We start from the raw sequence: 56,675 nt of genomic DNA on the forward strand, positions 1-56,675 counted from the left end.
GCCTGCAGGATCGCACCCTGCCGGACCTACTGGATAATCCGCTACGCTTATGGAGCCTCGGCGGCAGCATTCTGGCGCCGCTGCTTAACCGCCAGGCGCTGAATGCCCAGGTCGACGTATCGATGGCCCAGCGCAATCAGGCGCTGTATAGCTATGAAAAAACGGTGCGCGGCGCGTTTAAAGAGGTCAATGACAGTCTCGATGCGATTGGCCGCTACGGCGAGCAGCTCTCGGAGCTACAGGCGCAGGAGAAGGTGGCCCAGGAGACGCTGCGCATCGCGCAAAACCGCTATCGCAACGGTTATTCATCCTATCTGGACGTACTCGACGCCCAGCGTACGCTGTTTTCCACCCAGCTCAGCGTGGTACAGGTGAAAAACAACCTGCTGCTGGCGCAAGTCGATTTGTACCGGTCGCTGGGAGGCGGCTGGTCTGATTCATCAGGGACGTAAGACGGGAAATCTGACATGCAACAACAGTGGTCGGCAGTAGATAATTATCTCGTGGAAGCGTTAATTCCCAACGATCCGCTCCTCAGCCAGGTCCTGGAGAATAACCAGCGCGCCGGTCTTCCGGCGATCGACGTCGCCGCCAATCAGGGGCAGTTCCTGGCCCTGCTGGTGCGCATGACGGGCGCCAAACGCATCCTGGAGATCGGCACGCTCGGCGGCTACAGCACTATCTGGATGGCCCGGGAGTTGCCCGCCGATGGTGAATTGCTCACCCTGGAGGCCGACGCGCATCATGCCGCCGTCGCGCGCGAGAACCTCCGTCTGGCGGGCGTGGACGATCGCGTTGCGGTGCTGGAAGGCCCGGCGCTGACCAGCCTCGAAAAACTGGGCGATCGCCCGCCGTTCGATCTCATTTTTATCGACGCGGATAAGCCGAATAACCCCAACTATCTGCGCTGGGCGTTGCGCTATTCCCGCCCGGGGACAGTGATTGTGGGCGATAACGTAGTGCGCGACGGCGAAGTGACGAACCCGGATAGCGCGGACGACCGGGTGCAGGGGGTCAGAGCGTTTATCGACATGATGGGCAGCGACCCACGGCTGACGGTCACGGCCCTGCAAACGGTGGGCAGCAAAGGCTGGGACGGGTTCACCCTCGCGTGGGTGAACGCCTGACGTGACTCGCTGACCCCGGCAGCCCGCGCCACCGGGGTCAGTGACGGCTTAGGCCGCGATCTGCTCCATCGCCTGCAGCACCCGCTTGTCGGAAATCGGATACGGCGTGCCGAGCTGCTGGGCGAACAGGCTGACGCGCAGCTCTTCAATCATCCAGCGGATCTCCTGCACATCGTCATCCTGACGGCGCTGAGGCGGTAGCTTATTCAACCACTGCTGCCACCTCTGCTGGAGGCTCTCCACTTTGAGCATCTGCGCGCGATCGCGGTGCGGATCGATCGCCATTTTCTCCAGCCGCTTTTCAATCGCCTGCAGATAGCGCAGCGTATCACCCAGGCGGCGGAAGCCGTTGCCGGTGACGAAGCCGCGATACACCAGACCGCTCATCTGCGATTTGATATCCGACAGCCCCAGCGCCATGGTCATATCCACGCGGCCTTTCAGGCGTTTATTGATGTTAAACACCGCGGTCAGGATCTGCTCAACCTGTTTGGCGATTTCCACCACCGTCTCGTTGAGTTCAGCGCGCACCTTTTCATGCAGCGCGGCAAAGCCCTCTTCGCTCCATACCGGCCCGCCCGCTTCGTCAATCAGCTTATCCACGCCGCAGGAGATACAGTCATCGATCAGATCCAGCACTTTGCCGTAGGGGTTGAAATAGAGCCCCAGCTTGGCTTTATTCGGCAGCTTCTCGTGCAGGTATTTAATCGGCGACGGGATATTCAGCAGCAGCAGGCGGCGCAGGCCGCGCCACATCTCCTGCTGCTGCTCGAGCGGATTATCAAACAGCTTGATCGCCACGCTGTCGCGTTCGTCCACCAGCGCCGGCCAGGCCTTAACTTTATAGTTGCCGCGCTTCTGCTCGTAGCTCTCCGGTAGCCGGCCAAAGCTCCAGATATGCAGCCCGCTCTGCTCGATACCGTCATCGGCGACCGCGGACAGCGTCTCCTGTACCTTGCCTTTCAGGGCATCTTTCAGATCCTGCAGCGAGCGCCCTTCATGTAGCTTCTTGTTTTTGTCGTCCACCACCCGGAAAGTGATTTTCAGGTGATCGGGCACCTGCTCCCACTGCCAGGCCTCGCGGTCGATAGTCACGCCGGTCATCCGCCGCAGTTCGCGCTCCAGAGAATCCAGCAGCGGCAGTTCCAGCGGCGTCGCGCGGCCTAAAAACGCCTCCGCGTAGTTCGGCGCAGGAACGAAGTTACGCCGTACCGGCTTCGGCAGCGATTTAATCAGGGCGATAATCAGCTCACGGCGCAGCCCCGGGATCTGCCACTCAAATCCGGCTTCTTCCACCTGGTTGAGCAGCGGCAGCGGAATATGCACCGTTACGCCGTCGGCGTCGGCGCCCGGTTCAAACTGATAGGTGAGACGCAGCTTCAGGTTGCCCTGGTGCCAGAAGTTCGGATAGTCGAGCTTGCTGACCTGCTCCGCGCCTTCCTTAATCAGCATGCTCTTTTCAAAGTTGAGCAGATCCGGCGTCTCGCGGCTGGCCTGCTTCCACCATTTATCGAAGTGGCGCGCGGAGATGACGTCATGGCTGATGCGCTGGTCGTAGAACTCAAACAGCGTTTCGTCATCGACGAGAATGTCGCGGCGGCGCGATTTATGCTCCAGCTCTTCGATTTCGTTGCGCAGCTTGAGGTTTTCGCGGAAGAAGGCGTGGCGAGTCTGCCAGTCGCCCTCCACCAGCGCGTGGCGGATAAACAGTTCGCGGCACAGCGCCGGGTCAATCTGGCTGTAGTTGACCTTGCGGGCCGCGACAATCGGCAGGCCGTAAACGGTCACCTTCTCCGTCGCCATCACCGCCCCCTGCCCGCGCTCCCAGTGGGGTTCGCTGTACGAGCGTTTGATCAGATGCTGCGCCACCGGCTCGACCCACTCCGGCTCAATGCGCGCGGCGATGCGCCCCCACAGGCGGCTGGTTTCCACCAGTTCGGCGACCATCGTCCATTTCGGCGGCTTTTTGAACAACCCGGAGCCGGGGAAGATGGAGAAGCGAGCGTTACGCGCGCCGGTAAACTCCTGCTTGTCGGCGTCTTTCATACCGATGTGCGACAGCAGGCCGGTCAGCAGCGCGGTGTGAATTTCGCGATACTCCGCCGGCTCGCTGTTCACCGGCAGGCCGAGCTCTTTGACCACCTGACGCAGCTGAGTGTAGATATCCTGCCACTCGCGCACGCGCAGGTAGTTGAGAAAATCGACCCGGCACTGGCGGCGGAACTGGTTCGAGGAGAGCGCTTTTTGCTGCTCGCCAAGGTAGTTCCACAAATTCACAAAGGCGAGGAAGTCGGACTCTTTATCGTGGAAACGACGATGCTTCTCGTCAGAGGCCTGCTGCTTGTCCATCGGCCGCTCGCGCGGATCCTGAATCGAGAGCGCCGAGGTGATGATCATCGCCTCGCGCACGCAGCCGTGTTTTTGCGCCTCCAGTACCATCCGCGCCAGACGCGGGTCAACCGGCAGCTGGCTGAGCTGGCGGCCCATCGGCGTCAGCTTATAGGCGGTCTGCTGTTCGTCGGTGGTAATCGCCCCCAGTTCCTCCAGCAGGCGTACGCCGTCCTGAATATTGCGCTTATCCGGCGCTTCAACGAACGGGAACGCGGCGATATCGCCCAGGCCCAGCGCGGTCATTTGCAGAATAACCGACGCCAGGTTGGTGCGCAGAATTTCCGGGTCGGTAAACGCCGGGCGCGACAGGAAGTCGTCTTCCGAATAGAGACGAATACAGATCCCTTCGGAAACGCGGCCGCAGCGGCCCTTACGCTGGTTAGCCGACGCCTGGGAAACCGGCTCAATAGGCAGGCGCTGTACTTTAGTCCGGAAGCTATAGCGGCTGATACGCGCGGTACCGGGATCGATAACGTACTTGATGCCCGGCACGGTCAGCGAGGTTTCCGCGACGTTGGTGGCCAGCACGATCCGCCGCCCGCTGTGGGCCTGGAACACGCGGTTCTGCTCACTGTTGGACAACCGCGCGTACAGCGGCAGCACTTCGGTATGGCGCAGATTCAGCTTATTGAGCGCATCGGCGGTATCGCGGATTTCGCGCTCGCCGCTCATAAAAATAAGGATATCGCCGGGGCTTTCGCGCCCGAGCTCATCAACGGCGTCAAATATCGCCTGCAGCTGATCGCGCTCGGTGTCGTCGGCGTCTTCAACGATGGGTCGATAGCGCACTTCTACCGGGTAGGTGCGCCCGGACACTTCGATAATCGGCGCGTTGTTAAAGTGGCGCGAGAAGCGTTCCGGGTCGATGGTCGCCGAGGTGATAATAATTTTCAGATCCGGGCGACGGGGCAGCAGTTCCCGCAAATAGCCAAGCAGGAAGTCGATGTTGAGGCTGCGTTCGTGCGCTTCATCGATAATAATGGTGTCGTACTGCATCAGCAGCCGATCCTGCTGGATTTCCGCCAGCAGAATACCGTCGGTCATCAGCTTAACCATGGTGTTATCGCTGACGTGATCGCTAAAGCGGACTTTATAGCCGATGCAGCCGCCCGGTTCCGTTTGTAGCTCTTCGGCAATACGGTTGGCGACGGTACGCGCGGCCAGACGGCGCGGCTGCGTATGGCCGATTAACCCTTTAACGCCGCGTCCCAGCTCCATACAGATTTTCGGCAGTTGGGTGGTTTTGCCCGAGCCGGTCTCCCCCGCCACAATCACCACCTGGTGGTCGCGCACGGCGTCGAGGATCTCCTGCTTTTTCTGGCTGACCGGCAGGTTTTCCGGGTAGGTTATCGCCGGTCGAGCGGCTTCGCGCAGCAGGACTCTCCCTGCCGCCTGTTCAATTTCTTGCGCCATCTCCTGAAGGATGGCCTGCTGGGCATCAGGATTTTTAACCTTCTTCACGCCGTGCAGGCGACGGGCGAAGCGCGACTTATCGCGCAGCATCAGGCCATCAAGCCGTGTAACGAGCTGAGAGAAGGTTATTTTTTGTTGTTCTGTCATAGCGTTATCGGGCAGCGCACTGCCGGGAAAAATCTCTTTTGATGTATTGCGTTAGAGTACCACATCCGCGCAATTCGTGCCTTGTTCAAAAAAACTGAATACAGAGTTCGATTTATTGCGCTTTCTCTGCGGCATGATTGTGAATAGAGTGTCAACAAGCACCAGGGCAACGGCCCGTCAATCACATTAAAAAAGGAAACACCCATGAGCAAAGTATTAGTTCTGAAATCCAGTATTCTGGCAGGGTACTCGCAATCTGGTCAGCTGTCCGACTATTTTGTTGAACAATGGCGTGAAAAGCACGCGCAAGACGTTATCACCGTGCGCGACCTGGCTGCAAACCCAATCCCGGTACTGGACGGGGAACTGGTTGGCGCTCTGCGTCCGAGCGATGCGCCGCTGACGCCGCGTCAGCAGGAAGCGCTGGCGCTTTCCGACGAACTGATCGCTGAACTGCAGGCGAACGATGTGATTGTTATCGCGGCGCCGATGTACAACTTCAACATCCCGACCCAGCTGAAAAACTACTTCGACCTGGTGGCGCGCGCTGGCGTGACCTTCCGCTACACCGAGAAAGGGCCGGAAGGTCTGGTGAAAGGTAAACGCGCGGTCGTCGTCACCAGCCGCGGCGGTATCCATAAAGATACCCCGACTGACCTGGTAACGCCGTACCTGTCTACTTTCCTTGGCTTTATCGGCATCACCGACGTGAACTTCGTGTTCGCTGAAGGCATCGCCTACGGCCCGGAAGTTGCAGCGAAAGCGCAGACCGATGCGAAAGCCGCTATCGACAGCGTTGTTGCCGCATAAGATTTGCCTCCTCCCGCCCCGGCGGGAGGAGTGTTTCACTTTTTCTCGTAGCGCAAATACCCCACCACGCCACCGCCGCCGTCTTTTGGATGATTCACGCCGTCGTTGACCTCCACGCAGGGAAAGTCAAAAGGCGACACGCCGTCAATGCAGGCCACATTCACGCCATACTGCTGCGGGTTTGAACGCCGTTGATGAAAAGTATAGATCCCACACACTGAGCAGAAAAAGTGCACGGCTTGACCGGTATTAAAACGATACTCCGTGAGCTTATCCCGTCCGCGGATAACATCGATTCCTGAAAGCGGCGCGGAGACCGCGACCGCCCCACGCATCCGGCAATATGAACAGTTACAGCGGCGAACGGTGTTGAAGCCATCGCTAAGCTCAACGGTAAACGCCACCGCGCCGCAGTGGCACTGAGCGGATAATTTCTCTGCCATGATTTTCCCCCTCAGGATGAAGATTTCGGCCGTAAATTCTCATCAAACGCCAGCCGCTTTCTGTCCGGCTCTGCCTCTTTGAGCGGTTCCACCTGATGCAGCGTCTGTTTGCAGCGCTCCACCAGCATCTGATACTCCCGCGTCCCCTGCTTCTTCCAGGCCAGCTCCTGTTCGCTTAATGTACGAATGGCTTTCGCCGGACTGCCGACAATCAGATGGTTGGCGGGCATTTCGGCGTTGGCTTTGACAAAGGCCGAAGCGCCGACGATGCTGTTTTCACCAATGCTGGCCCCGTCGATGATCACCGCGCTCATGCCTACCAGCGCGTTGCGCCCGATGGTGCAGCCGTGCAGAATCGCGCCGTGGCCGATATGCCCCTCTTCTTCCACGACCGTATCCTGGCCGGGAAAGCCGTGCATCACGCAGTTATCCTGGATGTTGGCGCCATCTTTCACCACGATGCGGCCAAAATCGCCGCGCAGGCTGGCGTTAGGGCCAACGTAGACCCCTTTGCCGAGGATCACGTCGCCAATCAGCACCGCGGTGGGATGAACGTAGCTCTCATCCGGTACCACCGGCGTCATACCGTCAATTTGATAAATGGGCATAGCCTCTCCTTATACGCCTGCGAGTCCGCCAAAGCGCTGGAAATAGAGCGGTCCCGGCGCGGGAAGTTCCCCCACCGAGCTTTCGCCCTTCTCGCCGACAAACGCCAGCGCGCCGGGGGCAACGCGTTGATAAATATTGATGCACAGCTGGCGCGCGGTTTGCCCGGCCCAGTGCGCGGGGAGCAGCTCTTCGGGCAGCAGCGGGTCTTTCAGCACTACCCGGCGATAGAAGTGAATCAGTAGGAGTTGAATCTGGAAACTGCGTTCGGGCGTCAGCTCCGCGGGCTCGCAGTCGCGAAGCAGCGGCAGCAGCGGTCGAAACAGGGTGATAAATGTTTCATACATCGCGTTCTGATCGGTAAGATGCCAGCACTCTTCAACGCGAGCGCGCAGCGCCGCCCGGGAGAGCGCCAGCGGGGAATGCGCTTCGAAACAGATAACGTTTTCCGCCACGCCCGCTTCGTGCAGCAGAGACTGTACGTCCGCCAGCTTTTGCGACGGCGAAGCCAGCAGGCTCGGCGCCAGCGCGCCAAATCCCTGCCACAGCAGCTGTTTTTTGACTTCCGCCAGGGTGCTTTTTTCCAGCCCTTCCGACAGCAGCAGCAGCCAGGTGCCATCCCACTCCGGCGCGCTGGCGCGATAGATTTTATGCTCCGCCCGGCGGGTCAGCCGCAGGCCTTTGTCGCTGAGGCGGTAGAAGCTGCGGCGACCAATGCGCACCACATCGAGCCACTCTTCTTTATTCAGGCGGAACAGCGCGGTACGCACGAATCGTTCGCCGAATCCAAGCCCTTCCAGCAGCGCCGCCACGCTGCCAAGCCAGACCTCTCCGCCGCGCTGGAGCAAGGCGTCGCCGTATAAAGAAGCAATAAGCGAGGTCCCGCTGATGGGCATCGCGGTGACGGCCTGCTGAATAAAGGTGTCGAGTTTACTCATCTGATTCATTCTGTTGTGATTTTTATCCTTTTTGAATCATAGCACAGGAAATCCCGGAGGCGGTGCTAGCGCACCTGTCCGGGCTACCGGCCCGCAGACGGCGATGAACACGTAGCCCGGCTAAGCGCAGCGCGAGCCGGGAAGAGGCCGAGCTGGTACATCACCCCCCGCACACTCCCCGGGTCGCGGCGTAAACGCCTTACCCGGGCTGCGGGAGTTGTGTCGTCGGGTAGCCCGGACAGGCGCAATGCGCCGCCTCCGGGAGAACACGTTATCCGTTAGCGGCAGCCTTGCGCAGGTCGAACACGCGGCAGGCCTTGCCCTCGGAGCGCGGGATACTGCCGCAGTTGACGATGCTGATATCGGTCGAAATCCCCACCATCGATTTGATCCGGTGGCGCAACTGATGACAAATCTGACAGCGCTGCTCGTGGTTCAGCGCCAGACCGCTCTCTTTTAGCTCCACGCGCACCGAAAGTGAATCAAGATGGCCCCGGCGGTTAACCTCCAGCTGATAGTGCGGCGCCAGATGTTCGAACTTGAGGATCTCCTCCTCTAGCTGCGATGGGAAAACGTTCACGCCGCGGATAATCAGCATATCGTCGCTGCGCCCGCTGATGCGATCCATCCGGCGCATCGTGCGGGCAGTACCCGGCAGCAGACGGGTCAGGTCGCGGGTGCGGTAGCGGATCACCGGTAGCGCTTCTTTGGTCAGGGTGGTGAACAGCAGCTCGCCGTGTTCACCGTCCGTCAGCGGCGTGCCGTTGTCCGGATTCACCACTTCAGGGTAGAAGTGATCTTCCCAAATCGTCGGACCGTCGGCGGTTTCCAGGCACTCCATCGCCACCCCCGGCCCCATCACCTCCGACAGGCCGTAGATATCCAGCGCCGAAATCCCCAGCCGACGCTCGATTTCCGTACGCATCGCGCGGGTCCACGGCTCCGCGCCGAACACTCCCACCCGCAGGGAGCAGCCGCTGGCGTCGCCGCCCATCTGGCGCTCCAGCTCTTCAATCAGGTTCAGGCAGTAGGACGGCGTCACCATAATCATATCCGGCTTAAAATCGCGGATCAGCTGGGCCTGCTTTTCGGTCTGGCCGCCGGACATTGGTATCACCGTCGCGCCTAAACGCTCCGCGCCGTAGTGGGCGCCCAGTCCGCCGGTAAACAGGCCATAGCCGTAGGCGACATGGATTTTGTCTTTCGCCGTGCCGCCCGCCGCGCGCAGGGAGCGGGCGACAATATTGGCCCAGTTATCAATATCGTTTTGCGTATAGCCCACCACCGTCGGCTTGCCGGTAGTCCCCGAGGACGCGTGGATGCGCACCACCTGCTCCATCGGCACCGCAAAGGTATCAAAGGGGTAGTTGTCGCGCAGATCCTGCTTGGTGGTGCAGGGAAACTTGCTCAGATCGCTCAGTTCGTGGAAATCGTCAGGATGAACGCCCGCCGCGTCGAATTTACGGCGATACATCGGCACATTGTCGTAGGCGTGCTTCAGGGTCCACTTCAGACGCTGGGTTTGCAGGGCCTGCAGCTCGTCGCGCGATGCGCTTTCAATCGGGTCTAATTGCGTTATCGTTGTCATTTTGTAGGGTACTCGCAGGTAGATTCGCTCACACTCGCTCAAGGATCATGGCAATGCCCTGACCCACGCCAATACACATCGTACACAGCGCATAGCGCCCGCTGCGGCGCTGCAGCTCCAGGCTGGCGCTCAATGCCAGCCGGGCGCCGCTCATCCCCAACGGATGGCCTAAGGCGATGGCGCCGCCGTTGGGGTTAACATGCGGGGCGTCATCCGCCAGCCCCAGCTGTCTGAGCACGCCCAGCGCCTGGGCGGCGAAGGCTTCATTCAGCTCAATCAGATCCATATCGTTTATGCTCAGTCCGGCGCGCTCCAGCACTTTACGTACCGCCGGCACCGGCCCGAGTCCCATCAGCTTCGGCTCGACGCCCGCCGTCGCCATGGCCACAATACGCGCCCGCGGCGTTAGCCCCTGGGCGATGGCCTGCTGCGAGCTGGCGATAATCAGCGCCGCGGCGCCGTCGTTGACGCCGGAGGCGTTTCCCGCGGTCACCACGCCCCCTTTGCGGAACGGCGTTTTCAGCCGCGAAAGCTGTTCAAGGGTGGTCTCCGCCCGCGGATGCTCGTCCTCATACACGGTGCTCACCGCCCCCTTGCCGCCGATAATCGGTACCGGCACGATCTCCTGCGCCAGAATGCCGTCGCGCTGGGCCCGGGCCGTACGCTGCTGGCTGCGGTACGCAAAAGCGTCCTGATCGGCGCGGCTGATATTTAACAATTCAGCTACATTCTCCGCCGTTTCCGGCATGCTGTCAGTGCCAAATCGCTGCTGCATGAGCGGGTTCACAAAACGCCAGCCGATAGTGGTATCAAACAGCTCGGCCTGGCGCTGATACGCGGCGCTGGCTTTGCCCATCACAAACGGCGCGCGCGACATCGACTCGACGCCGCCGGCAATCATCAGATCCGCCTCTCCGGCTTTGATGGCGCGGGCGGCGAAGCCGATAGCATCGAGACCGGAGCCGCACAGGCGGTTAACGGTAGTGCCGGGTACGGTGTGCGGATAGCCCGCCAGCAGCGTCGCCATATGGGCCACGTTACGGTTGTCTTCGCCGGCCTGGTTGGCGCAGCCGAGAATTACATCGTCAATTGATGCCGGATCGAACTTCGGGTTACGGCTCAGCAGCTCGCGCAACGGGATAGCGGCCAGGTCGTCAGCGCGCATGCTGGCCAGCGCCCCGCCGTAGCGGCCAATCGGCGTGCGGATCCCGTCACAAATAAAGGCGTCGCGCATCAGACTTCTCCTGTGATTGTGCCGCCGATGCGGTGCGATTTACCGCGAAACAGAGCGATCACTTTTTGCTGTTGGTTAACGATCTCAATGTCATAGACCCCGGTCAGTTTGCCCTGCTGCTTGACCCTCGCCGTGGCGGTCAGCAGCTCGCCGACAAAGGCCGGACGGAGAAAATCGATGCTCGCCGCCGAGGCGACCGCCGCCAGCCCCTGGCTGTTGCAGGCGTAAGCGAAGGCGGTATCGGCGAGCGAAAACAGCTGTCCGCCGTGGCAGGAGTGGTGGCCGTTGAGCATGTTCGGGGTGACCGCCATGGTCATCTGCGCGTAGCCGTCATCCATCTCGATAATCTTGATCCCCAGCGCTTGCGCACAGTTATCGTTCTCATACATCGCGCGGGCGTTGCGCCAGGCTTCATTGCTCATGATGTTTCTCCATCAGCGCCTTCTGACGCAGCAGGGAACAGGGGCGATAGCGCTCTTCACCATAGTGCCGCTGCAGGTTTTCCAGCAGCCGAAGCACCCGGCCCCAGCCAAGTGACTCTCCCCACGCCAGCGGGCCGCGCGGGTAGTTAACGCCCAGGCGCATGGCGGTATCGATATCCTCCGCGCTGGCGACCCCTTTTTGCAGCGCGTCCAGCGCTTCGTTAACCAGCATCGCCACCGTACGCCACACCAGCAGGCCGGGATAGTCAGCGATCTGCAGCACTTTTTTGCCCTGCTGTTGAAAATAGAACGTTGCTTTATCGGTCGCCGCCTGTGAGGTGGTTTCCGCGCTGGCCAGCACCACCGTATCACCCGCGCTGTGGTCGTAGACCACTACCGGTCGGCCGTGCTGAAGGCTTAACGCCAGGGCGGTTTCACCGGTCGTTTCCAGCAGCAATATCTCGTCCAACTCAGTGACAACGTCACGTTTTATGCGTTTTGCTGCGCGTTCTGCTGATACGGCGGCCAGCGCCCGCTCGGGTTGGGCCTCAGCAGGCCAGCGGTAGACCCCCTGCCCGCTCTTTTTCCCCAACCGCCCAGCCAGCGCCAGCTCCTGCTGCAGCAGTGACGGCTGATAGCGACGGTCCTGCCAGCAGGCGTTAAACACCGAACAGGTCACCGCAAAGTTGACGTCCTGACCTATCAGGTCGGTCAACGCCAGCGGGCCCATGGGGAAACCGCCGCCGTCGCGCAGGGCGGCGTCAATCACCTCCGGCGCGGCAACCTGCTCTTCCAGCGCTCGCCACGCTTCGGCATAAAAAGGCCGCGCCACGCGGTTGACGATAAAACCGGGCGTTGAGCGGCAGCGAACCGGCTGTTTTCCCCAGTCGCTAACCCACTGACAAAGCTGTTCGACGACTTCCGTCGAGGTGGCCAGGCCGCTGACCACTTCCACCAGCTTCATCACCGGGGCCGGGTTAAAGAAGTGCAGCCCGGCGACCCGCTCCGGGTGTTTTATCCCGGCGGCGATGGCGGTGATCGATATCGACGAGGTGTTGCTAACCAGCAACGTCGACGGGGAGCAGATCGCCGCCAGCTGTTCGAACAGCGCCTTTTTGACCTCCAGACGTTCGGAGGCCGCTTCGATAACCAGCTGCGCGTCAGCCAGGTTGCTCAACTCCGCCGCGGGAACCAGACGCGCCAGCAGCGCATCGGCCTGTTCCGTCGCCAGCTTGCCGCGGCTGACGCGGGAGGCCAGCCGCTGGCGAATCCCGTCGATGGCGCGAACCACCGCCTCAGGGGCGATGTCGAAAATCAGTACCGGATGCCCGGCGGCGGCGGCCACTTCGGCAATCCCGGCGCCCATGGTGCCGCTGCCTATCACCGCAACGGTAGGTAACGTTTTGCTCATCGGCTATTTCCCGCTGAATTGAGGTGGACGCTTCGCGAGGAAGGCGCTGACGCCTTCGCGATAGTCGGCGCTGCGTCCGGCCAGGCGCTGATAATCGCGCTCAAGATCGAGCTGCTGATCCAGGGTCTGGGTTTCCGCAAGCTGAAGCGCCTTCTTAATCAGACCGAGGCCATAGGTCGGCTGGGCGGCCAGGTGCCGCGCCAGCGCCAGGCCGGTATCTTTCAGCTCGGCATCGTCCACCACCTGCCAGATCATCCCCCACTGCGCGGCCTGCTCTGCGCTCAGGCTATCGCCCAGCAGCGCCAGCCCCATCGCCCTCGCTCGACCCGCCACCCGCGGCAGAAACCAGCTGCCGCCGCAGTCAGGCACCAGGCCGAGCTTGCTGAACGCCATGACGAACTTCGCCGAACGCGCCGCCAGAACGATATCGCAGCCCAGCGCCAGCGTGGCCCCCGCTCCCGCCGCGACGCCGTTTACCGCGCAAATCACTGGTTTCGGCAGCGCCGCCAGACGGCGCACCAGCGGGTTATAGAAACGCTCAACCGACAGGCCGAGATCCGGCGCAGGACCGCTGGGGTCGACGTTGCGGTCATTTAAATCCTGCCCGGCGCAAAAGCCGCGCCCGGCGCCGGTCAGCAGTAAACAGCGCACATCGTCATCACGTTCCGCCTGCTTCAGGCACGCCGCCAGCTGCTGGTGCATCAGGTCGTTAAAACTGTTCAGGCGGTCCGGGCGATTAAGGGTAATCGTCATCACGCCCTGTTCCACTTCGCTGAGAATGAAAGCTTCCACGATTAGCGTCCTTTAAATTCCGCAGTACGTTTATGTAAAAAGGCGTCAATACCTTCGCGGCGATCTTCGGTCGCGCTCAGTAAGGTAAACAGCTGACGCTCCTGCTGAAGCCCGGCCTGCAGACTCACCTCCTGCGACAGCCGCAAGGACTGTTTAGCCGCGCGCAGCGCCAGCGGCGAGTGGCGAGCCACGGTTGCCGCCAGGCTAAGCGCGTATTCATCGGTAAGCGCTGGCGGATACACCTCGCTCACCAGCCCCGCCCGCAGCGCCTGATGGGCATCGATGCTTTCGCCGCTCAAGACCATCCGGCTGGCCAGCGCCTTACCGACGCTGCGGATCAGACGCTGGGTGCCGCCCGCGCCCGGCATCATGCCGAGGGTGATTTCCGGCAGGCCGAAGCGGGCGTTATCGCCGGCGACAATCAGATCGCAGATCAGCGCCAGCTCGCATCCGGCGCCGAGGGCATAGCCGTTAACCGAAGCGATCAGCGGTTTGCTGAAGGCGTCGATACGCGCCCACAGCCGCGGGCGAATATCATCGAGCGTGGCGGGCAGATCGTTTTCCGCCATTTCGTTCAGGTCGGCCCCTGCGGCAAAGAAGCGTTCGTTAGCGCTGATGACGCAGACGCCAACCGTCGGGTCCAGCGCCGCCGCGTCGAGCACATCGGCGATCTGCATCAGCAGCGCGTTATTGAGCGCGTTGCGCGCCTGCGGGCGATTGAGCGTCAGCTGCAGTACGCGCGCGTGGCGGGCAATAAACAGTTCACTCATGCCATCCCCCGCGCGTCGAAGTCGACGATCACATCGCCGCTGGTGGGGAGCGCCTGGCAGCTCAGCACGTAGCCTGCCGCCACCTCGTCGGCTTCAAGGCTGTAGTTCGCGGCCATCGCCACCTCGCCGCGCAGCACTTTGCATTTACAGGTGGCGCAGACGCCGCCCTTGCAGGCAAACGGCAGGTCCGCCCCCTGGCGTAGCGCGGCGTCAAGAATGCTGTCGTCCTCGGCGCTCAGGGCTATGGTGCGGTCGCGGCCATCCTGACGAATCGTGACCGAGCGGCCCTCCGCCTGGACGCCGGCAGCCCGCCTGGCGCCGCTGCCCGGCGTATTGAAACGTTCCAGATGGATGGCTTTCGCCGGGACGCCCAGCTCGCGCAGGGTCATTTCCGCTTCATCCATCATCGCCGCCGGGCCGCAAATAAAGGCATGGTCAAAGCGGCTGAAGTCCAGCAGATGGGCGGCCAGTTCGCGCAGCTTGTCGCCATCGATGCGCCCCTGCAGCAGGTCGCTGTCCATCGCCTCCTGGCTGAACAGATGCACCACCTGCAGGCGCTGCGGATAGCGGTCTTTCAGGTCGGCCAGCGCCTGGCGGAACATCATGCTGTGGCTGCTGCGGTTGCCGTAAATCAGCGTGAAGCGGCTGTCGGTTTCGCAGGCGAGAGTGGCGTCAACGATCGCCATCATCGGCGTAATCCCGGAGCCAGCGGCAATCGCCAGGTAGTCGGCCCGACGCCCGGCCTGCGGCTGGTAGCCAAAGTGGCCCTGCGGCACCATCACCTCCAGCGCCATCCCCGGTTGAATGTCGCTCTGGGCATAGCGCGAGAAGCGCCCGCCGTCGATAGCTTTAACCGCCACGCTGATTTCACCCGGCGCGCGGCTGCGGCAAATCGAGTAGCAGCGCCTAAGCTCTTCGCCGCCGAGGCGGGCCTTCAGCGTCAGATGCTGGCCCGGACGAAAGGCATAGGCGTCGCGCAGCGCGTCGGGTATGGCAAAGGTGATGGTGACCGCGTCGCGGGTTTCCGGTTCCACTTTCGCCACGGTAAGCGAATGAAATGTCGTCATCGCAACCTCAAATACATTTAAAGTAATCAAAGGGTTCCCGGCAGCTGTCGCAGCGATACAGCGCTTTGCAGGCCGTGGAACCGAATTCGCTAATTAGCGAGGTGTGGCGGCTACCGCAGCGCGGGCACACCACCTCGTCTGGCATATGGGCATGGCAGGCATGATCCTGCGGCGGACTGATGCCGTACTGGCGCAGACGTTCGCGGGCCTCAGGCCCCATCCAGTCGGTGGTCCACGGCGGGTCAAGCTGCAGCACGATATGCACCGGCGCGAAGCCGTTTGCCGTCATCACCGCGCGGATCTCCCCCAGCAGATGTTCGGTGGCCGGGCAGCCGGAGTAGGTTGGCGTGAAGCCAATGACCCACCCCTCGCCGCGGCGCTCCACGCTGCGCACCATGCCGAGGTCGGTAATGGTCAGCACCGGGACTTCCGGGTCGGGAATCGCGCTTAACACGCCCCACACCGCGTGGATCTCGGGAGGAGCGATATCAACCAGACGTTGCATAATCCCCTCCTGCTACCAACGCTGACCGGGATAGGCGCGCTGTAAATACTGCATCTCCGCCAGCAGCGGCCCGAGATGCTCGCTGTGCAGCCCCTGCTTGCCGCCGTGGCGAAACGGCGCTTCCTCGGGGATCTGCAAACCGGCATCGCTCAGCGCGGCGCGGACCGTCGCCTGCCATTCAGCCTGCAACTCGCGCGGGTCGACGGCGATGCCCTGCGCGCTTAGCTCAATCTCCAGCGCATCGGCCTGGAACAGCTCGCCGGTAAAGCGCCACAGGTTCTCGACCGCGTCCTGCATTCTCTGCGCGGAAAGGGCCGTGCCGTTGCCGAGGCGTTCCAGCCAGCCGCGGCTAAAGCGCTGATGGTAGCGCACCTCTTTCAGCGCCTTGGCGGCGATGGCGGCGAGCTGCGTATCGCGACTGCTGACCAGGCGGCCATAGAGCGCCACGTGCCAGACATCGATAAAAAACTGGCGAGCAAGAGTGTCGGCAAAGTTGCCGTTTGGCTGCTCCGCCAGCAATAAATTGCAAAACTGGCGTTCGTCGCGGCCAAAGGCCAGAGTGTCTTCATCGCCGCTGCCGGCCAGTTCGGCGGCGTAGCTAAGAAAATTGCGCGCCTGCCCCAGCAGGTCGAGGCCGATATTGGCCAGCGCCAGATCGATCTCCAGCTCCGGCGCGTGGCCGCACCACTCGCCCAGACGCTGGGCCAAAACCAGGCCGTTATCGCCGAGGCGCAGGGCATAAGCTGCAACGGGGTTGTCGTTGTTCATCGCCGCCTCACATATGTTCCATGCCGTCGGGCACGGTGTAGAAGGTCGGATGGCGGTAGATTTTGCTCTCCGCCGGATCGAAAAATTCACCGCGCTCTTCAGGCTGCGAGGCAACGATTTCGCGGGCCTTCACCACCCAGATTGAGCAGCCTTCGCTGCGGCGGGTATAGGCATCGCGGGCGTTTTCCAGCGCCATCTGGTCATCGGCGGCGTGCAGGCTGCCGACGTGGCGGTGCGACAGACCCTGCTTGCTGCGAACGAACACTTCATATAACGGCCAGTCGTTTTTGCTCATCTTCCTTCTCCTTACGCGGCGTCGCGGGCCTGTTGTTTTTGCGCGTGCGCCAGCGCGGCTTCCCGCACCCACGCGCCCTCTTCCCATGCCTTGCGTTTAGCGGCCAGGCGTTCGTGGTTGCAGATCCCGCGCCCGGCGATCGTCTCGTTAAATTCCTGCCAGTCGATGGCGCCAAAGCGGTAGTGGCCGGTGGTTTCATCCAGCCGCAGATCCGGATCCGGCACGGTCATGCCGAGGATCTCCACCTGCGGAATGGTGTTATCAACAAAGCGCTGGCGCAGTTCGTCGTTCGAGTGGAGCTTGATTTTCCACGCCATGCTGCGGGCGCTGTTTGGCGAGTTATCGTCGTTTGGACCGAACATCATCAGCGCCGGCCACCAGAAGCGGTTGATGGCGTCCTGCAGCATCTGCCGCTGCGCGTCGCTGCCCTGCGCCAGCGCCATGCAGGCTTCAAACCCCTGACGCTGGTGAAAGCTCTCCTCTTTGCAGATCTTGACCATGGCCCGGGCGTAGGGTCCGTAGGAGGTCCGGCACAGCGCCACCTGATTGACGATGGCCGCGCCGTCCACCAGCCAGCCGATCACGCCGATATCCGCCCAGCTCAGGGTCGGGTAGTTGAAAATGGAGGAGTACTTCATCTTGCCGTCGAGCATTTTCTGATACAGGTCTTCGCGGGCGCAGCCGAGGGTTTCCGCCGCGCTGTAGAGGTACAGACCATGCCCGGCTTCATCCTGCACTTTCGCCAGCAGAATCGCTTTGCGCCTAAGGGTCGGCGCGCGAGCGATCCAGTTGCCTTCCGGCAGCATGCCGACAATTTCCGAGTGCGCGTGCTGGCCTATCTGGCGGATCAGCGTTTTACGGTAGGCTTCCGGCATCCAGTCCAGCGGTTCGATGGCCGTCTCCTGTGCAATGCGCTGCTCAAAGCGTTGTTCTTCTGTCACGTCATCACCTTTATGATTCCAACAAATTCGATTTAAATTAATTTATGAATCACTTTGTTTTATAAAAGTTACATCCAGGTTAAATAAAACCACAAATTTTGTTTGCCTTTTCTGTGACGCCCGCCGCAAAAGCTTTTGTAAAATGCATTAATAACAACTAATTAAGTAAATCGCGCAGATCGATAGCGACCGCATTGTTAATAAATTATTAAATTTGAACTTGATTTTTATGATTCATCAAAGAACTATCTATAGATATTTCACGTAACACATCTGGAGATGAACCATGCAGCAGTTAGCCAGCTACTTGTCCGGCACGTGGCAGACCGGCCGGGGCCACGCGCGCACCATCCATCATGCCATCAGCGGCGACGCGCTCTGGGAAGTCACCAGCGCGGGTCTGGATATGGCGCAGGCGCGGCGCTTCGCGATTGAGCGCGGCGGCAAAGCGCTACAGGCGATGACCTTTATTGAGCGCAGCGCGATGCTCAAAGCGGTCGCCAGACATCTGCTGGAACAGAAGGCGGCGCTGTACGCCATCTCCGCCGAAACCGGCGCCACCCGCAGCGATAGCTGGGTGGATATCGAAGGGGGCATTGGCACCCTTTTCACCTACGCCGGTCTCGGCAGCCGCGAACTGCCGGACGATACCCTGTGGCCCGAAGATGAGCTGATCCCGCTGTCAAAACAGGGAGGCTTCGCCGCCCGCCACGTTCTGACGTCGAAATCCGGCGTGGCGGTACACATCAACGCTTTTAACTTTCCCTGCTGGGGCATGCTTGAAAAACTGGCGCCAACCTGGCTTGCCGGCATGCCCGCCATCATCAAACCGGCTACCGCCACCGCGCAGCTGACGCAGGCGATGGTCAAAATGATTGTCGACAGCGGGCTGGTGCCGGAGGGCGCAATCAGCCTGATCTGCGGCGGCGCGGGCGATCTGCTCGACCATCTCGATAGCCAGGATGTCGTCACCTTTACCGGCTCGGCCCATACCGGACAGCAGCTGCGGGTGCACCCCAACCTGGTCGCGAAGTCCATTCCCTTCACCATGGAAGCGGATTCGCTGAACTGCTGCGTGCTCGGTGACGACGTCACGCCTGAGCAGCCGGAGTTCGCGCTGTTCATTCGCGAAGTGGTACGAGAGATGACGGCGAAAGCCGGGCAAAAATGTACCGCCATCCGGCGGATTATCGTGCCGCAAGCGCAGGTGAAAGCGGTGAGCGATGCGCTGATTGCGCGTCTGCAAAACGTGGTGGTCGGCGACCCGGCGCAGGAAGGCGTAAAAATGGGCGCGCTTGTGAACTACGAGCAGCGTCAGGACGTACAGGATAATGTCAACCGTCTGGTAGCCGCCGGATGCGACGTGCTGCTGGGGGGCCAGGCCGATCTCCGCGCCGCCGGGGCCTTCTTCCCGCCAACGCTGCTGTTCTGCCCGCAGCCGGATGAAACCCCGGCGGTACACGCCATTGAAGCGTTTGGTCCCGTCGCAACCTTGATGCCCTATCAGAATATTGAGCACGCCATGAGCCTGGCGCGGGCCGGTGAAGGTAGCCTGGCCGGTACCCTGGTGACCGCTAGCGGCGAACTGGCGCGGGCGTTTATTCTCGGCGCCGCCCGCGCCCACGGGCGTATTCAGATACTGAACGAAGCCTCTTCCGCCGAATCGACCGGCCACGGCTCCCCGCTGCCGCAGCTGGTTCACGGCGGCCCGGGGCGCGCCGGCGGCGGCGAAGAGCTGGGCGGCCTGCGGGCGGTGAAGCACTATATGCAGCGCACCGCGATTCAGGGCAGCCCGACGATGCTCGCGGCAATTGGTCAGCAGTGGGTACGCGGCGCGGAGGTGGTGGAAGACCGCATTCACCCGTTCCGTAAATATTTCGAAGAGATCCAACCGGGCGACAGCCTGCTGACTCCGCGCCGCACGCTGACCGAGGCGGATATCGTCAACTTCGCCTGCCTGAGCGGCGATCACTTCTACGCCCATATGGATAAGATTGCCGCCGCGGAGTCGATTTTCGGCGAGCGCGTGGTGCACGGCTATTTCCTGATTTCCGCCGCTGCCGGGCTGTTTGTTGACGCCGGAGTCGGTCCGGTGATCGCCAACTACGGGATGGAAAATCTGCGCTTTATCGAGCCGGTGAAGCCGGGCGATACCATCCAGGTACGCCTGACCTGCAAGCGCAAAACGGTGAAACGCCAGCGCAGCGCGGAGGAGAAAGCGACCGGCGTCGTCGAGTGGGCGGTAGAGATTTTTAACCAGCACCAGCAGGCGGTAGCGCTCTACTCCATTCTGACTCTGGTGGCCCGCCAACAGGGGGATTTTGCGGAGTAAATGTTAGAAATTCGCCCATCTTTATCGCCATCTTCATGCCTCTGCGGAGGCATTTTTTGTAACTGGCAAAACTGACAAACAACCTGGCAAAAGCAGGCAAACGCCTGGGCGCTGAGCGCTGTTAGGTTAAGGATACACAAGCCGACATTCGCAGCGGCACTGCACAACACAACAATAAGGTGAGGTCTCAATGGCGATTCTTTCCCCCCGCAAGACGGCTCTGGCGTTGGCTGTCGCCCTGTTTTGCGCCTGGCAAAGCCCGGCTTTCGCCCACGGCGGCGAAGCCCATATGGTCCCGATGGATAAAACCCTGCAGGATTTTGGCGCGGACGTTCAGTGGGATGACTACGCGCAGATGTTTACCCTGATTAAAGACGGCGCTTACGTGAAGGTAAAACCGGGGGCGAAAACGGCCATCGTCAATGGAAAAACCCTGGAGCTGCAGGTGCCGGTAGTGATGAAAGACGGCAAAGCGTGGGTTTCTGATACCTTTATCAACGACGTGTTTCAGTCCGGTCTTGACCAGACTTTCCAGGTGGAAAAACGCCCTCACCCGCTGAACTCGCTGTCAGCGGCGGAAATCAGCGCCGCGGTCGCCATCGTTAAAGCCGCGGCGGATTTCAAGCCCAATACCCGATTCACCGAGATCTCCCTGCGCGAGCCGGATAAAAAAGCGGTGTGGGATTTTGCCCTCAACGGCACGCCGGTCAACGCCCCGCGCGCCGCCGACGTGATCATGCTCGACGGCAAGCACGTTATTGAGGCGGTGGTGGATTTACAGAATAAAAAGGTCCTTTCATGGACGCCGATTAAAGACGCCCACGGCATGGTACTGCTGGATGATTTCGCCAGCGTGCAGAACATCATCAACGCCAGCAGCGAGTTTGCCGAAGTGTTGAAAAAACACGGCATCGACGACCCGAGCAAGGTGATTACCACCCCGCTGACCGTCGGCTACTTCGACGGTAAAGATGGCCTCAAGCAGGACGCGCGGCTGCTCAAAGTAGTGAGCTATCTTGACGTTGGCGACGGGAACTACTGGGCGCACCCGATTGAAAACCTGGTGGCGGTGGTCGACCTCGAGCAGAAGAAGATCATCAAAATCGAAGAGGGGCCGACGATCCCGGTGCCGATGGCGGCCCGCCCCTATGACGGCCGCGACCGCGTTGCGCCAACGGTGAAACCGCTGGAGATCATTGAGCCAGAGGGCAAAAACTACACCATCACCGGCGATATGATCCACTGGCGTAACTGGGATTTCCATCTGCGGATGAACTCCCGCGTCGGGCCGATTTTGTCTACCGTGACCTGGAACGACAACGGTAAAAAGCGCCAGGTGATGTATGAAGGATCGCTCGGCGGGATGATCGTCCCCTACGGCGACCCGGACGTGGGCTGGTATTTTAAAGCCTATCTGGATTCCGGCGACTACGGCATGGGCACCCTGACCTCGCCTATCGTCCGCGGGAAAGACGCGCCGTCCAACGCGGTGCTGCTGGATGAAACCATCGCCGACTATACCGGCACGCCAACCACTATCCCGCGCGCGATCGCCATCTTCGAACGCTACGCCGGGCCGGAGTATAAGCACCTGGAGATGGGCAAACCGAACGTCAGCACCGAGCGCCGCGAGCTGGTGGTGCGCTGGATCAGCACCGTCGGCAACTACGACTACATCTTTGACTGGGTATTCCACGAAAACGGCACCATCGGCATTGATGCCGGGGCGACCGGCATCGAAGCGGTCAAAGGCGTACAGGCGAAGACCATGCACGACCCGAGCGCCAAAGAGGATACCCGCTACGGCACGCTGATCGACCATAATATTGTCGGCACCACCCACCAGCATATCTACAACTTCCGCCTCGATCTTGACGTCGACGGCGAGAACAACACGCTGGTGGCCATGGACCCGGAAGTGAAGCCGAATACCGCCGGCGGCCCGCGCACCAGCACCATGCAGATCAATCAGTACACTATTGCTAGCGAGCAGAAAGCGGCGCAGAAATTTGATCCAGGCACCATTCGTCTGCTGAGCAATACCACCAAAGAAAACCGGATGGGTAACCCAGTGTCGTATCAGATTATCCCCTACGCGGGCGGCACGCATCCGGTCGCCACCGGGGCGAAATTCGCCCCTGATGAGTGGATTTACCATCGTTTGAGCTTTATGGATAAACAGCTGTGGGTCACCCGCTACCACCCCACCGAGCGCTTCCCGGAAGGCAAGTACCCTAACCGTTCGATTCACGACACCGGCCTCGGCCAGTACGCGAAAGATGACGAGTCGCTGGACAACCATGATGACGTGGTGTGGATCACCACCGGCACCACCCACGTGGCCCGCGCCGAGGAGTGGCCGATTATGCCTACCGAGTGGGCGCATGCGCTGCTGAAGCCGTGGAACTTCTTTGACGAGACGCCGACGCTGGGCGAGAAGAAACAGTAACCACATCACGGCCTCAGCGATGGGGCCGTTTTTATTTATCCGCGACCAATGCACATGCAGCGGGCAGTAGGAGCGGTATAGCCTGTTTTTCAACTTCTTTTGCCATATATGTTAGAAGTCGACGATAAACTTATATGGCATAAAAGCCTGCAACGATTATCAATGAGAATGGCTTTATGTCGCTTTACGATCTCAAAACCGAAGCGCAGGCATTGCCGGAGTCCTGGCACTCCCGGATCCTGGGCCGCGTTGGGGCAACGAATCTCAAAGTCCTGCGCATGGATGCCCACTCAGTCGCTGAGGAGGTGCATGAATATGACGAGGGATTACTGGTTATTGACGGTCGTCTGGAACTGAGCGTACAGGAGAAAAAAATCTCCGTCGCGCCCGGCCAGCTTTATATAGCCAAAGCGGGCATTCCTCATACGGTGGAAGGCGGCAGCTTTGGCACCCTGGTGATTATAGATTTACCAGACAGCGGCTTCAGCGGTGTATCCCCTGCTGATTAAGTGAAATGCGCGTTTGGAGGATAAGCGAGTCATCATTTCATTTTGATTGACTAAGCCATTGCGCCCACGTTATAGCCAATGTCCGGGTATGCTCCTGTGGGGTTGAAGGTATTAGTCGCGGGATCGCCATAAACGTTGAAATCTTGCACGTGAAGCGCAGCGGCGCGAATGCGGGCCGGGCAGATAACACGCGCTATTTTTCATGATGCCCCTTTAATCACTGAGATCATCATGCTTGAACTTCGCCCTAATTGTGAATGCTGTGATAACGATCTGCCGCCAGAATCAGCGGATGCGTACATCTGTTCATTCGAATGCACCTTCTGCATTGACTGCGTGACCCAGCTGCTTCAAGGATGGTGCCCGAACTGCGGGGGCGAGCTGGTGCGCCGTCCAGTACGCCCCGAAGCTGCCCTCCTTCGCCACCCTGCCTCCAGCCAGCGCCGATATAAACAATAAGCCAGTTTGTCGCTTATCGCTGACGCTCCGGTTCGCCGCGAGCCCGCTCATCCTCGTTTACGTAGCGCGTTAAGTAGCGCCTGCGTTGCGCCGGAAGACGTCCCGGATGACGAACAAACCAGCCGAAACTCACGGTGTATGGCAGGCGTCACGGGTACCACGCACAGATTACGCAACGCCTCCGGCAGGGCTGATTCGGGTACAAGGGCGACGCCCATCCCTTCCGCAACCAGCTTACAGGCGCTAATCCAGTCACGTACCGTCACGCGGATATCAGAAAGTTGCAGACCCGCCTTTTCCATCAGGCTTTTTCCATTAACGACGCATCCGCCTGTCGCCAGAATAAAGGGCTGGTCTGCCAGCGCCTTTAGCGTTATGCCATACGTCCTGGCATGGTGTGCCAGCCGATGAGCGGCTGGCAGTACCGCTACCCATGCATCCTGCCCTAATACAACGTCTGCGCGCCCGGGGTCGGGATTCATGACCACCCCCAGCTCAACGGTATCTGCGGCCAGCCACTCCTCGACCTCCTCGTCCGAGCCTTCCAGGATGACGACCTCAATACCCGGATGCAGACGCTTAAAGTCGCGCAGCAGGCCGGGCAACAAGGTGGACGTCACTGATGGAAAGCTGGCCAGGCGAATGCGCCCGCGATTTAAACCCCGGCTCTCATCGGCCAGTTCGCGGATGGCATTCAGCTGCGAAAGCATGTTTCTTGCGTGTTCAACAACCTGCCCGCCCAGCGCGGTCACCCCGATATATCGTCGCTCACGCGTAAATACCGGAAATCCCAGTGCAGCCTCTAGCTGGGCGATGGCCTGGCTGGCGCCGGACTGAGTCATTCCTATCTCCTCTGCGGCACGCGAGATGTTGCCGGCATCCGCCACGGCCACCAGTAAGCGCCAATGTAAAAGATTCATCATGATTGTCAGTAGCTCAGCTAATAGTTAGTTTCTTTATCATTAATTTTACAGCGCATTCCGCGTCAAATACAGTGGATTCAGGACCTCCCCCGACGGCTTTTCACCTTTCACGGAGACAAAATGAAACTCTATTACGCCCCGGATACCTGTTCGTTATCGCCGCACATCGTGCTGCGCGAACTGCAACTTGAGTTTGAACTGGTTAGAGTCAACAACAGAAGCAAGATCACCGCTGATGGTCGCGACTTCCGCGCCATTAACCCTAAAGGGTATGTCGCCGCCCTTGAACTCGATGATGGGCAGATACTCACTGAGGGTCCGGCCATCGTGCAGTACCTCGCCGACCTAAAACCAGAATACGGCCTGGCGCCGCGCGCGGACAGTTGGGCTCGGGTGCGTCTGCAGGAATGGCTTAACTTTATCACCAGTGAAATACACGCTGGCTCGGCACCGTTGTTCAACCCCGCGCTGCCCGAAGAGGTCAGAGCGATTTTTCGTGAGAAGCTGTTCCGACAGTTCGATTTTCTTCAGGCGACTCTCAACGAAAAAATCTATCTGACTGGCCCCACTTTCAGCGTGGCTGATGCCTACCTCTTCACTGTGCTGGGCTGGTGTAAATTCTTCTCAATCCCACTGGATCGCTGGCCTGGGCTATTGGCGTACAGGGAAATGATCAATGCCCGTCCTGCGGTACAGGCCGCATTACTGGCCGAGGCGTCGCTTTAAGGTTGATGTGGGGATTTGGGTTCAGGCGTTACTGCGTAAAAACGTAGAGCCTTATGAACAGGCATTCATCAAAGAAGACGACGAAAAAGGGGTGGATAACACCGGGCAGATGATCAGCAACCGCTAAGGAAAGGTGGTGCTGAGGCCCGAGCGTTATGGCGGATAATTTTGTGCCACAGACGTACAAGGAGAAAACAGCCGGAGGCGGGCAGCTCCGGCTATCGACCTATCGCAGGACAAGATTGGCCTGTGGGGCGTTAAGCGCCGCGTTAAAGCTCTGCCTTGCTGGCCCTGCCAACCATTGTTCCAGCGTCATCATCATACCGAACTCCTGTTCAAGCGCCGGTATATCCGCCGAGCCTGCGACAATGCCATTGTCTACCAACGCCGTGAGCTGGCGAAGAAAAGTGTTCTGCGCTAACAGCTCGTCAGGAAAGCGGTGATAATGAACAGGATGACCGGCGGCATCTGAGAAAGCACGCTGCAAGTCTTCACCGGTCAACGCCTGGCTGGCCAGTTCCAGAGTCTGCCCCCGATAACGTTCAGGATTACAAAGAATCTGGGCATTAATGCGCCCCAGGTCTTGCAGCGCAATCATCTGCATCGCCTGATGGCGTTGCATGAAGAAGAAAAAATGGCCGCTGTTTAGTCCCATGCCGGGCAGCAGCATCATTTCCATAAAGCTTGCCGGGCGCGTGATGGTCGTGGAGAGCGGCAAGGCGCGAAGGTAATCTTCAATTGTCGATTTACTGTCAAAGTGCCCCATGCCGGTTGGGGCTTTTCCAGCCGCCCCGGACGAAGAATAGACGAGATGGCGGATACCAGCCGCCAGGGCGCTATCGGCAATGGCTTTTCCCTGCATAACCTCCTGCTCGTCGCTTATCTCGCCTGCCGGAGAACTGGTCTGAACGCTAAATACGCCCTGGATACCCGACATTGCACGGTCAATGGATGCGAGGTCGAACAAGTCGCCGATGGCGAGCGTGATTCCTTCTGTCGTCAGCGCTCTGGCCACTTCGCTATGCGGATTCCGTACGAAAGCGCGGACTTGACGTCCGGCCCGCCGTAACGCTCGGGCCACTGCGCCACCTTGCTGCCCGGTGGCGCCAAAGACGAGGAATTCTGCGGTATGTGTCATGGTGGTTCCTTAGTGTAACTATTGGCAGTCACAGTATGGAACCAGTGCTATTCTGTTCACAAGACGGCACATTTTTGGTCCTCAGTTACACAAAGATAACCATTAGGGATGTCCAGCGGAGAAAAATTATGGCGCGTGAGATTAATGGCAGACCCGTGTTCGAAACACCGGATGGACCAAAACTGACACCCTGTGCGCCGGGGAGTGTCCTGGCAAGACTGGGTGATAAATGGACAATCCTCGTTATCTCACTACTGGCACTTTCACAGGAGACGCCTATGCGCTTTAGCGCCATTCGGCGCGGCATTCCTGACATTTCGCAGCGTATGTTGACCCTGACTCTGCGTAATCTCGAAAGGGATGGCCTGGTTGCCCGGTATTATTACCCCGAGCTTCCACCACGGGTGGAATATCAACTGACTGACCGAGGCCGGTCGATGTTGGAGCCGCTGGCGGGGTTCACTGACTGGATCAGGGATACCTGGCAGGATATTGAGGCATCCCGGAAAGCCTTCGATGATTCAGAGGACAAACGGGCTGCTGCGTCCATGACCCGCTTGTAGTCGTAGGCTACCTTATGCCAGAAGAGAACCGTCAGCAAACCGAAGCAGGACATTTCGGAGGCTCGTATGGACAAATGAAATGTATAATCACATGTAAACTCAGGCGGGATTTTAACATTAAAGCAGTATCTTTCCCTGGAGAACCCTGATGTTTACTCATATGCGTATTGCTAAACCCGTCGCCAATCTCGAAAGATCATTTCTGATGTACAGCAAGGGGTTAGGTCTGCATAAGATTGCTGAATTCAACGATCATGACGGTTTCAATGGAATAATGTTAGGGAGGGGAGACTTAGACTGGCACATAGAATTCACTTTTTGCCGAAACCATCCCGTTCAACCTTTACACACAGAAGAGGATTTACTCGTTGTTTATTACTCTGAAGAAAAAGAATGGGATACGGCCTGTGAAAGAATGATCGGTGCTGGCTTTAGAATGACCACGTCATTCAATCCTTACTGGGATGCGAACGGAAGGACATTTGTTGACCTCGATGGATATAGGGTGGTTATACAAAACAAGGCGTGGGTATTGCCCCAATAAATATTGCAATGCTGCCACCATCCTGCCGCAAGATAAACATTCGTTTCTCGCTCATAGCTGACCTCACGGCGCTTCAGGCAGTCCGCTTGGCGCCAGGAGCGGAAGTTAACTACGGATAAAATTCAGCGCCCCCCCCCCAGAGCCGCTGCATAACGGCAATAAGCTACACTTGTTCATTATTTCCAAAACAGGAAAGCCTTCCGCTGCTTCAACGGTGTGTGTTTGATATCGCGCAGTTGGGACATTTTGATCAACAACGAGCATGGCCAGCTAACGATGAAATTGATACTTGTTCGACACGCAGAAACAGAGTGGAATTTGGAAGGAATTATTCAGGGGCACAGCGATAGCTCCTTGACCTGTCGGGGTTTGCGTGAAACATCCGTCCTACTAGCAGCGTTTAGTGCAAGTGAGTATCAAATAGAGCGTGTTTACGCTTCTCCGCTTGGGCGTGCCTGGCAAATGGGGCAAAGCCTGGCTGAACACTTTCATTGTTCACTGACGGCTGAACCGGCCCTTAAAGAGCAGGCCTTTGGTCAGTTTGAAGGTATGCCGTTAGAACTACTCAGACAAAAACATCCAAACTATGCAAATGCGTTATTCAGGCTTGATGCAGAGTATTGTCCACCTGGGGGGGAGTCACTGGCGCATGCTTCTCAGCGAGTTATGCGTTTTTTACAAAACCTGGAAGATACCTCATCACATCAACAAACAATATGTATTGTGTCTCACGGGCATGTCAGTCAGGGCACTCTGGCAATTCTTAAAGAAGGGACTGTCAATAGTTTCCCTCGCTATGCTCACCCCAATGCAAGTTATTCTGTTATCGACCTGATTAATGGAAAATGTATCGGCCTAAAGTGGGGGATTGCTACACATTTACGTCACCTGAATTAGTGGCTACCTTCCAAGCATTGAAAACCCATCCTGCCAGAGTCATCATTATTTAAGCACAATGTCCGCTCCTCGCTCATAGCGGACCTTTCGCCCAGTTAGCTTGTCCGCTTCGTGCCCAGGCTGTGTGAAAACTGCTGATCACTTTTTGGTCTAAGCAGTGGTTTTATATGATCAACCATTCTTGATAAACCCATGCGGTAACCTACTTTATTTAATAAAATTAAAAGCATACGATTAAATATTGCGGGTGTAGATATGACTCACCACATTAAAGGTCAAGGCAGACATCAGGTGACGTTGCTCCCTGAAGTGCTGGATGATTTTGTCACAGAAGACAACCCTGCCAGGGTTATTGATGTCTTTGTTGATGAATTACAGCTTGATGCTCTTGGCTTCGAGCGTGTTAATGCAAAACAAACCGGGCGGCCAGGATATCACCCTGCAACCATGTTGAAGCTGTACATTTATGGATACCTGAACCGCATCCAGTCATCCCGCAGGTTAGAAAAAGAAGCCCATCGTAACGTTGAATTGATGTGGTTACTTGAGCGATTAACACCTGATTTTAAAACCATTGCTGACTTCAGAAAAAACAACGGTAAAGGCATCAGAAATGCTTGCCGGGCTTTCATTGATCTGTGTCGGCAGATGCAGATGTTCACCGATGTGGTGGTTGCCATCGATGGTAGTAAGTTCAAGGCGGTAAACAGCAAATCGAACAACTTCACGCCCCAGAAAACAAAAGGCCACATCGAAAGGGTTGAGCAAAGTATCGCTCTTTACCTGAATAAGCTCGATGAAGCTGACAAGGCTGCGGAGCCCGAAAAAAATGCAGGGTTAACCGCTGCAAAACTGGCATGGCTGCGAAAGCGTCTGAAAGAACTCAAGCAAATCCAGCAGGCCGTTGTGCAGCACCCTGATAAGCAGTTGTCACTGACAGATCCTGATTCCCGGCTAATGAAGATAAACAATGTTAACCGCCAGGTTAGCTATAACGTCCAGACTGCCGTTGATGCTAAATATCACCTGATTGTTGCGCATGAAGTAACAAATACACCAGACCGTGGGCAGCTAGCAGCGGTGACAAAATTAGCGCAAGATGCGGTTGGCAAGGTGGATATTACCGTACTGGCTGATAAAGGTTATTACAGCCGGGGGGATATTAAAGCAACGCAGGACTTAGGTGCCGTAGCCTTAGTACCCAAAGGTGATACCTCTGGCGCTGACCGCAAAGGTCTTTTCAATCGTTCATTGTTCAAATATGACCAGGAAAAAGATATTTATATTTGTCCGATGGGTAGCGAGCTTCAGAACAGATTTACTGTGCTTGAGGATGGTTTAGAACAACAAATGTACTTTAACAATATTGCTTGTCGTAATTGCAGGCAGCGGTCAAGGTGCACCACATCAAAACGCGATCCGAGACGTATAAGGCGCTGGGTTCATGAAGCAGAAATGGAAGACATGCAAGCCAGGCTTGACGCATCGCCACAAACAGCTGTCGTGCGCAAGCAAACGGTAGAGCATCCGTTCGGGACAATTAAAATGTGGATGGGAGCGACTCACTTCCTGACGCAACGGTTTAAAAACGTCAGCACAGAAACCAGTCTGCATGTGCTGGCTTATAACCTGAAAAGGATGATGTCCATCTGGGGTACCGAAGGATTGGCCATTAAGCTGCAAGAACAATGCAACTAACGGGAGTGGCCGCTTTAACCCCTAATAACAAGCCATTAACGCTCCATATCAAGCCACTAAAAGCCTAGTTCTGCCCCTACATACAAATCACAGCGAATACGGTCATTATCAGGAATATCTTGCATCCCTGACTGAGGATAGTACTCAGATACTGCAAAAACCGAGTTTTTACACAGCCTGTGCCAGAAGCGACCATGGCGCGTCTCTAGACTGTGATACGAGACATCTCAGTATTATCAATCAATGCAGCCCAGGCCCTGTAACGTCGTATGGACGGCTACATCAAGTGGGGTATGAGGCTCAGCGCCTAAAAAATTCACCAGCTTCGTATTGTCCAGGCGGACCGACTGGCGCCACAGGTACCGCATCTCCAAAAGTTCGCGTAAGGTTGCGTTGAAAGGCGCAGCCAGGTACATAAACCACCACGGAAATGAGCGTATTTTGGCAACGCCGCCAAAGCGCGCCGCAGTGCGTTGAATCGCGCTGACCATTTCGCTGCCGTCGGCATCCCAATGGCCTTGCATATGGAAGCGCGCAAAGGGCTCAAGTTCCTCGCGTCGTTCCAGCAGCGCAGCTATCGTTTCCGCGACATCAGGTAAATAAGCCCACTGGTGACCGGTTGCAGGCGAACCAGGATTGGTAATGACGCCAGGCAGCTTGCCGGGTTTAATCAGACCTTGAGAAAACCAGTTATTACCGGCGCGTGGGCCAAAAAAATCCCCCGCGCGGACGATTAATACCCGCCCGCCCCGCTGCGAATAGGCCTCCAGTTCTTTCTCCATTTGTACCCTGATCGCTCCCTTCTTTGTGACCGGCATCTGCTGAGCATCTTCCCGTACTAGCGGAAAAGCGTCAGGACCATAGTTGTAAACGGTACCGGGAAGCACGACCAAGGCGCCGGCTCGTTCTGCTGCGCCAATCGTGTTGCGCAGCATAGGCAGCACCAGATGCTCCCAGTTTCGGTAGCCGGGCGGATTGACGGCGTGAACGATCGCGCTACAGTCTGCTGCCGCAGCGGCGACTTGCTCCGGGTCGAGAGCGTCGCCGCCTATCCACTGGATGTCACCGCTTCGTTCACTGCCGTGAAGTCCTCGTTTTAGCGCACGTACGTCCCATTTTTTCTGAATGAGCCGGCGAGCAGTTTCACCACCAATACCGCCGGTTGCGCCAAGTATTAAGACCCTGCCTCGGGTTGCCATATTGTTTGCCTCTTTGCTGATTTGACCTTGACAGCGTACGTACAGGCAGAGCTAAATGGAATTGCATATCTTTATAGGGCAGCTATACAAATTTGTATGAACACATCTATCCCATGGGAGTGGTACCGAACATTTCTGGCTGTGCTCAGGGAAGGCTCGCTTTCCGGCGCATCGCGCCGGCTTTCGATGACGCAACCCACGGCAGGACGGCATATCGCTGCGCTGGAGTCGGCTCTTGGCCAGGTATTGTTCACGCGTTCGCAAACGGGGTTGCTGGCGACTGAAACGGCGCTGGCGCTGAGGGTGCATGCCGAAGCGATGGAGAGCACGGCGAATACGCTAGCGCGCACAGCCTCCAACTTCAGTCATAACAGCGCGTCCATTCGCGGCGTCGTCCGCGTCTCCGCGAGTGACGTTATCGGCGTTGAGGTGCTGCCGCCGCTTATTGCCAGGCTCCGGGAGTCTCACCCACAAATAACGATTGAATTAGTTCTGTCGAACCGGGTTCAGGATTTACTGCACAGGGAAGCCGATATTGCTGTACGCATGACGACGCCGGTACAGGAGCAGCTTATTGCGCGTCGTGTAGGCCGCATTGAACTCGGCCTACACGCATCGACTTCCTATCTGGCACGACATGGCACGCCTGAAAATAGCCAAGAACTGCTGAAACATGCGCTGGTTGGCTTTGATCAGAATACGCCTTTCATCCGTAAGGTACTGGAAAAATACCCTCAGTTAAGCCGGGATTCATTTTCCATGCGCACCGATAGCAATGTGGCTCAGCTTAATCTTATTCGCGCCGGTGCCGGCATTGGCATATGCCAGGTGCAGTTGGCCAATGGCTATATTCCACTGCAGAGGTTACTGCCGAGTTTCTTTTCTTTATATCTTGATACCTGGATCGTCATGCACGAAGACCTGCGCAATAGTCTGTGCTGCAAACTGGTTTTCGATATTCTGGCAAAGGGATTAGAGGAATATATCTGCCAGAGGCAGGAACCGTGAATCGCCATGGAGAAAAGGCCGCTAGTTCGAACTCAGTCTGCTTACGCCGCCAATGAGATTGGCACCTCAGGGGGTCGCTGATCCTCACAATTCATCGTCGGCTGCCCTATAGCGACGCCCCCTGACGTCATAGCTGATTTTTCCTATGACGAGTTTATTCATCGGTTAAAGCGTGCGCAATCCACCTGTGTGGTGTATGGATGGCTCGTGCCGGGTTTGTCGCCATTTTCTGTTTATCCGGGAGGATGCACCTACCCCTCTCCCGCGCGCCATCAGGTTCTGCACCTCAGGAACAGCATGGGGTATTGCCACACACCAGCTTCAACTCGAACGCCAGAACGCTTAACTTCATGTGCATCTCCGCCCTGCAAACAAGTGATACCATAGAAGGTATGAACCTGCTTCAGGAATGCTCATGAAACCGACCCTTAATCAGTTGATTAACTTTTGCACTGTTGCTGAAACCGGAAACATCGGCAAAGCCGCCAGTAAACTCAATATCTCGCAGCCTCCCTTAAGCCGGCAAATAGCCCAGCTGGAAACCATCCTCGGTGCAAAGCTGTTTAACCGGGCCGCTAAAGGTGTCAGTTTAACCCTTGCCGGAGAGCAATTTCTGGTGGACTGCCGCGCGGTGCTGGCAATGCTGGAGCTGGCCTGTAATAACGTACGGGCCGTAGAATCAGGGCAGAAAGGTGTGCTGAAATTAGGTGCAACAATGTATGCCAGCTATAGCGTTGTGCCTCATGTTGCCATGCAGCACCGGGAGACCTATTCTGATGTGGAATTGCATTTTCAGGAGATGGTCCCCTCTGATTTACACGCCGCATTAGAGGATGGCAGATTAGACGCGGCAATCAGCTTCTCCGAGACGGCCACTCCGGGAATTCATTCACTGGTACTCTTGCGTGAGCCGCTAATCGCCGCCCTTCCTGCTAATCACCCCCAGGTTCAAAGCGAGCATTTCAGACTTGAATCACTCTGTGATGACCCGTTCATCACTGTTCCGCGCCAGAGTGCACCGATGCTCTACGATTCCATCCTTCATCAGTGCCTCAAGGCCGGATTTAGCCCGCAAATAGGACTGGAAGCCTCCGTACAGCAGACTGTGATGAATTTTGTGGCCCGTGGCGTTGGCGTGGCGCTTATTCCCGCAAGTATGGAGAATGCCCAATTGCGTGGTGTGGTTTACCGTAGGCTGGAAAATCCGAATATGGTGGAGAATATGCTGATGTGGTCGACAAAGAACAAAAACCCGGCTTTACCGGGTTTTGTGAACCTGTGCCGCAGTATCAGGGATAAACTGGATGCAGCGCAGTCCGGACGGATTAACGATTAACTCTTACTGATGATGATTTCGATCACATTAGGTTTGCCACTCGCCAGTGCGGCCTCAACTGCCGGGGCGATATCTCCGGCACGGAGAACTTTTCTGGTTTCCAGTCCCATCGATGCACCCAGTGCCTGATAATCAACTGCCGGATTAATCAAATCCATTGCGATAAAGCGTTCTGTTTGCGCCGAAGTATAATCTGCCTGTGAACGCATGAAGTTTTTCAATACGTTATATTCCGTGTTATTCATTACAATAAAGGTTACCGGCAGTTTTTCATGTGCGGCCGTCCAGAGAGCCTGAGGGGAGTACATCGCAGCGCCGTCGCCCACAAAGCACACCACAGGCGCTCTTCCCAAACCGAGTGAATAGCCCACAGCGGCAGGCATCCCCCACCCCAGACCACCGCCGCGCAAAAAGGCATACTGATCCGCACGGCGACTGTTGAGTGATTTGCGAAGCGAGCCGCTGGTTGCAATCGCTTCGTCAACAATTGCCACATCTGGTCCGATCGCCCTTGCTGCCTCAAACGCAGCCACGAGTGGCGTAATTACCGTAGCAGATTGTTGTTCATTAACCTGCCCGAGCAGACTTTCTTTGCTCAATTCAAACTCATTAACCGCGTTTTCAAAACGACGTTGATAATCACTGCGATGGTTTGCCGTGGCTTTTTCCAGTTCGGGCAGTAGCACCCTTAACGATGATTTAATATCGCCAACCACTGAGAGTTCACTACTGTAGGTGCGTCCCAGGTCGCCCGCATCGGCTGATAACTGGAACACTTTACACTGGTCCGGTACTGCCTGACCTTCTGTATAAAGAATGGTGATAAGCGACTTACCGCCAAGTGCAAAAATAGCATCGTACTGGCCTAATGCTCTGTTAATTTCCGTCGCTTTAGTGGACAGATTACCCCGCCAGAGAGGGTGTGCTGTTGGGTAGGGGATCCGGTTTGGCCATGTTGAACCGTATACGTCAGCGGCAAGCATCTCAGCAAGAGCAACAACCTCGCTGGCCGCTTCACTTTGGTAAATTTCGTCGCCGGCAATCAGTGCGACTTTACCCGGAGGAAATGCCGCCAGCTTACTTGCCAGCAAAGGTAACGAACCCGCGACTGCATTGCGGTCAATAGTGGAAGGCGCCCCGATCCCGATACAGCTCATCGCCTCCATCACATCCATCGGAAGCGACAGGAAAACGGAGCCTTTCGGTGCAGCGTCTGAATCGTGGAAAGCCCGGCGAACTAATACCGGTAGCTGGTCAACGTGGGTAACCTCCTGTGACCATTTAGCGAACGTTTTCCCCATTCCGACCAGATCACCCAACAATAACGGATCGGTTGTCGTGTGGCGTAAATCCTGCTGCCCTGCTGTCACCACAAGTGGTGTCTGTGAACATTTTGCATTCAACAGGTTTCCCATGCCGTGGCCTAAACCACCGGCGGTATGCAGATTCAGAAATCCTGGTTTTTTTGCTGCCTGCGCATAACCGTCCGCCATGGCTACTGCACTCGCTTCCTGCAGAGCTAATACGTACTGAATTGACGGTTTTCTTAACAGCGCATCCATGAAGGGCAGTTCGGTTGTCCCTGGATTACCAAACACATATTCCACCCCTTCACTTTCCAGAACTTCTAACAATACATCACCGCCACGACGTGCATTGGCGTTTTGCACTTTAGTTATTGCGTTACTCATAGAATGATCACCTCTATCTGCGTATTCGTTCGCCCTGTCTGGCGGGTGATTCAATCTTAATAACAGGTATAACATCCTTTCCAATACTATAATGATGCCCAGCCATACCCTTCAAGGTATGGGAAGTCATTCGTTTTCCATTTGGTCAGTTTGAAGCATGACAGCAGCACCGTCCTGACGCGGCAATGATTGAAGAGGTAACAAACACGGCGCAATCAATAGCGCCGGACTATACAGGGCAATTTATCGCTTCGGGAAACCCTTCGAAGAAATGACTATTCCTTCAAAAATATCTAGCCTGAATATAGAGAACTCGATACCCTGTAATGCTTTGTGTTTTTTGTGAACAGGAAAAAGTATGCTTAATACGTTACCCGATTTACACAGAAGTTTTGCAGAGCACCTCAAGCTTCAATTTCAGTCTGACTCGCGGATTCACTCCCTTCTCGCCGGCGGCTCGATTATCCATGGCGGATTTGATAAATACTCCGATTTGGATTTTGTCGTTGTGGTCGATCCCCTCTACTATGACGAAATCATGGCCCAGCGTGTGGCGTTCGCCGGAACGCTGGGCCATCTCCTGCATGCTTTCAGCGGGGAACATGTCGGAGAGCCTCGCCTGCTGATATGCCTGTATGGTCCTGAACTCCTTCATGTCGATCTGAAATTTGTCACCCTGGAAATGCTCACTCAACGCGTTGAGGAGCCAGCCGTGTTATTTACCCGTGATAACCGTGCTCTGCAGCAACAACTGGCAAAATTCAGTGCTCACTGGCCTGATATGACGCCGGAGTGGTTCGAGTCCCGAGCCTGGATCTGGCTTCATTATGCGGTGGCTAAACTAGGAAGGGGCGAACTCTTTGAGGCGATTGGTATGCTGTCATTCTTCCGCGAGCAGGTACTGGGGCCAATGCTGCACCGCCGTGCAAATTTACCGCAACGTGGGGTTCGCCGCATTGAATCGCGCGGTATTGATCCTGACGGCCTGCTGACTTCCACGCTGGCAACGCACGATCGTGACTCTGTCAGCGTTGCTATCAGAATGGCCCTTGACGCTTATATCACTCTGCGAGCGGATGCTCTGCCTGAAAATATCGCAGACGATGCCGCGCAACGGGCGCTGCTGGCGATGCTGAAAGCGTATTCTGACAAAGTTTAATCCTGACTTCCGGTCGCTTACATGGCCGGACAGGGGCAGCGAAAAACGCGTCTGACCGCATGGCAAAAAGCATAAATGCCCGGGAGGCATTTATGCTTTTACGATAATGACCACCATGCCGATATTCACAGGTCAGATATTCTTGCCGTCCTGAAAATACTCAGTGCATAAATAACGCGATTAAAATAATGATAGGGATTGGCACACCCAAAAAGAAAAGCAATATTGAACGCATAGGTTCCTCCCGCATAATGTGTATTAGACGTTATAAATCACGCTGACGACCGCCATAAGTTGCGCAGAGACTGGCAACAAAAGCGCCGATTAACAGAGAAATGAATGACCACAGGGTGACGTAGCTAGTGGTTTTTCTGGCGGCGTCTGCGGTCTGCTGCGCTTTATCTTTTGCCTCTTTTAAATTGGCCTGGGCTTTATCATAAACCGCCTGTACCCGCTGTTCGGCCTCTTTCTGACTGATGCCGGTATTCTGAGAAACCAGCTGCGCCACATACGTCAGATCGTCCTGGGGAAGCGCGCCAGAATTAATGCTATTAGCAAAAATACCCGTCACCTCGGCTAATTGAGCCGGTGACTCCGCCTTTGGCGGCACAGGATGATTCATTGCCATAACGTCATTGCCTGATGAATTTGCTGGCAGCCCGCTATTATCCGCCGGAGTGGCAGCGGTAGCCCTGAACAGTGAACGGGTAAAATATTCCATCGATGACTTCGATAACAGAGAGGCTCCGTCCCCCGCGTTATTCATGGCGGTTGCCGTCGCGCCGCCGGCAACGGAACCTATCACTTTTGCGCTACCGCCGATCAGCGAACTGATGGTGGTGGTCAACAGCACAGCGGAGACCAGCAGCGCCACGGCCCACGTCAAAAAGCCATGCGCCGTGTCGCGGAAATAGATTTCATTGGTATGAGTGTCTACCCATTTAGTCCGCAGCCGCCCGGCGAGGTATCCGCCCATGCCTGACGCCACTATTTGGGTAAACGTCAGCCATGCGATGGCGGCAATACCGACGGTTCCCGCCGCAAGTCCTTGATTTTCCCACGGGGAAATTGAGGTAAGGCCCAATCCGGCGCCAAGCATGAGCAGCATAAGCGCCAGCGACGCCGCGGCGGCGGCGCCTGCAAATATCGCCCCCCATGATACCGCGCTCGCGCTGTTAACCGCGGCCGCGGGTACCTGACTACTGATAGAGGTAGAGTCGTAGATATTCGTCATTTACGTTGTCCTTTGAAATAACTCATTAGCCCCGACGTCGTTTGCTATAAACGTCCACTGCAGACATTAACCCACCAGAACTACGGTAATATCGAGCGGGATAATTATCGCTCGCCGCTTAAATAGCGGGCGATTGACCAGGGGCCAATTATCTAAATGAGTACAAATTGGTAGTGTATGAATTTAATCAACAATTTTATTTTAGTAGATGATTTTGTTTTAACCATTACTTATCGCCAAAAATATTACCACATAGCCGTAACCGACTGTAAATAACGGGAATATTGGTGAGGATAGATTTTGCCGACAATATTTTTCGCGGAGCTATATTGCCCAGTTTTTATGGAATTATCTTAATTTTATACGGGTAATTCACTGAATGATCTTGGTTATTAAAAGTGGCGTACGTTTACGATTTGCATTATCGACGATTTAATACCACGGCCTGAACCGTAATACATAGCTGGCGGCCGATCGAAGTATATCAACTGAGCAAAAGGAACGCGGGGAAGGTTTGCTTCCCTTCCCCGTTATATCGGCTTCGTATTCGTCTCGCCGTGGGCTAGCTCGCCCTTTTGCCTAATTAGCGAGCAGACAAAGCAAAGCGGTTCTCAAGCGCATGCGCTATTTCATCTTCTGTCAGCCACTGCTTCTCTACGCGGTCGGCGGTAATACTCTTAAGCATATTGCCGAGCAGAATAAAACGCCCCTCGGGCTGATGCTGTATCACCAGCAGCTTTTGTACAAAGACCGCATCGGGATGCGTGGAGTTAAGAAAATTGGCCGGAACAAAATCAATCCACTCCTGAGGTGACAGGTCAAAACCGTATTGATTGGCCCAGCTTCCCTCAACCCTCGCCTGCAGCAGATAGCTTCCGTTCGCATCACGCGTAAGCCGGAACGTATCAAAATCCTGGATGATGTCCGTATCAAGTTCGTCCAGGGCCAGCGGCGCGCGGATACCGTAGCTCCCAAAGCCAAGGTCGCAAAGCCACTGACGGCCATCAACTTCCGCGACCACCGCCATATGGGTTTTAGGCCGGCGCGCAGGATAGAACATGGGCCGCGCCGCGACAAACCGCCAGGCAATACCCAGCGCTTCCAGCGCCATCGTAAACAGCCCGTTGAGTTCATAGCAGTAGCCGCCCCGTCTCTGCCGTAAGAGCTTGTTGGCAATATCATCGGGCTCCATCGAAACGATTTTACCTGCCTGTACGTCCAGGTTCTCGAAGGGGATCGAAAAGAGCTGGTGGCGCATGAGCGCGTGCAGCGTCGCGGTATCGGCAGCCGCAGGCCCGCTATAGCCTATGCGGCGGAAGTAAAGGGAAAGGTCAAAACTGTCGCTGTGCATGTTATTTCCTTGGCTGGATTGTGTTGAGCCCACTATAGATGGCGCCCCGCAACGCCTGTATAGTCAGATTTATCAAAAATCAGACTATACAGATGACGATGTCCGACCCTCTCCCGCCGATTCCCCACTACCGCCGAATAGCCGATATGCTGCGGCTGACGCTTACTTCAGGCGCTTTGCGGGCAGGCGATCGCATTATCTCCGCGCGCAAACTGGCCGAGCGCGAGCAGGTCAGCCTTCCCACGGCGCTGGAAGCCCTGCGTTATCTTGAGGCGGAGGGGCTGATCGTCGCCCGACCGCGTTCAGGCTACTTTGTCCGCCAGATAAACACCGCCAAAGACGGGCAGCGCGCAGCATCTTTATCCGGCCCGGTGCCGGTGACCATGTCCGCCATCGCCCGCTCGTTGTTCGGTAGCGCTGAAGCGCGTCTGGTGCCGCTTGGCGCCGCGCTACCCGATCCCGCCTGGCTTCCCGTCGAGGCTTTGCAGCGGGCGTTGCACACTGCCGGTCGTCGGCTTGATGCGCGCGGGCAGAGCTACAGCCTGCCCCCGGGAAGAGCGGACCTGCGCAGAAAGATTGCCGCCCGCGCGGCGCAGTGGGGCGCCCTTTTTGGCGCCGATGACCTTATCATCACCGCAGGCGCAACCCAGGCGCTACGCCTGGCGCTCCGCGCGGTATGCCAGCCGGGCGATGCGGTGGCGATTGAGCAGCCCGCCTATTTCGGCACGCTTCTGCTGCTGGAAGATCTGGGGCTGAAGGCGTTACAGATCCCCACGGACCCGATTAAAGGGTTATTACTGCCGCCGCTTAAAGAGGCCATTAAGCACCACCGTCCGGCAGCCGTTCTGGCCTCACCCACGGTGCAAAATCCGCTGGGCGCCAGCATGCCCGTCGCGCGCAAGCAGGCGCTGGTGGCCCTGCTTGCCGATCAGGGCATCCCTTTAATTGAGGACGATGTCTACGGCGATCTGGCCGGTGGTGCGCAGCGTCCGCCCGCGTGTAAAGCCTTCGACAAGGGCGGAAATGTGATTTATTGCAGTTCTCTGTCGAAAACCCTGGCGCCGGGCTGGCGAATTGGCTGGATTGCCGCCGGACGCTATTACCCGGCAGTGTTGCAGGCCCGCATGGCCGGGGAATGGGCGGGCGCGCCGCTGATAGAGGCCGCGGCGAACGAGATCCTCGCCAGCGGAGATTATGACCGGCACCTGCGGCACCTGAAGCTGCGGATTGCGGAAGGTATGCGGGCCATTATCGCCAGGGTTGACGCCTGCTTCCCACCGGGCACGCGCGTAGCGGCGCCCGAAGCCGGCTTTCTGATTTGGGTCAAACTGCCGTCCGGGATCGATGCGCTGGAAGTCCATCGTCGCGCCCTCGCCCTGGGTATTGGCGTCAGTCCGGGGCCGCTGTTTTCCCCGGGCGCAGCTGAACTGCAAAACTACCTGCGCCTGAACGGTGCGAACGAACCCACGCCCGCGCTTTTGCAGGCCGTGGAGCAGCTCGGTAGCTTATGCCATGAACTGGTCGGGGGCCGTTGACGCCGGACATTTCCGTCGAATTATCAACGCTGACAGGCGAGAATCTGGCTGGCTGTATGCTATTCATGGCGATATTTCCCCCGGGTTTTCCCGGCGCCCTGCCGCTCTCTGGCTGAGCAAGCCTCTGGTCAACGCTCTTCGCCCAGGCCAATCGGTTCTGTTGACTTATTCTGTAAAAAGATTACTTTTCAGGACATGAAGAAGATACTTATTATTGTCCCCGATGGCGGCATGCTGTTTGAATCCGCCGGTATTGCCGACATTCTGATGCAGGCCAACCGCCTGCACCCGGAAGTCGCTAAGGGCAACGGTTACCAGGTGCAGCTCGCGACAACCCAGCCGCATCAGGTGATCCATGGTCAGTCCGGTTTAAATCTGCTGGCCGATCATCGCCTGCATGAGATAGACCCCCGCGAGCCGCTTGATACCATCATGATTACCGGCAGAGGTCAAAACCCGCAGGAAGGGATCGCGGTCGTTGACTGGCTGCGGCTGGCTGCCCCCCATGCCCGCCGCATTGCGTCCATATGCGGCGGCGCGATGCTGCTGGCGCAAACCGGGTTACTGGACGGCAGACGCGCCACTACCCACTGGAAGCTGCTGGAAACCCTGCAGGCGGAATTCCCTCAGGTGCGCGTGGAAGGCGGCCCGCTCTATATTCAGGACGAGCATATCTGGACCTCCGGCGGGGTCAGTTCCGGCTTTGACCTGACGCTAGCGCTGGTTGAGGAGGACTACGGCTTCAGCCTGGCGCGCGATATCGCCCAGGACTTCGTCATGTACCTGCGCCGTCCCGGAGGCCAGCTGCAGTTTAGCCGCTACAACCTACAGCAGACCAGTACCCTGGGCCCCATAAACGATCTGCTGGCCTGGGTGCTTGAGAACCTCACCGCCGACCTCTGTGTGGAAAAACTGGCGGAAAAAGTGGCCATGAGCCCACGTAATTTCACCCGCGTATTTACCCGGGAAACCGGCGCGTCGCCGGCGCGCTACGTCGCCGAAGCCCGCCTGGCCGCGGCCCGGCAGCGTCTGGAGCAGACAGCCGAGACGCTGGATCGTATCGCCGAACAAACGGGATTTGGCAGCAGCATTAACCTGCGACGGCAGTTTGAAAAACAGCTTCACCTGACGCCGGGTGAATACCGCCAGCGTTTTCATTGCCGTAAAATGGCGTAAAGTGATCCTTTTCCGTCATTTACGCCAACCAGCGACCGGCCTACATTAACTTCAGAGACAACAACTAAGGAGTTGATCATGGTAAAGGTCGGTATTAATGGTTTTGGCCGTATCGGTCGCAACGTACTGCGTGCTGCCCAGGGTAACCCGGAGATTCAGATTGTGGCCATCAACGATCTGACCGACAGTAAAACGCTGGCCCATCTGCTGAAATACGACTCGCTGCTCGGTAAACTCGACGCCGACGTCACCGCCGGTGAGGGGCAGCTTGTGGTTGACGGAAAAACCATTACCGTCTTCAGCGAACGCGACCCAGCGAGCATCCCGTGGCGTCAGAGCGAGGTGGATATTGTCATTGAGGCCACAGGCTTCTTTACTGACCGCGACAAGGCGGCGGTACACATCCACAGCGGTGGCGCCAGGCGCGTGATTATCTCCGCTCCCGGTAAAAATGAGGATTTAACCATCGTGATGGGTGTTAACGATGGCCTCTATTCACCGGATAAGCACTACGTGGTCAGCAACGGTAGCTGCACCACCAACGGCCTGGCGCCTGCCGCGCAGGTGCTGCACCAGCATTTCGGTATTAAACATGGCCTGATGAACACCACCCACGCCTACACCAACAGCCAGGCGCTGCACGACCAGCCGGAAAAAGATCTCCGTGGCGCCCGCGCCGCCGCGCTGTCGATTGTGCCCTACTCCAGCGGTGCCGCGAAGGCGCTTGGCAAAGTTATCCCTGAGCTGGACGGCCGCTTAACCGGTTACTCGCTGCGCGTACCGGTTCCGGTGGTGTCGATTGTCGATCTGACCGTAACGCTCGAGCGGGATGTCACGGCTGAAGAGGTCAATAACGCGTTTCGTGAAGCCGCCGCGACGGGGCCGCTGAAAGGTATCCTCGGCTATAGCGATGAGCCGCTGGTCTCAAGCGACTACCGGGGCGATCCGCGTTCCTCCATTATCGATGGTCTGTCAACGCTGGTGATTGGCGGCAATATGGTCAAAATTCTGGCGTGGTACGACAATGAGTGGGGATTCTCCAATCGCCTCGTCGACCTTTCGCTGCTGATGGCAAAGCGTGAAGGCTAGCTCCTTGCCCACACGTCCCCTCTAAAATCCACGCCCGGCGTGGATTTTTTTAGCACTATCGCCGGTCCCATTCCGAAGAGCGCCGGAGAAGGCGGAAACTTAACCCGGCGCCCGCGGCAAGGCAGAGCGACATCGCCGCCAGCGCGACGATAAAAGCCTGGGTGATATTCGCCGCGCTTTTCCCGTTGTCCAACAAGCTGTAAAAAAGGCCGCCAATCACCGCGACGCTCAGCGCCGTGCTGAGCTGCAGCGCCGAGCTGGTCACGCCGGCAATCATTCCCGAAAACGCCGGCGCAACGCGACCGGTTACCATTCTGACCAGCGTTGGCATCGCCAGCCCCTGGCCGAGACCGGTAACAAAAAGCAATAGGGCGAGCGGCAACGCGGCGGGAGAACTGCCCGTCGGCGTATTGGCAATGACCCCTGCAAGACCTGCCAGCCCTAAGGTCTCGCATCCCATCCCGATTGCGCTCAGGTAATTGCCAACCAAGCGCCTGAGATAAGGCGTCAGCAACGGTCCGATCAGAAAGCCGACGCCAAAGGGCAGAAAAATCAGGCCCGCGGTCAGGGCGTTCAAATGCAACGCGCCTTGTAGATAAATGGAAAATAAAAGAAAGAAGGCGCCGATGGAATAAAACAGCAATACGATCGCCAGTCCCTGGCCCAGTCCCGGCGCGCGCAACACGGCAGGATTAAGTAGCGGCGAACCGCCATGCTGGCTAAGCCGATCCTCATAGCGCCATAACAATCGGGCCAGCAGTGGGAAAGCAAGCAATGAAAGCCACGTCCACCACGGCCACCCTGCCTCTCGGCCTTCAGTCAACGGCACAATCACCGCGCTCAGCATCACGGTTGTCAGCAGCGTGCCGACGGGGTCCAGCCGCTGTGTAGATTGCGCCCGCGTCTCTTTCAGCAGCGGCACGCCAAAGAGGATGACCAGCAGCGCCACCGGCAGGTTAACGAGAAAAATAGTCCGCCATCCCAGGCCAAACAGGTTCGCTGAGATCAGAATGCCGCCTGATACCTGGCCGATAACGGAGGCCAGGCCAAACACTGCGCCATACAGACTCAGCGCGAACGGTTTTTCCGCTTCCGGGAAAATGGCCTGCACGGAAGCCAGCGCCTGGGGGGCCATAATCGCAGCCGTGGCACCCTGTAAAATGCGTCCGATAATCAGCACCCACGGTGACCAGGCTAAACCGCACAATAACGATGCAGCAGCAAAACCGATAAGCCCAAGGAAAAACATCCTGCCGCGGCCATAAATATCGCCCAGGCGGCCTCCGGTAATGAGGGTGACAGCATACACAGCCGCATAGGATGAAATGACCAGCTGTTCGGCGGAGAAAGAGGCGCCCAGCTCGCTCTGGATGGCAGGCAGCGCAACATTGACGATAAAAAAATCGAGCGGCGGCAAAAACGCGCCGACCAGCAAAATGACGAACATGGCCCAGCGGCGCGGCTCAGCTTGCGTGATGCGATGGGTCGACATAGAACACTCCATAGGGTTAGGTCGAGGAGGTAATAGTGATACCTACAAAGTTGTTTTGGAACTGACACTTTTGTATATTTGATGTTCATTTTTGAACGGTGAGACCATGAAATGGAATGGGGAGACGTCCGGGTATTTCTTGCAGTCCTTCGTCAAGGCTCCTTCGGTGAGGCAGCGCGAAGCCTTGGCGTGAGTCATCCGACGGTAGGACGCAGGATAAAAGCGCTGGAAGATGAAGCCCAGCAGGCGCTGTTCCGCCGTACAAGGGAGGGTCTGGTGCTAACGGACGCCGGCGACAGAGTTCTTAAGCTGGCTGAGGCGATGGAAAACTCCGCGCTGGCAATGGAACGACGCCTGGCGGGGAATCATGAACGTCTTGAAGGGATATTAAGGATATCTTCAGCAGAATGGTTCGCTAACTATGTTCTGGCCCCGGTGCTTGTCGAGCTGACGCGCCGCCACCCGGCCATTGTGCCGGAAGTCATTGCAAGCTACCGCTTGCTCAATTTGTCGCGCCGCGATGCCGACATCGCGTTTCGCATCGTCCCCTTTACCGAACCGGATATTGTCCAGCGCCGCCTGATGAGTATGCCCTATGCGCTGTATGGAACAGCGGAAACCGCGCAGACGGTGCAGCACGATCCGGCCGCCGTGGGGCTTATTTTGATGAATACGGCGCAATCTCACTTTTCTGATGTTGCCTGGCTGCTTGATGGCTTCCCCCTGTCGCGGCGGGTGTTCACCAGTACCAGTCGGGCCGTTCAGGCGCAGATGTGTCAGCGGGGAATGGGGATGGCCGTGCTACCGCAGCCTCTTGGCGATGCCCTCTCCGGATTGCAGCGCATTGGCACGCCGACGCCACCGCCATCAAAAGATATATGGGTCGGGTATCACTCTGATCTCCGACATATGGATCGCCTGCGGGCAATGCTGGATATCGTCGATGCCATGCTTGCCGATCCTGTTGCGGCCGGCACCTGAACAGCACCACGTTCGGTTCGCATCATCCCCCTCTTCCCTCTTCATTATTTACCGCCTTGGCCGGGACAGGAAGGAGGCGACGCCAACCTCCAGTACAGGTCGGAAACGCTTTTTTAAGTCGCAGGCATAGCGCAGATTGCTTCAAAAAAATTACCGTATTTGGTATATTGTTTGTTTATTGCTTACTCACCTCTGCGGTGCCAAAAAGAACAAGATTCACCGCTACCCAGGATAAGAAAATGTTAGATTACCGCTTCCCGACAGCTTTGCAGATGGTTCTCAGCGTAGCAATGGCGGAGCAGTTGGGTGAACGCTCAACGAGTGCGATTCTGGCCTACGGTCTGGAAGCGAACCCGAGCTTTATCCGCAAACTCATGGTTCCTCTCACCCGTGACGGCATTATCGTCTCTACCCTTGGCCGCAACGGCTCTATTCATCTTGGCCGCCCGGCGGAAGAGATCACCCTGCGCGATATCTACGTCTCCGTCATCGAAGATAAAAAGCTGTGGGCGTCGCGTCCTGACGTCCCTGCCCGCTGCGTGGTCAGCGCGAACGCATGCTGGTACTTCAAATCTATCGCCGATGAAGCGGAGCAGGCTTCACTACAGGTACTGGCGCGCCACACCGTGGCAAGCGCGCTGGAAGAAGTGAAAAAAGCCGATACCAGCGGGTGCGATCCGGTGCCTGAACTTATCGCCAAGTATAAAGAAGCCCATTAATTTTCCTTCAGCGCAAAAAAAACCGCCTTCACTGTGAAGGCGGTTTTTTGTTATCTGCCGCTCCCTACGCTGGCGAAACGTCCTTTACCGCTTTGCCGCGTGTGACGAATTTACGCAGCGTCACATAGAACACCGGGGTCAGGAACAGACCAAACAGCGTCACGCCCAGCATCCCCGAGAACACCGTGATCCCGGTGACGCCGCGGACCTCCGCGCCCGCGCCGTGGCCGAGGATCAGCGGGATGGTCCCGGCGATAAAGGCGATGGAGGTCATCACGATCGGGCGTAAACGCAGACGGCACGCTTCCAGTGCCGCTTCCATGATCCCTTTCCCCTGCATTTCCAGCTCGCGGGCAAACTCGACGATCAGAATCGCGTTTTTACAGGCCAGCCCCATCAGCACCACCAGCCCCACCTGCACGAACACGTTGTTATCGCCGCCGGTCAGCCAGACGCCAAACAGCGCGGAGAGCATCGTCATCGGTACGATAAGGATCACCGCCAGCGGCAGCGTCCAGCTTTCATACAGCGCCGCCAGCACCAGGAATGCCAGCAGTACCGCCACCGGGAAGACGATCAGCGCCGTATTGCCCTGGGTGGCCTGCTGGAAGCTCAGGTCCGTCCATTCAATATTCATCCCGTTCGGCAGTATCTGTTTAGACATCTCGTCAAGCTGCGTCATCGCCTGCGAGGAAGAGAGTACGCGAGGGTCGGCGTCGCCGATCAGATCCGCCGCCGGATAACCATTGTAGCGAATCACCGGGTCCGGTCCGTAGGTGGTGCTGATATTCACCATACTACCGATCGGCACCATTTCGCCCTGATTATTGCGGGTGCGCAAATTGGCAATATCTTCCACGCTTTCGCGGAACGGCCCGTCGGCCTGCGCCATCACGCGCCAGGTACGCCCGAACTGGTTAAAGTCATTGACATAAGAGGAGCCCAGATAGGTTTGCAGCGTACCGAACAGATCGGTCAGCGACACGCCCTGCGCTTTCGCCTTATCCCTGTCGACCTGCACATCCAGCTGCGGAACGTTAGCCTGGTAGGTTGAGATCGGGAAATGCATCCCCGGCGTCTGCATAATCGTACCGGACATCGCGTTCACCGCGCTTTGCAGCGCGCCGTAGCCAAGGCCGGCGCGGTCCTGAATATACAGCGAATAGCCGGAACCCTGACCCAGTCCTAAAATCGGCGGCGGCAAAATCGAGAAGCCAAAACCCTGCTGGATTTGCGCGATTTTGGCGTTAATCTCGGCGTTAATTTCCGCCGCCGAATGATGACGCTGGTCGAACGGCTTCAGGCCAAAGAAGACCGTCCCGGTATTCGGCGTGTTGGTAAACTGCAGCGCGTTGAGCCCCGGGAACGCGACCGCATAGTCCACGCCTTCGGTATTCATCCCGATTTCGCTCATTTTGCGGATCACCGCATCGGTGCGCGCCAGCGAAGAACCTTCCGGCATTTTCACGCCGCCGATTAAGTACAGCTTATCCTGGGTCGGAATAAACCCGCCGGGGACGATTTTAAACATGACGCCCGCGGCGCAGAGCAGCAGCAGATACACCGCAAACACCGCTCCGCGTCGTCCAAGCGTTTTGCCCACCAACCCCTGATAGCCGTTCGAGCTGCGGTGGAAAAAGCGGTTAAACGGACGGAAAATCCAGCCGAACAGACGATCGATAAGCCGGGTCGGGAAGTCCTTCGGCGCGCCGTGCGGCTTCAACAGCAGCGCGGCCAGCGTCGGAGAGAGCGTCAGCGAGTTGATGGCCGAAATCACCGTGGAAATCGCGATCGTTACCGCAAACTGTTTGTAGAACTGACCGGTCACGCCCGAGAGAAACGCCATCGGCACGAACACCGCGCACAGCACCAGCGCAATGGCGATGATCGGCCCGGACACTTCACGCATCGCCTGATGCGCCGCGGCAAGCGGAGCCAGCCCCTCCTCGATATTTCGCTCGACGTTTTCCACCACGACGATGGCGTCATCCACCACGATGCCGATAGCCAGTACCAGCCCGAACAGGCTCAGGGTGTTCAACGAGAAGCCCAGCAGATAAAGAATGCTGAAGGTCCCCACCACCGAGACCGGCACCGCGATCAGCGGAATAATCGACGCGCGCCAGGTTTGCAGGAACAGGATCACCACCAGCACCACCAGCACCACCGCTTCCAGCAGCGTTTGCACGACCGCGCGAATGGAGTCGCGAACAAACACCGTCGGATCGTAAGGCGCCGCCCATTGCATATCCTGCGGGAAACGCTTCGACAGCTCGTCCATTTTGGCGCGCACCGCGTTCGAGAGATCGATCGCGTTCGCCCCCGGCGACTGGAAGATACCAATCCCGACCGCGTCTTTGTTGTTCAACTGGGAACGCAGCGCATAGCTGCCGGAGCCCATTTCGATACGCGCCACGTCGCGCAGGCGCACCAGCGAGCCGTCCTGCGCCGTTTTGAGAATAATATTGCCAAACTCTTCTTCGGTGTGCAGGCGCCCCTGGGCGTTAATGGAGATCAGGAAATCGCTCTCTTTCGGCAGCGGCTCGGCGCCAAGCTGCCCGGCAGAAACCTGGACGTTTTGCTCCTGCATCGCCGTCACCACATCCGAGGCGGTCAGCCCGCGCGCCGCCACTTTATTGGGATCGAGCCAGACGCGCATCGCGTATTCGCCCGAGCCAAAAATCTGAATTTGGCCGACGCCGGGCAGGCGCGCCAGCTCATCTTTCACTTTTAGCGTGGCGTAGTTACGCATATACAGAGAGTCGTATTTACCGCCGGGCGAAAACAGATGTACCACCAGCGTCAGCGTCGGCGACTGTTTCTGGGTGGTAATCCCTAAACGCCGCACATCTTCCGGCAGACGCGCTTCGGCCTGCGATACCCGGTTTTGCACCTGGACCTGCGCCTGATCCGGGTCGGTACCCGGACGGAAGGTGACGGTGGTCACCAGCACGCCGTCGGAGCCAGCGACGGATTTCATGTACATCATGTTTTCAACGCCGTTGATCGCCTCTTCCAGCGGCGTCGCCACGGTCTCAGCGATCACTTTCGGGTTGGCGCCAGGATACTCCGCGCGCACCTGCACGCTGGGCGGCACGACGTCAGGATATTCGCTGACCGGCAGCAGCGGGATGGCGATTAATCCGGTGATAAAAATCAGAATCGACAGCACCGCGGCGAAAATCGGCCTGTCGATAAAAAAGCGGGAAAAGTCCATGGGTCGGATTCTCAGATAAGGGATCAGTTAAGGGCGGTGCTGGCGGTCATGGCCACGGTTTTCGCGTTAACCGGCATCCCCGGCATAAACACTTTTTGTAAACCATCGACGATGACTTTATCGCCAGGTTTCAGCCCCTGCTGCACGATACGCAGACCGTCCGCCAGACGCCCCGGCGTAATATCGCGACGCTGCGCTTTACCCTCTTTATCAACGACATAAACATATTTACGATCCTGATCGGTCAACACCGCTTTGTCATCGATAAGCGTGGCGTTGAACTCGGCACTGCCCGGCAGGCGGACGCGGGCAAAAAGCCCCGGCGTGAACTGACGCTGGGCGTTATCCAGCAGCGCGCGCATCCGGATCGTACCGGTGCTCGGCGTTAACTGATTATCCAGAAAATCCACTTTACCCTGATGGGGGTAGCCCTCTTCGCCAACAAGGCCAATCTCCACCGGGAGCGCCAGGTGATTGCTCGACGCGCCCTGCCCGCTGCGGGCGAGATTTTGATAGTGAAGGTAGGTCGACTCGTCCACGTCAAAGTAGACGTAAACCGTCTTCTGCGATACCAGCGTGGTCAGTACGCTGGCGCTGTCGCCGGCGGTGACCAGGTTACCGCTGGTGATCAACGCGCGGCTGGCGCGGCCATCGATAGGCGCGGTCACTTTGGTGAAATCCAGGTTAAGCTGCGCGGCGTCGACCGCCGCCTGCGCGGCGCGGATGTCGGCCTGCGCCTGGGTGGCCGCCGCACGGCGCTGCTCCCACTCTTCGCGGGAAACCAGGTTGGTATTGACTAATTTATCGGTACGGTTAGCCTCGCTTCGCGCCAGGCTGGCCTGGGTTTTGGCTCTCGCCAGCGTCGCCTGCGCCTGTTCCAGCGCGGCGCGATAGGTTCTGTCATCGATAGTGAACAGCACCTCGCCCTTTTTCACCTCCTGACCGTCGGTGTAATTCACTTTATCAATGTAGCCGGAGACGCGGGGACGGAGCTGAACGCTTTCCACCGCTTCAATCCGACCGTTAAAGCTATCCCACTGACTGATGGATTTAACGACCACGTCAGCGGCGCTGACCGCGGGCGCTTGCGGCGCGGCGTTTTGCGCGACTCCCTCATCGCATCCGACGAGGAGCGCGGAGAGTAACATCACGCCCGGCACAGTCAGATGAAAGTTACCCCAGGTTTTTTGCAGGCTCATTATTTTTATTCCGGTATTGGTAGCCGCCGGGCAAGACGCAGCGGAAGACGCCGCGCCACTTCCTTTGTCCGGGCTGGCTTAAGGCCATTTGTGACGTTCATCGCCACAAAACTGTAACAATTGCGAATACACTATCGCGGCGATTGTAGGAAGGCGCTAAATTTAGTGCAAGAATAATTGTTGCACTTTATGTGCTATTCCTGGCACTGGAAAAAGGCGCGTTTTCACCGGGGATTTAAATGCAACAATAAAACTTGCAATTAATTCAAAAACGGGCCACCTTTAAATGCAACAGATAAAGATGCTCTTTAAGACGCTGCGTGGAGGAGACAAGATGAACACTGGCGCATTCATTCACGATTTACTCGGCTGGATCGACAACAATCTTGATAGCCGTCTGGACATTGACACCGTCTCCAGGCGAGCCGGCTATTCCAAATGGCACCTGCAGCGGATATTCAAAGAGCATACCGGCTATCCTCTCGCCGAGTATATTCGCGCGCAAAAGCTGCAAAAATCGGTTGAGCGTTTAGCCCAAAGCGACGAACCGATTTTGAACGTGGCGATTGCCCTGGGCTTTGACTCCCAGCAGTCCTTCAACCGCAGCTTCAAGCGTCAGTTTGGCCAGGCGCCCGGCGCATGGCGTCGCAGCATCGGCTGCGCGCAAACGCAGGGGTTACGCCAGCAATCAGCGCCCTTATCGGAAAAAGGTTTACGCTCGCAGCGTTAACCCCGTTGCAGTCCCTACCCCGAACATTTTGGCTGGCGGCTTACTGCCAGCTTTGCCTCACGCCTTATCAAAGATGGGCGTCACTGCGGGCTCTGCCGCTCTTCGACCGGCAAAGTAGTGCGCGGGCGTGCTGCCCATCGTTTTTCTGAACATAGTGATAAACGCGTTGACCGACTCATAGCCCAGATTAGCCGCCACGTTTTGCACCGATACCCCGCTTGCCAGCTCCCGAAGGGCAATAATCAAATGCAGCTGCTGACGCCATCGCCCGAAGGTCAGCCCGGTTTCACGCAGCATCAGGCGGGCTAATGAGCGCTCGCTGAGCGCCAGCCGTTTTGCCCAAACTTTAAAGGTGCTGCGATCCTCCGGGTGGCTGACCAGCGCATCCGCCATGGCGCGGATCTTAGGGTGCGCCGAAACCGGCAGGCTTAATTTCTGCTGCGGCATGGCGGCAAGTTCATCGAGCGTCACTCTGATCAATCGGCCGACGTGGCTCTCCGCCGGGTAATCAACCTCCTCATTCGTTAAGCGGTCGACGAGCTCTTTAATCAGCGGCGAAATCGCCAGGGTGCAGCATTTCTCCGGCAGCGCGGCGGCGCCGGGTTCAATAAACAAATAGTTGAGATGCGCATTCCAGGTCGCTTTGGCGCTATGCGGGATCCCGCCGGGGATCCACACCGCGCAGTCTGGCGGCACTATCCAGATATCATTTTCCGCGCGACAAATCACCGCCCCGTACAGGGCCACGATCAGCTGGCCTTTGCGGTGAGTATGAACCGGCACTTCTGCCGCGTAATCAACGAAATCGATATGCCGCGCGACGGCCGGGCTCGGCGTACTATCGGGATCAAACAGGGTATGGGCGAGTCTGGATGGCATCTCATTGGCAACATTTAGGTATTTTTTGACAGAATAGGGTATTTAAGGACGTACGCAAAGCGGGAATAATTCCCGCCATGAATAAATTAACTTCCCCTCACAGCCATTTTTTGCACGCGATAAGCCGTTGGCCAGGCCGCATGGCCACGCCCGCGCTGCTAAGCGACGCCCATGCCCTGCTCTATTCGGTCAGGAGTTTTGCCGCCGCGATGCTCGCCTATTACCTCGCCCTGGCGATTGGCCTTGAACGCCCCTCGTGGGCCATCATTACCGTCTATATCGTGTCGCAAACCTCGGTGGGCGCCTCCCTGAGCAGGAGCCTCTATCGCCTGGCGGGTACCGTGGCCGGCGCGGGGGCCACGGTGTTGATTGTGCCCACGTTTGTGAATACGCCGATTTTATGCAGCGTGATGCTGACAGGCTGGATCACCTTCTGCCTCTATTTGTCCCTGCTTGAACGCACGCCTCGCGCCTATGCTTTTGTGCTGGCCGGTTACACCGCAAGCCTGATTGGTTTTCCCGCCGTCGCCGACCCAGGCACGGTGTTTAACATCGCCATCATCCGGGTACAGGAGATCGCGATCGGTATCGTCTGCGCCGCGCTGATTCACCGCTACATTCTGCCTACCCGGATATCAGGGTTGTTCAACAGCAAATTAGCGCAGACGCTTGGGGCCGCGCGGCAGCGGATTGCCGACACGCTGGCAGGCAAGTCCGACGCACAGTCAGAACCGCTGCATCTGGCGCTGGCGCTGCAGTTTCTGCAGGGCATCAGCCACCACATCCCGTATGATTTCGCTCTTTCGGTACCGGTCCGCCAGGCCAGGAAAGCGCTCCATGACCGGCTGGCGCGGTTAGTCATTGTCAATGTTGAATTACGCGATCGTTTGCAGGCGATCGCGCTGATGCCCGCTGATACGCGGACGTTGCTGAATGATGTTCAGGCCTGGCTGACCTGCGACGATAGCGGAAAATGCAACAGCGCAGCCGATGCGCTACAGCAACGCGGCGAGCGGTTAGCGCAGCGGTACGCCGCGCAGGCGCTGACCTTTGAAGATGCGCTGCAGGTGAATTTCTTACGCTACCTCGCTGAGTCGATTGCCCTCCTGCAGCAGTGTGGGCGACTTTCGGAGGCCATCCATCACGCCAGACCCGCAACAATGCAGGCGGAAGACCGTGCGGCGAAAGGATACGTTTTCCATCGCGATCCCCTCAGTGCCGCCCGAACGGCGCTGGGCGCGTTTGTCATCATCCTGAGCGGCTGTCTGGCATGGATTTATTCCGCCTGGCCGGATGGCGGCACGGCGGTGTCGATTCTGGGGGTTTGCTGCACGCTGTTTGGCAGTTTCGACACCCCGGCTCCGCATATTGTGAAATACATTATCGGCTCTTTCTGGGGCGTCGTAATAAGCCTGCTCTATAGCTTCGCCCTGCTTCCTCCGCTCAGCGACTTCCCCGTACTGGCGGCGGCGCTTGCCCCGGCCTATCTGCTTGCCGGATCGCTACAGGCGCGGCCCCCCACCACCTTTATGGCGATGGGGATCACCCTGACGCTACCTGTGCTCTGCGAGCTGGGCGCGCGCTACAGCGGCGACTTTGCCGAGGCGGCCAACACCGCGATCGCCCTGTTTTTGGCGACCGGCTTTGCGGTTATCGGCATGAGTCTGCTGCAAACCGTGCAGGCGGACGTGGCGATAAACCGTCTGCTGAAACTGTGCCAACGCGATATTCGCCGCAGCGTGAACGACGCGTTTAGAGGCGATGAAACGCACTGGACCAATCTGATGATCGACCGGGCCGCCCTGCTGCTGCCGCGCTTGCCGCGCAGCGGGCGGTCATCCGCGCGGGCGCTTGAACACCTGCTGCGCTTTCTGCGCCTTGGCCTCTGCGTGATGCGCCTGCGCCGCTGCGAAACGCCCGCCGGCAGCGATATCCACGAGGTGCTTTATCCCCTTACCCGCACAACGGAGACCGAAGCCTTACGCGAGCGCATTGCCGCCATGACGGAGCGCTGCTTGCCCGCGACGGATGAACATTCACGCCAGTTTGTCGACAGGCTGGTCGATCTGCACTGCGCGTTACGGGCGCAGAACGAGGAACCGACGCATGATCAATGACATCAATATCGGAGGGGTTTTTATCCCCGGACTGCTGCTGACCGCGCTCATTGCCCTGGTCTGTACGCTGTTACTCGTGCCGCTTTTCTCTGTCAGCAGGCTGTACCGCCGCCTGCCCTTACGCCCGCTGCTTGATGTCTCAACCTATATCGTGACCTTTTTCCTGCTGTTGCAGGGCCTGACCACACTGGGGTTATTCGCATGAAATCTTTACTCTCTTTGCTCGGCCGTTACGCGCTGACGTTAATCGCAGTGGCGGTGGCGGCTTTCGTGGCGTTTATTTTCTGGAAACAGTATGCGCAGACGCCCTGGACGCGCGATGGCCGCGTTCGGGCAGATGTGGTGCAGATTGCGCCGGACGTTTCCGGGCCGGTAACCAGCGTAGCGGTGCGGGATAATCAGTGGGTTAACCGTGGCGATGTACTTTACGCCATCGACCCGCGCTGGCTAAAGCTGGCGGTGCTCAGCGCGCAGGCCGACGTCGAGGCAAAGCGTCATGAGATGGTGATGCGCCAGGATGCGGCCAGGCGACGCGCCCTTATCAAAGGGGTCATTTCCAGCGAGGACATCCAGCAAACAGGCAGCGCAGCGCGCGTCGCGGCGGCCAATTACCAGGGGGCGCTGGCGGCGCTGGAACTGGCGCAGCTGAATTTATCCCATGCGACGGTGCGCGCACCGGCTGCCGGCTACGTCACGCATCTTCGGCTTCGCCCCGGCGATTACGCCACGGCGGGAGAGACAAAAGTCGCCGTGGTCGATGCGCACAGTTTCTGGGTGGTGGGCTATTTTGAAGAGACCAAGCTGCGTCATATTCGCATCGGCAGCGCCGCGCGCATTTCGCTGATGGGGTTTGACCCGCTCATTACCGGGCATGTGGAGAGTATCGGCCGGGGGATCGACGATAACAATGACGCGACGGGCGGGCTGGGACTGCCGGATGTCAATCCCACCTTCAGCTGGGTGCGGCTTGCGCAGCGTGTCCCCGTCCGTATCCAGCTAGATAAGATACCAGAGGGGATTGAGCTGGTGGCAGGGTTATCCGCCAGCGTTTCCATTGTGCCTTAATCCACTAAGGGCACGTTGCGGCTCTTATGCTACGTTTTCCTACAGGGAGTAGGTCATTATCGCTAACATCCCTAAACTCAATGGGATATAGACAACCTGAATACGGAGCACTTGATGGTCACCACACATGTTTTTATCGCGGTCAGCCTTGATGGTTATATCGCCCGACAGGATGACGATATCGACTGGCTGTTGCAGCGCGATGACCCGACAGAAGATCACGGCTATGCCGCATTCATCGCGGACAAAGATTGGATCGTTATGGGTCGGGGCAGCTATGAGAAGGCGCTGACCTTTGACCAGTGGCCTTACGATCGCCCCGTGCTGGTTCTCTCCCGACAGCTAACCGCGACCGCCGTGCCCGAGGCGTTGAAGGACAAAGTGCAGTTCTCAAGCCGCACGCCAGGGGAAGTGCTTGCTGACCTGACGGTACAGAACGCGCATCGCGTGTATATAGATGGCGGGAAAGTAATACAGTCGTTCCTGCGCGAAGGGCTGGTCGCCGATATGATTATCACTACCGTTCCTGTCCTGCTCGGTTCGGGAAAACCGCTGTTCGGTTCCCTGACCAGGGATATCGATTTGACTCTGTTATCAAGCCGTAGCTTTCCTTCGGGACTGGTGCAGTCGCACTATCGGCTGACGTCATAAACTGTATATCAACATAGCGGCGACCGCTCTCAATCTGGCAGTGACTTTAATAGAAAAACTGACACCCAGAGCGAATGTTGAAAAAATAAAAGAGGGAATGGGCTTCAATCCCCTCAGTCAGTGAGTGAAAACCGCTATCCGCAACGTGGTCTGGGCCCGCTACCGCGGCCAGACCAGCGGAAACTCATCGGCGACAAGCGGCTCTCCGTCGCGAAGCTTAAGCCCCGGAAACGGCGGCGAGGTCACGCCGCCGCGGTCGGCGAATGTCGCATCATCCCCTACCCAACGGGCGGAAAATACCCGCCGCGCGCGGGTGCTTGAATTACCCCTGGCGCCATGCAGCGTGCGGAAATGAAAAGCGACCGCATCGCCCGGTTCCAGCGCCCAGCTAACGATATCGTAATCCTCCTGATGGGCATCGATATCCGGCAGCTCTTTAAAACGCGAGTGGGAATAGAGCTTTGAACCGTTAAACCGCGTTGGGCTGAACTCCTCGTCCCAGCGATGGGAACCGCGAATGCAGCGCAGCGAAATCTCCTCCGCTACCGGATCGAGCGGGATCCACAGGCTCACGTTCTGCCGCCCTTCCACGCAGTAATAGGGCTGATCGTGGTGCCATGGCGTCACCGTACTGCCGCCGGGCTGTTTCACCAGCGTGTGCTCGTGGAAAAACTTCGCCGTCTGCGACCCCATCAGCACCGCGGCGATCTCCGCCGCCGGCGACTGAAAAACGAAATCGCGAAATTCCGGGATTCGTTGCCAGTTGCAATAGTCCTGAAAAAACGGCGCCGAACCGTCTTCCGGGATTACCGTTCGCGCATGGCCATATTCGCTGGGGTTCGCCATCAGCGCGGCGACGCCGCGCGACAGGCTGTCTATCCACGGCGTGAACACGCCTTTGAGTAGCACGACGCCGTCGGTCTGCCAGCGGTCGACGGTCT

Annotated in this window: 51 protein-coding genes and 1 pseudogene (2 of these 52 running past the window's edge); 26 read left to right on the forward strand and 26 right to left on the reverse strand. The window is 57.7% G+C overall.

From position 1 onward, the window contains the following. Both ACE3MN_RS14235 and ACE3MN_RS14240 read left to right on the forward strand, forming a co-directional pair. Nucleotides 1-452, forward strand: partial view of an efflux transporter outer membrane subunit gene (locus ACE3MN_RS14235; protein WP_024358295.1) — the 3' portion only. Its footprint begins 928 nt before the window's first position; only the last 452 of its 1,380 coding nucleotides appear in the window; its start codon lies beyond the left edge, outside the window; it ends in the stop codon at nt 450-452. A 15-nt stretch (nt 453-467) separates the two neighbouring features. After that, complete coding sequence (locus ACE3MN_RS14240) at nt 468-1,127, forward strand: O-methyltransferase (protein WP_024358296.1); 660 nt, start codon at nt 468-470, stop codon at nt 1,125-1,127. A 48-nt stretch (nt 1,128-1,175) separates the two neighbouring features. Here ACE3MN_RS14240 and hrpA read toward each other — a convergent pair whose 3' ends face one another. Further along, nucleotides 1,176-5,021, reverse strand: coding sequence for an ATP-dependent RNA helicase HrpA (hrpA, locus tag ACE3MN_RS14245; RefSeq protein WP_375364390.1), 3,846 nt, complete (start codon nt 5,019-5,021; stop codon nt 1,176-1,178). 261 nt (nt 5,022-5,282) lie between these two features. Between hrpA and azoR the strand changes: the two genes are divergently transcribed. Beyond that, complete coding sequence (azoR, locus tag ACE3MN_RS14250) at nt 5,283-5,888, forward strand: FMN-dependent NADH-azoreductase (protein ID WP_004120936.1); 606 nt, start codon at nt 5,283-5,285, stop codon at nt 5,886-5,888. Nucleotides 5,889-5,923: 35 nt separating this feature from the next. Here azoR and ACE3MN_RS14255 read toward each other — a convergent pair whose 3' ends face one another. The 14 genes from ACE3MN_RS14255 to paaA form a co-directional block, all read right to left on the reverse strand. After that, entirely contained in the window at nt 5,924-6,334 is a 411-nt protein-coding gene (locus ACE3MN_RS14255; protein WP_029669679.1) for a GFA family protein, read from the reverse strand. An 8-nt stretch (nt 6,335-6,342) separates the two neighbouring features. Continuing rightward, on the reverse strand, nt 6,343-6,939 hold the full coding sequence (gene paaY, locus ACE3MN_RS14260) for a phenylacetic acid degradation protein PaaY (RefSeq protein WP_049131065.1): 597 nt from the start codon (nt 6,937-6,939) through the stop codon (nt 6,343-6,345). Nucleotides 6,940-6,948: 9 nt separating this feature from the next. Then, nucleotides 6,949-7,875 carry a phenylacetic acid degradation operon negative regulatory protein PaaX gene (gene paaX / locus ACE3MN_RS14265; protein ID WP_024358299.1) on the reverse strand — a complete coding sequence of 309 codons (927 nt, stop codon included), beginning with the start codon at nt 7,873-7,875 and terminating at the stop codon, nt 6,949-6,951. A 271-nt stretch (nt 7,876-8,146) separates the two neighbouring features. Continuing rightward, nucleotides 8,147-9,463 carry a phenylacetate--CoA ligase PaaK gene (gene paaK, locus ACE3MN_RS14270; protein ID WP_024358300.1) on the reverse strand — a complete coding sequence of 439 codons (1,317 nt, stop codon included), beginning with the start codon at nt 9,461-9,463 and terminating at the stop codon, nt 8,147-8,149. A gap of 28 nt (nt 9,464-9,491) precedes the next feature. Then, nucleotides 9,492-10,697 (reverse strand): 3-oxoadipyl-CoA thiolase, encoded by a 1,206-nt coding sequence (gene pcaF / locus ACE3MN_RS14275; RefSeq protein WP_024358301.1) that lies wholly within the window; start codon nt 10,695-10,697, stop codon nt 9,492-9,494. Beyond that, entirely contained in the window at nt 10,697-11,119 is a 423-nt protein-coding gene (paaI, locus tag ACE3MN_RS14280) for a hydroxyphenylacetyl-CoA thioesterase PaaI (protein ID WP_024358302.1), read from the reverse strand. Before paaI ends, pcaF begins: the two co-directional genes overlap by 1 nt. Next, the gene (locus ACE3MN_RS14285) at nt 11,109-12,530 is read right to left on the reverse strand and encodes a 3-hydroxyacyl-CoA dehydrogenase (RefSeq protein WP_148855576.1); all 1,422 of its coding nucleotides are present in this window, start codon (nt 12,528-12,530) and stop codon (nt 11,109-11,111) included. Before ACE3MN_RS14285 ends, paaI begins: the two co-directional genes overlap by 11 nt. 3 nt (nt 12,531-12,533) lie before the next feature. Beyond that, the gene (paaG, locus tag ACE3MN_RS14290; RefSeq protein WP_004139014.1) at nt 12,534-13,322 is read right to left on the reverse strand and encodes a 2-(1,2-epoxy-1,2-dihydrophenyl)acetyl-CoA isomerase PaaG; all 789 of its coding nucleotides are present in this window, start codon (nt 13,320-13,322) and stop codon (nt 12,534-12,536) included. A 2-nt stretch (nt 13,323-13,324) separates the two neighbouring features. Next, entirely contained in the window at nt 13,325-14,092 is a 768-nt protein-coding gene (gene paaF, locus ACE3MN_RS14295; RefSeq protein WP_024358304.1) for a 2,3-dehydroadipyl-CoA hydratase PaaF, read from the reverse strand. After that, nucleotides 14,089-15,159 (reverse strand): 1,2-phenylacetyl-CoA epoxidase subunit PaaE, encoded by a 1,071-nt coding sequence (paaE, locus tag ACE3MN_RS14300; RefSeq protein ID WP_375364081.1) that lies wholly within the window; start codon nt 15,157-15,159, stop codon nt 14,089-14,091. Before paaE ends, paaF begins: the two co-directional genes overlap by 4 nt. A 7-nt stretch (nt 15,160-15,166) precedes the next feature. Further along, nucleotides 15,167-15,664, reverse strand: a complete 498-nt coding sequence (paaD, locus tag ACE3MN_RS14305) for a 1,2-phenylacetyl-CoA epoxidase subunit PaaD (protein WP_024358306.1) — start codon at nt 15,662-15,664, stop codon at nt 15,167-15,169. 12 nt (nt 15,665-15,676) lie between these two features. Further along, the gene (paaC, locus tag ACE3MN_RS14310) at nt 15,677-16,432 is read right to left on the reverse strand and encodes a 1,2-phenylacetyl-CoA epoxidase subunit PaaC (protein WP_064410634.1); all 756 of its coding nucleotides are present in this window, start codon (nt 16,430-16,432) and stop codon (nt 15,677-15,679) included. A 7-nt stretch (nt 16,433-16,439) separates the two neighbouring features. Next, a complete protein-coding gene (gene paaB, locus ACE3MN_RS14315) occupies nt 16,440-16,727 on the reverse strand; it encodes a 1,2-phenylacetyl-CoA epoxidase subunit PaaB (RefSeq protein WP_024358308.1) in 288 nt (95 codons plus the stop codon). A gap of 11 nt (nt 16,728-16,738) precedes the next feature. Next, nucleotides 16,739-17,668, reverse strand: coding sequence for a 1,2-phenylacetyl-CoA epoxidase subunit PaaA (gene paaA, locus ACE3MN_RS14320; RefSeq protein WP_116943716.1), 930 nt, complete (start codon nt 17,666-17,668; stop codon nt 16,739-16,741). Nucleotides 17,669-17,954: 286 nt separating this feature from the next. Between paaA and paaZ the strand changes: the two genes are divergently transcribed. The 4 genes from paaZ (at nt 17,955) to ACE3MN_RS14340 (ending at nt 23,417) form a co-directional block, all read left to right on the forward strand. Next, nucleotides 17,955-20,000 carry a phenylacetic acid degradation bifunctional protein PaaZ gene (gene paaZ / locus ACE3MN_RS14325; RefSeq protein ID WP_148855587.1) on the forward strand — a complete coding sequence of 682 codons (2,046 nt, stop codon included), beginning with the start codon at nt 17,955-17,957 and terminating at the stop codon, nt 19,998-20,000. 190 nt (nt 20,001-20,190) lie between these two features. Next, nucleotides 20,191-22,449: a primary-amine oxidase gene (tynA, locus tag ACE3MN_RS14330; protein ID WP_082237221.1), complete on the forward strand. Its 2,259-nt coding sequence runs from the start codon at nt 20,191-20,193 to the stop codon at nt 22,447-22,449. A 176-nt stretch (nt 22,450-22,625) separates the two neighbouring features. Beyond that, on the forward strand, nt 22,626-22,958 hold the full coding sequence (locus ACE3MN_RS14335; RefSeq protein ID WP_004139027.1) for a cupin domain-containing protein: 333 nt from the start codon (nt 22,626-22,628) through the stop codon (nt 22,956-22,958). Nucleotides 22,959-23,189: 231 nt separating this feature from the next. Next, nucleotides 23,190-23,417: a DUF1272 domain-containing protein gene (locus ACE3MN_RS14340; RefSeq protein ID WP_154933355.1), complete on the forward strand. Its 228-nt coding sequence runs from the start codon at nt 23,190-23,192 to the stop codon at nt 23,415-23,417. A 47-nt stretch (nt 23,418-23,464) separates the two neighbouring features. Here ACE3MN_RS14340 and ACE3MN_RS14345 read toward each other — a convergent pair whose 3' ends face one another. Next, nucleotides 23,465-24,340 carry a LysR family transcriptional regulator gene (locus ACE3MN_RS14345; protein WP_049085177.1) on the reverse strand — a complete coding sequence of 292 codons (876 nt, stop codon included), beginning with the start codon at nt 24,338-24,340 and terminating at the stop codon, nt 23,465-23,467. A 120-nt stretch (nt 24,341-24,460) separates the two neighbouring features. Here ACE3MN_RS14345 and gstA point away from each other — a divergent pair, with 120 nt between their 5' ends. Together gstA and ACE3MN_RS14355 are read left to right on the forward strand one after the other, a co-directional pair. Beyond that, entirely contained in the window at nt 24,461-25,066 is a 606-nt protein-coding gene (gene gstA / locus ACE3MN_RS14350; RefSeq protein ID WP_024358312.1) for a glutathione transferase GstA, read from the forward strand. Between the two features lie 4 nt (nt 25,067-25,070). Next, nucleotides 25,071-25,163, forward strand: a pseudogene (locus tag ACE3MN_RS14355) (arsenate reductase); the annotation flags it as partial. 129 nt (nt 25,164-25,292) lie between these two features. Here ACE3MN_RS14355 and ACE3MN_RS14360 read toward each other — a convergent pair. Continuing rightward, entirely contained in the window at nt 25,293-26,204 is a 912-nt protein-coding gene (locus ACE3MN_RS14360; RefSeq protein ID WP_004139051.1) for an NmrA/HSCARG family protein, read from the reverse strand. Between the two features lie 278 nt (nt 26,205-26,482). On the opposite strand from ACE3MN_RS14360, the gene ACE3MN_RS14365 reads away from it, so the two are divergent. The 4 genes from ACE3MN_RS14365 (at nt 26,483) to ACE3MN_RS14380 (ending at nt 29,906) form a co-directional block, all read left to right on the forward strand. Beyond that, nucleotides 26,483-26,767 carry a winged helix-turn-helix transcriptional regulator gene (locus ACE3MN_RS14365; RefSeq protein ID WP_032711041.1) on the forward strand — a complete coding sequence of 95 codons (285 nt, stop codon included), beginning with the start codon at nt 26,483-26,485 and terminating at the stop codon, nt 26,765-26,767. Between the two features lie 148 nt (nt 26,768-26,915). Then, entirely contained in the window at nt 26,916-27,311 is a 396-nt protein-coding gene (locus ACE3MN_RS14370) for a VOC family protein (RefSeq protein ID WP_004139057.1), read from the forward strand. Nucleotides 27,312-27,587: 276 nt separating this feature from the next. Further along, on the forward strand, nt 27,588-28,208 hold the full coding sequence (locus ACE3MN_RS14375) for a histidine phosphatase family protein (protein WP_071830716.1): 621 nt from the start codon (nt 27,588-27,590) through the stop codon (nt 28,206-28,208). A 255-nt stretch (nt 28,209-28,463) separates the two neighbouring features. Beyond that, a complete protein-coding gene (locus ACE3MN_RS14380; protein ID WP_080922782.1) occupies nt 28,464-29,906 on the forward strand; it encodes an IS1182 family transposase in 1,443 nt (480 codons plus the stop codon). A gap of 236 nt (nt 29,907-30,142) precedes the next feature. Here the strand turns inward: ACE3MN_RS14380 and ACE3MN_RS14385 are convergent, their stop codons facing one another. After that, on the reverse strand, nt 30,143-31,105 hold the full coding sequence (locus tag ACE3MN_RS14385) for an NAD-dependent epimerase/dehydratase family protein (protein WP_102650189.1): 963 nt from the start codon (nt 31,103-31,105) through the stop codon (nt 30,143-30,145). A gap of 96 nt (nt 31,106-31,201) precedes the next feature. Here ACE3MN_RS14385 and ACE3MN_RS14390 point away from each other — a divergent pair, with 96 nt between their 5' ends. Continuing rightward, nucleotides 31,202-32,113, forward strand: coding sequence for a LysR family transcriptional regulator (locus ACE3MN_RS14390; protein WP_102650188.1), 912 nt, complete (start codon nt 31,202-31,204; stop codon nt 32,111-32,113). A 415-nt stretch (nt 32,114-32,528) separates the two neighbouring features. Continuing rightward, on the forward strand, nt 32,529-33,449 hold the full coding sequence (locus ACE3MN_RS14395) for a LysR family transcriptional regulator (RefSeq protein ID WP_024358316.1): 921 nt from the start codon (nt 32,529-32,531) through the stop codon (nt 33,447-33,449). On the opposite strand, the gene ACE3MN_RS14400 is transcribed toward ACE3MN_RS14395, so the two are convergent. Further along, nucleotides 33,446-35,140 (reverse strand): thiamine pyrophosphate-binding protein, encoded by a 1,695-nt coding sequence (locus ACE3MN_RS14400; RefSeq protein WP_049090317.1) that lies wholly within the window; start codon nt 35,138-35,140, stop codon nt 33,446-33,448. The two genes, ACE3MN_RS14395 and ACE3MN_RS14400, sit on opposite strands and share 4 nt — an antisense overlap. Nucleotides 35,141-35,498: 358 nt before the next feature. Between ACE3MN_RS14400 and ACE3MN_RS14405 the strand changes: the two genes are divergently transcribed. Continuing rightward, nucleotides 35,499-36,299, forward strand: a complete 801-nt coding sequence (locus ACE3MN_RS14405; protein ID WP_024358317.1) for a hypothetical protein — start codon at nt 35,499-35,501, stop codon at nt 36,297-36,299. A gap of 265 nt (nt 36,300-36,564) precedes the next feature. Here the strand turns inward: ACE3MN_RS14405 and ACE3MN_RS14410 are convergent, their stop codons facing one another. Both ACE3MN_RS14410 and ACE3MN_RS14415 read right to left on the reverse strand, forming a co-directional pair. Beyond that, the gene (locus ACE3MN_RS14410; RefSeq protein WP_024358318.1) at nt 36,565-37,533 is read right to left on the reverse strand and encodes a membrane protein; all 969 of its coding nucleotides are present in this window, start codon (nt 37,531-37,533) and stop codon (nt 36,565-36,567) included. A 583-nt stretch (nt 37,534-38,116) separates the two neighbouring features. Further along, nucleotides 38,117-38,884, reverse strand: a complete 768-nt coding sequence (locus tag ACE3MN_RS14415) for an arylamine N-acetyltransferase family protein (protein ID WP_004139077.1) — start codon at nt 38,882-38,884, stop codon at nt 38,117-38,119. Between the two features lie 38 nt (nt 38,885-38,922). On the opposite strand from ACE3MN_RS14415, the gene ACE3MN_RS14420 reads away from it, so the two are divergent. The 3 genes from ACE3MN_RS14420 to gap all read left to right on the forward strand — a co-directional run bounded on the left by ACE3MN_RS14420 (nt 38,923) and on the right by gap (nt 42,684). Next, nucleotides 38,923-40,419, forward strand: a complete 1,497-nt coding sequence (locus tag ACE3MN_RS14420; RefSeq protein ID WP_375364082.1) for a PLP-dependent aminotransferase family protein — start codon at nt 38,923-38,925, stop codon at nt 40,417-40,419. A 195-nt stretch (nt 40,420-40,614) separates the two neighbouring features. After that, nucleotides 40,615-41,595, forward strand: a complete 981-nt coding sequence (locus ACE3MN_RS14425) for a GlxA family transcriptional regulator (RefSeq protein WP_375364083.1) — start codon at nt 40,615-40,617, stop codon at nt 41,593-41,595. Nucleotides 41,596-41,673: 78 nt separating this feature from the next. Then, nucleotides 41,674-42,684, forward strand: coding sequence for a type I glyceraldehyde-3-phosphate dehydrogenase (gene gap, locus ACE3MN_RS14430; protein WP_004139087.1), 1,011 nt, complete (start codon nt 41,674-41,676; stop codon nt 42,682-42,684). A 55-nt stretch (nt 42,685-42,739) separates the two neighbouring features. Here the strand turns inward: gap and ACE3MN_RS14435 are convergent, their stop codons facing one another. Beyond that, on the reverse strand, nt 42,740-44,176 hold the full coding sequence (locus ACE3MN_RS14435) for an MFS transporter (protein ID WP_154948788.1): 1,437 nt from the start codon (nt 44,174-44,176) through the stop codon (nt 42,740-42,742). 111 nt (nt 44,177-44,287) lie between these two features. Here ACE3MN_RS14435 and ACE3MN_RS14440 point away from each other — a divergent pair, with 111 nt between their 5' ends. Together ACE3MN_RS14440 and ACE3MN_RS14445 are read left to right on the forward strand one after the other, a co-directional pair. Next, nucleotides 44,288-45,157, forward strand: coding sequence for a LysR family transcriptional regulator (locus tag ACE3MN_RS14440; RefSeq protein ID WP_049131852.1), 870 nt, complete (start codon nt 44,288-44,290; stop codon nt 45,155-45,157). A 239-nt stretch (nt 45,158-45,396) separates the two neighbouring features. Next, nucleotides 45,397-45,876, forward strand: coding sequence for an RrF2 family transcriptional regulator (locus tag ACE3MN_RS14445; protein WP_004121015.1), 480 nt, complete (start codon nt 45,397-45,399; stop codon nt 45,874-45,876). 64 nt (nt 45,877-45,940) lie between these two features. Here ACE3MN_RS14445 and oqxB read toward each other — a convergent pair whose 3' ends face one another. Beyond that, nucleotides 45,941-49,093: a multidrug efflux RND transporter permease subunit OqxB gene (gene oqxB / locus ACE3MN_RS14450; RefSeq protein ID WP_375364084.1), complete on the reverse strand. Its 3,153-nt coding sequence runs from the start codon at nt 49,091-49,093 to the stop codon at nt 45,941-45,943. Between the two features lie 23 nt (nt 49,094-49,116). Continuing rightward, entirely contained in the window at nt 49,117-50,292 is a 1,176-nt protein-coding gene (locus ACE3MN_RS14455; RefSeq protein ID WP_049086395.1) for an efflux RND transporter periplasmic adaptor subunit, read from the reverse strand. A 334-nt stretch (nt 50,293-50,626) separates the two neighbouring features. Here ACE3MN_RS14455 and ACE3MN_RS14460 point away from each other — a divergent pair, with 334 nt between their 5' ends. After that, nucleotides 50,627-51,022, forward strand: a complete 396-nt coding sequence (locus tag ACE3MN_RS14460) for a helix-turn-helix domain-containing protein (protein WP_024358325.1) — start codon at nt 50,627-50,629, stop codon at nt 51,020-51,022. Nucleotides 51,023-51,079: 57 nt separating this feature from the next. Here the strand turns inward: ACE3MN_RS14460 and ACE3MN_RS14465 are convergent, their stop codons facing one another. Continuing rightward, complete coding sequence (locus ACE3MN_RS14465) at nt 51,080-51,901, reverse strand: helix-turn-helix domain-containing protein (protein WP_049087392.1); 822 nt, start codon at nt 51,899-51,901, stop codon at nt 51,080-51,082. Nucleotides 51,902-51,978: 77 nt separating this feature from the next. Here ACE3MN_RS14465 and ACE3MN_RS14470 point away from each other — a divergent pair, with 77 nt between their 5' ends. The 4 genes from ACE3MN_RS14470 to ACE3MN_RS14485 all read left to right on the forward strand — a co-directional run bounded on the left by ACE3MN_RS14470 (nt 51,979) and on the right by ACE3MN_RS14485 (nt 55,734). Continuing rightward, entirely contained in the window at nt 51,979-54,018 is a 2,040-nt protein-coding gene (locus ACE3MN_RS14470; RefSeq protein WP_049087393.1) for an FUSC family protein, read from the forward strand. Further along, nucleotides 54,008-54,223, forward strand: a complete 216-nt coding sequence (locus ACE3MN_RS14475) for a DUF1656 domain-containing protein (RefSeq protein WP_004121021.1) — start codon at nt 54,008-54,010, stop codon at nt 54,221-54,223. The genes ACE3MN_RS14470 and ACE3MN_RS14475 overlap by 11 nt, the downstream gene beginning before the upstream one ends. Beyond that, nucleotides 54,220-55,083: an HlyD family secretion protein gene (locus ACE3MN_RS14480; RefSeq protein WP_102650184.1), complete on the forward strand. Its 864-nt coding sequence runs from the start codon at nt 54,220-54,222 to the stop codon at nt 55,081-55,083. The genes ACE3MN_RS14475 and ACE3MN_RS14480 overlap by 4 nt, the downstream gene beginning before the upstream one ends. Before the next feature lie 114 nt (nt 55,084-55,197). Then, complete coding sequence (locus ACE3MN_RS14485; RefSeq protein ID WP_004139122.1) at nt 55,198-55,734, forward strand: dihydrofolate reductase family protein; 537 nt, start codon at nt 55,198-55,200, stop codon at nt 55,732-55,734. Between the two features lie 159 nt (nt 55,735-55,893). Here the strand turns inward: ACE3MN_RS14485 and ACE3MN_RS14490 are convergent, their stop codons facing one another. Next, nucleotides 55,894-56,675, reverse strand: partial view of a phytanoyl-CoA dioxygenase family protein gene (locus ACE3MN_RS14490; RefSeq protein ID WP_102650183.1) — the 3' portion only. 34 nt of this gene lie beyond the right edge of the window; the window shows 782 of its 816 coding nt (coding positions 35-816); its start codon lies beyond the right edge, outside the window — the gene reads right to left on this strand; its stop codon occupies nt 55,894-55,896.

The organism is Klebsiella grimontii (genome assembly GCF_042137965.1).
In the GTDB taxonomy this organism is placed as follows: Bacteria; Pseudomonadota; Gammaproteobacteria; order Enterobacterales; family Enterobacteriaceae; genus Klebsiella; species Klebsiella grimontii.

Bases quoted from the DNA above. Each gene is read 5' to 3' on its own strand.
- ACE3MN_RS14460 (WP_024358325.1), top strand. From the start codon at position 50,627: ATGAACACTGGCGCATTCATTCACGATTTACTCGGCTGGATCGACAAC.
- tynA (WP_082237221.1), top strand. From the start codon at position 20,191: ATGGCGATTCTTTCCCCCCGCAAGACGGCTCTGGCGTTGGCTGTCGCC.
- ACE3MN_RS14470 (WP_049087393.1), top strand. From the start codon at position 51,979: ATGAATAAATTAACTTCCCCTCACAGCCATTTTTTGCACGCGATAAGC.
- gap (WP_004139087.1), top strand. From the start codon at position 41,674: ATGGTAAAGGTCGGTATTAATGGTTTTGGCCGTATCGGTCGCAACGTA.
- gstA (WP_024358312.1), top strand. From the start codon at position 24,461: ATGAAACTCTATTACGCCCCGGATACCTGTTCGTTATCGCCGCACATC.
- ACE3MN_RS14465 (WP_049087392.1), bottom strand. From the start codon at position 51,901: ATGCCATCCAGACTCGCCCATACCCTGTTTGATCCCGATAGTACGCCG.
- ACE3MN_RS14475 (WP_004121021.1), top strand. From the start codon at position 54,008: ATGATCAATGACATCAATATCGGAGGGGTTTTTATCCCCGGACTGCTG.
- paaD (WP_024358306.1), bottom strand. From the start codon at position 15,664: ATGCAACGTCTGGTTGATATCGCTCCTCCCGAGATCCACGCGGTGTGG.
- ACE3MN_RS14425 (WP_375364083.1), top strand. From the start codon at position 40,615: ATGAAGAAGATACTTATTATTGTCCCCGATGGCGGCATGCTGTTTGAA.
- ACE3MN_RS14480 (WP_102650184.1), top strand. From the start codon at position 54,220: ATGAAATCTTTACTCTCTTTGCTCGGCCGTTACGCGCTGACGTTAATC.
- hrpA (WP_375364390.1), bottom strand. From the start codon at position 5,021: ATGCTGCGCGATAAGTCGCGCTTCGCCCGTCGCCTGCACGGCGTGAAG.
- ACE3MN_RS14390 (WP_102650188.1), top strand. From the start codon at position 31,202: ATGAACACATCTATCCCATGGGAGTGGTACCGAACATTTCTGGCTGTG.
- oqxB (WP_375364084.1), bottom strand. From the start codon at position 49,093: ATGGACTTTTCCCGCTTTTTTATCGACAGGCCGATTTTCGCCGCGGTG.
- ACE3MN_RS14240 (WP_024358296.1), top strand. From the start codon at position 468: ATGCAACAACAGTGGTCGGCAGTAGATAATTATCTCGTGGAAGCGTTA.
- paaZ (WP_148855587.1), top strand. From the start codon at position 17,955: ATGCAGCAGTTAGCCAGCTACTTGTCCGGCACGTGGCAGACCGGCCGG.
- paaI (WP_024358302.1), bottom strand. From the start codon at position 11,119: ATGAGCAATGAAGCCTGGCGCAACGCCCGCGCGATGTATGAGAACGAT.
- ACE3MN_RS14380 (WP_080922782.1), top strand. From the start codon at position 28,464: ATGACTCACCACATTAAAGGTCAAGGCAGACATCAGGTGACGTTGCTC.
- ACE3MN_RS14385 (WP_102650189.1), bottom strand. From the start codon at position 31,105: ATGGCAACCCGAGGCAGGGTCTTAATACTTGGCGCAACCGGCGGTATT.
- paaE (WP_375364081.1), bottom strand. From the start codon at position 15,159: ATGACGACATTTCATTCGCTTACCGTGGCGAAAGTGGAACCGGAAACC.
- ACE3MN_RS14415 (WP_004139077.1), bottom strand. From the start codon at position 38,884: ATGCACAGCGACAGTTTTGACCTTTCCCTTTACTTCCGCCGCATAGGC.
- ACE3MN_RS14365 (WP_032711041.1), top strand. From the start codon at position 26,483: ATGCGCTTTAGCGCCATTCGGCGCGGCATTCCTGACATTTCGCAGCGT.
- ACE3MN_RS14440 (WP_049131852.1), top strand. From the start codon at position 44,288: ATGGAATGGGGAGACGTCCGGGTATTTCTTGCAGTCCTTCGTCAAGGC.
- ACE3MN_RS14360 (WP_004139051.1), bottom strand. From the start codon at position 26,204: ATGACACATACCGCAGAATTCCTCGTCTTTGGCGCCACCGGGCAGCAA.
- ACE3MN_RS14375 (WP_071830716.1), top strand. From the start codon at position 27,588: ATGAAATTGATACTTGTTCGACACGCAGAAACAGAGTGGAATTTGGAA.
- azoR (WP_004120936.1), top strand. From the start codon at position 5,283: ATGAGCAAAGTATTAGTTCTGAAATCCAGTATTCTGGCAGGGTACTCG.
- paaB (WP_024358308.1), bottom strand. From the start codon at position 16,727: ATGAGCAAAAACGACTGGCCGTTATATGAAGTGTTCGTTCGCAGCAAG.
- paaK (WP_024358300.1), bottom strand. From the start codon at position 9,463: ATGACAACGATAACGCAATTAGACCCGATTGAAAGCGCATCGCGCGAC.
- paaC (WP_064410634.1), bottom strand. From the start codon at position 16,432: ATGAACAACGACAACCCCGTTGCAGCTTATGCCCTGCGCCTCGGCGAT.
- pcaF (WP_024358301.1), bottom strand. From the start codon at position 10,697: ATGCGCGACGCCTTTATTTGTGACGGGATCCGCACGCCGATTGGCCGC.
- paaX (WP_024358299.1), bottom strand. From the start codon at position 7,875: ATGAGTAAACTCGACACCTTTATTCAGCAGGCCGTCACCGCGATGCCC.
- ACE3MN_RS14405 (WP_024358317.1), top strand. From the start codon at position 35,499: ATGCTTAATACGTTACCCGATTTACACAGAAGTTTTGCAGAGCACCTC.
- ACE3MN_RS14345 (WP_049085177.1), bottom strand. From the start codon at position 24,340: ATGATGAATCTTTTACATTGGCGCTTACTGGTGGCCGTGGCGGATGCC.
- ACE3MN_RS14445 (WP_004121015.1), top strand. From the start codon at position 45,397: ATGTTAGATTACCGCTTCCCGACAGCTTTGCAGATGGTTCTCAGCGTA.
- ACE3MN_RS14370 (WP_004139057.1), top strand. From the start codon at position 26,916: ATGTTTACTCATATGCGTATTGCTAAACCCGTCGCCAATCTCGAAAGA.
- ACE3MN_RS14340 (WP_154933355.1), top strand. From the start codon at position 23,190: ATGCTTGAACTTCGCCCTAATTGTGAATGCTGTGATAACGATCTGCCG.
- ACE3MN_RS14335 (WP_004139027.1), top strand. From the start codon at position 22,626: ATGTCGCTTTACGATCTCAAAACCGAAGCGCAGGCATTGCCGGAGTCC.
- ACE3MN_RS14420 (WP_375364082.1), top strand. From the start codon at position 38,923: ATGGCGCCCCGCAACGCCTGTATAGTCAGATTTATCAAAAATCAGACT.
- ACE3MN_RS14455 (WP_049086395.1), bottom strand. From the start codon at position 50,292: ATGAGCCTGCAAAAAACCTGGGGTAACTTTCATCTGACTGTGCCGGGC.
- ACE3MN_RS14410 (WP_024358318.1), bottom strand. From the start codon at position 37,533: ATGACGAATATCTACGACTCTACCTCTATCAGTAGTCAGGTACCCGCG.
- ACE3MN_RS14485 (WP_004139122.1), top strand. From the start codon at position 55,198: ATGGTCACCACACATGTTTTTATCGCGGTCAGCCTTGATGGTTATATC.
- paaF (WP_024358304.1), bottom strand. From the start codon at position 14,092: ATGAGTGAACTGTTTATTGCCCGCCACGCGCGCGTACTGCAGCTGACG.
- ACE3MN_RS14435 (WP_154948788.1), bottom strand. From the start codon at position 44,176: ATGTCGACCCATCGCATCACGCAAGCTGAGCCGCGCCGCTGGGCCATG.
- ACE3MN_RS14395 (WP_024358316.1), top strand. From the start codon at position 32,529: ATGAAACCGACCCTTAATCAGTTGATTAACTTTTGCACTGTTGCTGAA.
- paaY (WP_049131065.1), bottom strand. From the start codon at position 6,939: ATGCCCATTTATCAAATTGACGGTATGACGCCGGTGGTACCGGATGAG.
- ACE3MN_RS14400 (WP_049090317.1), bottom strand. From the start codon at position 35,140: ATGAGTAACGCAATAACTAAAGTGCAAAACGCCAATGCACGTCGTGGC.
- ACE3MN_RS14285 (WP_148855576.1), bottom strand. From the start codon at position 12,530: ATGAGCAAAACGTTACCTACCGTTGCGGTGATAGGCAGCGGCACCATG.